A 55,463-nucleotide genomic window follows, 5' to 3' on the forward strand; every position below is an offset into this window, starting at 1 on the left:
GGCCGCTGGCCGGCGGAATGTGGATCGACGCGCAGGTCGGTAGCGCCGGCCGCTGGCCGGCAGAATGGCCATGCGCCGTCACCGCCACCATTCAGCCCCCGGGCGTATGCTGGAACCCTGTCCCACGGAGCCGCCGCATGCACATCGTGTACAAGGCCGACAACCTGTTCGACGCCCATCTGGTCAAGCACGCGCTGGAAAACGCCGGCATCCCGGCCTTTGTGTTCGGCGAGCAGCTGCTGGGCGGCATGGGCGAGCTACCGTTGTTCGGCGTGCTGCGGGTCGGCATCCCCGACGCGGCGCGGCCGCAGGCGGAGGACATCATCGCCGCGCTGGACTTGGGCCCGGCCGCGGACGCCCCCATTTCCGATGCAGACGATTGGGCCGGACAGCCGGCGTAGGAGTGCATCATGTTGGGAATTGGCCAGGGCATCCTCGGCATCGGGGCCTTCAAGCAGCGCCTGCCGCGCCCGGAAGAGGCACTGCCGGGACGCGAGCAGCCGCTGCCGCTGCACAGCAACCAGCACTTCGTGAACAGCCATCCGCTGAAGGACCGCTTCGCCGGCCTGCAGCAGATCCGTTTCGCGCTGGGCTGCTTCTGGGGCGCCGAGCGCAAGTTCTGGACCGAGCCGGGCGTGTACAGCACCTCGGTCGGCTACGCCGGCGGCATCACCCCGAACCCGACCTATGAAGAGGTCTGCTCGGGCCTGACCGGCCACACCGAAGTGGTGCAGGTGGTGTTCGACCCGGCGGTGGTGAGCCTGGAACGGCTGCTGCAGCTGTTCTGGGAAAGCCACGACCCGACCCAGGGCATGCGCCAGGGCAACGACACCGGCACCCAGTACCGTTCGGCGATCCATGCCACTGACGAGGCACAGTACGCCGCTGCGCTGGCCAGCCGCGAGGCCTACCAGGCACAGCTGGATGCGGCCGGCTACGGCCCGATCACCACCGAGATCGTGTACCCGGCACCGGCGTACTACTACGCCGAGGACTACCACCAGCAGTACCTGGCGAAGAACCCGAACGGCTACTGCGGTATTGGTGGCACCGGCGTGAGCTGCCCGATCGGGCTGGATGTGGAGGCGCCGCGCTGACGCGCGGTGGTCCGCCTGCGGCGGGCAGAAGCCAAAGCCAAAGCCAAAGCGGCTCTGGGTTGCTGATGGTTGGGCGGGACGGGGGCGGCCGGCAGGACACGCCGTAAACCCCCCTCCGGGGTCCGGCCCAGCCGCTGGCGGCTGTGCGTTCGGGCGCTTGCGAAGCAGTGCTTCGCAAGCAAAGCGCCCTCACCCATGGGGGCTCGATGGCGCCATCCATGGCGCCAACGGTCCTGCCAGCCGCCCCCGTCCCACCATCGACAGTTTCCCGGTGACGGCGGGCAAGAGCATGGGTTACTGACGACTGAAGGAAAACAAAAAGGACGCGGCCTTCGCCGCGTCCTTTTTGTTTGGTCCTGCAGCGCATTCTGTAGAGCGGAGCCATGCTCGGCTCCGAGCGAGCGAAGCGCGCGACCCGCTGTTGCTCTTCTTTCTTTCTTCCGTGGCGGGCGGCCACAGGAAACTGTCAGAGGGCGGGCGGGTTGGGTTCGCGGGAGTGTCCGCCGCATGGATGCGGCGGCCAAGCCTCCAGGGATGGATTCACGGCGTCTCCCGCGAACCCAATCCGCCCGACCCAGCACGACTGTTGCTTCATGCCTTTCGCGACCAACCGACCCGCCACGAGGGGCTCAGCCGTTGGCCGGAATCACAGTGCCGCGCGGATCCGCTCGCGCAGTGCTTCCAGATCCTTGGCAAACGCCTCGATACCCGTCGCCAGCTTCTCGGTCGCCATCGGATCGGCCGCCAGGTCCGCCGCGAACGTCGCCGCGTCGATCGGGGTCACCGCCGCGCCATCGGCGGCACCGGCCACCAGCTTGCGCGGCAGCTCACCGTGGTCGGCGTCCAGCTTCTCCAGCAGGTCCGGCGAAATCGTCAGGCGGTCGCAGCCGGCCAGCGCTTCGATCTGCCCGGTCGAACGGAACGAGGCGCCCATCACCACCGTCTTCGAACCACGGCGCTTGAATTCGGCATAGACGCCGCGCACGAACTTCACGCCCGGGTCTTCGTCGATGGTGGCCGGGGTCTGGCCGTTGGCCACGTACCAGTCCAGGATGCGGCCGACGAACGGGGAGATCAGGAACGCGCCGGCCTCGCTGCAGGCCAGCGCCTGGGTCGGGTTGAAGATCAGGGTCAGGTTGCAGTCGATGCCTTCGGCCTGCAGCACGCGCGCGGCTTCCACGCCTTCCCAGGTCGCGGCGATCTTGATCAGGATCTTCTCGCGCGGCACGCCGGCATCGGCGTACATCTGGATGAACTGGCGCGCCTTGGCCACGGTGGCAGCGGTGTCGTGGGCCAGGTCGGCATCCACCTCGGTGGACACCCGGCCCGGTACCAGCGTGCTCAGCAGCGCGCCGACGCCGATGGTCAGGCGGTCGGCCACCGCGTGCACCACGGTTTCACGGTCGCCACCCTGCTGGCGGCCCCAGGCCAGTTCACGTTCGATCAGGTCGGCATAGACCGGCAGGTCCAGCGCCTTCTTCACCAGGGTCGGGTTGGTGGTGCAGTCCACCGGCTGCAGGCGCTTGATCGCCTCGTAGTCACCGGTATCGGCAACGACCACGGACAGTTCGCGCAGCTGGGACAGTTTGGACGGGGTACTCATTACGGCTCCTGGTGCAAGGGAATCGAATCGCGCGCGGTGCGCAGCGGTAATCAGGGGTGATCGTTGTGGACAGCCGTCACGCGCAGGCGCAGCTTGCGGCCGCCGGGCGCGTTCCAGTCGATGCTCTGGCCGATCGCCAGGCCCAGCAGGGCGGTGCCGACCGGGGCCAGCACGGAGACCTTGCCTTCATCGACATTGGCTTCGCGGGGGAAAACCAAGGTCAGGACGTGCTTTTCGCCCGACACTTCATCTTCGCACTCCACGCGCGAATGCATCATGACGATGCCTTCGGGAATCTGGTCCGGCGCCAGCACGGTGGCCCGGTTGAGTTCTTCAGCAAGCGCGAGCGCGGCAGGCGTCTGGCTCAGCGCAGGGGACTCGAGCATGGCGTCCAGGCGGTCCATGTCGAAGGAAGAAACGGTGATCGACGGCGGCAGGCCGCTGGCGGTGTTCATGGTGAAGCTCCTTGGTTGAAAGCCATGCAAAAGGCGGCACCTGCTGGCGCCGCCTGTCTGTATTGTGGGGACAAATGCGGCCGGAATCGACTCCTGCCGATTCCGGGCCGGTGCTGCGGGGGCTCAGCCGTTCAGCGCGGGGCCGGGCAGGGCTGCCGCATCGGACGTGGTGTGCAGCGCATCCAGGGTGAACAGTGCCTGCGGCAAGCGCTTGAACTGGTCGGCCAGCTCCATCAGGAAGTCGTTCATGGCCGAGCTGCGGCGCCAGATCATGGCGATGCGGCGGCTGGGACGGCCCTCGCCGGTGAAATCGAGCAGGCGGATGTTGTTCGAGCGCGGCACCGGCGGCTGCACCGACAGGCTCGGCAGCAGGGTGATGCCGACGTCGGCGGCGACCATCTGGCGCAGGGTTTCCAGGCTGGTGGCGCGGAATTCGGACTTCTCGTTGGCGCCGAACAGGCGGCAGACTTCCAGCGCCTGGTCGCGCAGGCAATGCCCGTCTTCCAGCAGCAGCAGCTTCTGCGTGGCCAGCTCCTGCACGTCCAGGTGTTCGCGACGGGCCAGCGGGTGGCGGCCGGAGACGGCCAGCAGGAACGGTTCCTCGAACAAGAACTCGGCATGCAGCTGATCATCGATCACCGGCAGCGCCAGCAACGCAGCATCCAGCTTGCCTTCGCGCAGGCGGTCCAGCAGCACGTCGCTCTTTTCCTCGACGAGCAGTAGTTCCAGCTCCGGGAAGCGTTCACGGATGCGCGGAATCACATGCGGCAGCAGGTACGGGCCGAGGGTCGGGAAGATGCCCAGGCGCACCGTGCCGGCTTCCGGGTCGCGGCTGCGTCGCGCCGCTTCCTTCAGTTGTTCCACTTCGGACACGATCACCCGTGCCCGTGCCGCCGCTTCCTGGCCGGCCGGGGTCAGCATCACCTTGCGCGGTGCGCGTTCCACCAGCGGCAGGCCCAGTTCCTCTTCCAGCTTGCGGATCTGGGTGGACAGCGTGGGCTGGCTGACGAAGCAGGAGGCGGCAGCCCGGCCGAAATGCTTGTGGTCGGCCAGGGCTACCAGGTACTTCAGATCACGTAGGTTCATCCTTACACCCCAAGGGTAACGGACCGGCTGACGGCGTGGTTACCCGACAGGCAGACAATGTTCCCGGTGATCTGGGAACGGTGGATCAGGCCGCTTCAGCAACGGCACCGCTGCTGTTGCTCACCGACGAGCGGATCAGGTGGTCGAACGCGCTCAGTGCGGCGGTCGAGCCGGCGCCCATGGCGATGATGATCTGCTTGTAGGGCACCGTCGTGCAATCGCCAGCAGCGAACACACCCGGCAGGTTGGTCTGGCCGCGGTCGTCGATGACGATTTCGCCACGCGGCGAAAGCGCCACCACATCCTTCAGCCACTCGGTGTTGGGCAGCAGGCCGATCTGCACGAAGATGCCTTCCAGCTCGACGCGGTGGGCATCGCCGCCGATGCGGTCCTTGTACACCAGGCCAGTGACCTTGCTGCCGTCGCCCAGCACTTCGGTGGTCTGTGCGCTGGTCAGCACCGTCACGTTGGCCAGGCTGCGCAGCTTCTTCTGCAGCACTTCGTCGGCACGCAGGCTGGAATCGAACTCCAGCAGTGTTACATGCGACACGATGCCGGCCAGATCGATGGCCGCTTCCACGCCGGAATTGCCACCGCCGATCACCGCCACGCGCTTGCCCTTGAACAGCGGGCCATCGCAGTGCGGGCAATAGGCCACGCCCTTGTTGCGGTACTGGTCTTCGCCCGGCACGTTCATCTGCCGCCAGCGCGCGCCAGTGGACAGGATCACCGAACGCGACTTCAGCACCGCGCCGTTCTCCAGCTGCACCTGCACCAGGCCGTCTTCGCCGGCCGGCACCAGCGCGCTGGCACGCTGCAGGTTCATGATGTCCACGTCGTACTCGCGCACGTGCTGTTCCAGCGCCGTGGCCAGCTTCGGGCCCTCGGTTTCCTTCACCGAAATGAAGTTCTCGATGGCCATGGTGTCCAGCACCTGTCCACCGAAGCGCTCGGCGGCGATGCCGGTGCGGATGCCCTTGCGCGCGGCGTAGATCGCCGCTGCCGCACCGGCCGGGCCACCGCCGACCACCAGCACGTCGAAGGCGTCCTTGGCGGCGATCTTCTCGGCGTCGCGCTTGCCGGCATTGGTGTCCAGCTTGGCCACGATCTGCTCGAGGGTCATGCGGCCCTGGTCGAACACTTCACCGTTGAGGTACACGGTCGGCACCGACATGATCTCGCGCTTCTCGACTTCGTCCTGGAACAGGGCGCCGTCGATGGCCACGTGCCGGATGCGAGGGTTGAGCACCGCGGCCAGGTTCAGCGCCTGCACCACGTCCGGGCAGTTCTGGCAGGACAGCGAGAAGTAGGTTTCGAACGCGTACTCGCCTTCCAGGTTCTGCACCTGCTCGATCAGCTCGGCGGTGGCCTTGGACGGATGACCGCCGACCTGCAGCAGCGCCAGCACCAGCGAAGTGAATTCATGGCCCATCGGCAGGCCGGCGAAGGTCAGGTGGATATCCTGGCCCGGCGTGCCCAGGTCGAAGGACGGCACGCGGCCTTGGCCATCGCGCAGGACCTGCAGCGAGATCTTGTCCGACAGGCTTTCCAGGGTCTGCAGCAGCTCCAGCATTTCCTGCGACTTGGCGCCGTCGTCGGCGTGCGCGGTGATCTGGATCGGGCGGGTCACGCGCTCCAGATAGGTCTTCAGCTGCGACTGCAGGTTGGCGTCCAACATCGGTCTTCTCCTGGCTTCAGGCAAACAGGGGGCGTGGCACCGCTGTACAAGGTAGCGGACCAGCTGGGGGTAGGGGTGAACCCAAGACAGCGACCGTGGAAGGGGCTGGCTGGCCAAGGCGGGCGAGCGTTGGCTGTCTTGGGTTCACCCCCACGCCGGCAGAGCACCGGCATGGGGATGAAGGGCGCGCCGTGGCGTGGGGCCATGGCAGGCCGGTACGGCGTTAGATCTTGCCGACCAGGTCCAGCGACGGGGTCAGGGTCTTCTCGCCTTCCTTCCACTTGGCCGGGCACACCTGGTTCGGGTTGGCGGCGGTGAACTGGGCAGCCTTCAGCTTGCGCAGGGTCTCGGAGACGTCACGGGCGATCTCGTTGGAGTGGATCTCCAGGGTCTTGATCACGCCTTCCGGGTTGATGATGAAGGTGCCGCGCAGGGCCAGGCCTTCTTCCGGAATGTGCACGCCGAAGGCGTTGGTCAGCTGGTGGGTCGGGTCGCCGACCAGCGGGAACTGGGCCTTGCCGACGGCCGGCGAGGTCTCGTGCCACACCTTGTGCGAGAAGTGGGTATCGGTGGTGACGATGTAGACCTCGGCGCCGGCCTTCTTGAACTCGGCGTAATGGTCAGCTGCGTCCTCGATCTCGGTCGGGCAGTTGAAGGTGAAGGCGGCCGGCATGAAGATCAGGACGGACCACTGGCCCTTCAGGCTGGCGTCGGAAACCTTGATGAACTCGCCGTTGTGGTACGCGTTGGCTTCGAACGGCTGGATCTGGGTGTTGATGAGAGACATCATTTTTCCTCTTGGTGAAGGGGAGCGGGTGAATCGACAGGAGCTAGGTTACCCATTCGCTGGCGATAAGAACAATGCATTGATTGCATCTATTTAATAGGCGCAGTCTATCGTTAGGCCATGAGCAGGCACTGAACCTTGCCGTGGCCATCCTGCAACTGACTGTGTGACAAGGAAAATCTTCCTCAGCAGGGGAAGACGGCCGATAGCCCGTCCTTATCCCGTGGACGGGGACCTGAACGGATTCCGGTTTTGTAGAGCCGAGCCTGTGGCCGGCTGCTCCAGAAGCAGCCGAGCACGGGCCCGCCTCTACAATTGCGCAATGTCCTTCCAACCCGAACCCTCCCTTCGCCAAGTCGTGGCCGACGCCAGCGCCCGCCTTGGCGGCATCGACGCCCGCCACGAAGCCGAACTGCTGCTGCTGCACGTGCTGGAACGCCCACGCAGCTGGCTGTTCGCGCATGCCACCGATCCGCTGGCCGCCGCCGACCAGGCCGCCTTCGAAACGCTGTTGGTCCGCCGCATGGCCGGCGAGCCGGTCGCCTACCTGACCGGCCGCCGCGGTTTCTGGACGCTGGACCTGGAGGTCGACCCGGCCACGCTGATTCCGCGCCCGGAAACCGAGCTGCTGGTCGAGCTGGCACTGGAGCGCCTGCCGTCAGACCATTCGCTGCAACTGGCTGACCTCGGCACCGGCACCGGTGCGATTGCACTGGCACTGGCCAGCGAACGGCCACAGGCGCAGGTGCTGGCCACCGACGCCAGCCCGGGCGCGCTGGCGGTGGCTGCGCGCAACGCGGCACGCCATGAACTGCGCAACGTCCGCTTCGCCGAAGGCGGGCACGACTGGTATGCGCCGCTGCAGGGGGCACGCTTCGACCTGATTGCCAGCAATCCGCCGTACATCGCCAGCGACGACCCGCACCTGGACGAGGGCGACCTGCGTTTCGAACCGGCCTCTGCGCTGGCCTCGGGCGTGGACGGCCTGGATGACATCCGCCGCATCGTTGACGGTGGTCAGGCGCATCTGCGGCCCGGTGGCTGGTTGCTGATCGAGCACGGATGGGACCAGGGCGCGGCGATCCGCGCGTTGTTCGACGCCGCCGGTTTCGCGGAGGTGGAGACTGCGCAGGACCTTGAGCAGCGCGATCGCATCACCCTGGGCCGGCGACCGGCCTAGAATGGAGGTTCTCCTGCCCCGGCAGGGCATCACCCTGGAGCTGCAAGCATGCGTACGCTGTACCCCGCCATCACCCCCTACGACGTCGGCACCCTGAAGGTCGACGACCGCCACACGCTGTACTTCGAGCAGTGCGGCAACCCGGACGGCAAGCCGGTGGTGATGCTGCATGGTGGCCCGGGTGGCGGCTGCAGCGACAAGATGCGCCAGTTCCACGACCCGTCGAAGTACCGCATCATCCTGTTCGACCAGCGCGGCGCTGGTCGCTCCACCCCGCACGCGGATCTGGTGGACAACACCACCTGGGACCTCGTTGCCGACATCGAGAAGCTGCGCGAGCACCTGAAGGTCGATCGCTGGCAGGTGTTCGGCGGCAGCTGGGGTTCGACCCTGGCCCTGGCCTATGCCGAAACCCATCCGCAGCGCGTGACCGAACTGGTCCTGCGCGGCATCTTCATGCTGCGTCGCTGGGAGCTGGAGTGGTTCTACCAGGAAGGTGCCAACCGCCTGTTCCCGGATGCGTGGGAGCACTACCTCAAGCCGATCCCGTCGGTGGAGCGGCATGACCTGATCTCGGCCTTCCACCGCCGCCTGACCAGCGAAGACGAAGCCACCCGCCTGGAAGCGGCCAAGGCGTGGGCAGTGTGGGAAGGTGCGACCAGCTTCCTGCACGTCGATGACGACTTCATCAACAGCCACGAAGACCCGCATTTTGCGCTGGCGTTTGCCCGCATCGAGAACCACTACTTCGTCAACGGCGGCTTCTTCGAGGTGGAAGACCAGTTGCTGCGCGACGCGCACCGCATCGCCGACATCCCGGGCGTGATCGTGCACGGCCGCTATGACGTGGTCTGCCCGCTGGCCAACGCCTGGGACCTGACCAAGGTATGGCCGAAGGCAAAGCTGGAAATCACCCCGGCGTCGGGCCATTCGGCGTTCGAGGCCGAGAACGTGGACGCGCTGGTGCGCGCGACCGATAGCTTCGCCTGATGGGTAGTGCCGGCCGCTGGCCGGCAACGCCGCACCGGTAGCGCCGGACGATGCCCGGCGCTACCAACCCTCATCCACGCATGGCGTGGATCTACCACAACCTGGTAGTGCCGGCCGCTGGCCGGCAACGCCGCACCGTTGGTGCTGGGCGATGCGCGGCGGCGATTCTCTCCCTTGTTCAAGGCTGTCGCTATTGGCCTTGAACCGGGGCGAGGCGGGCTGGCACCGTGGACGTCCGTGAAATTTTCGGCGACCCCAGCATGTACACCCGCCTGCTGTTGACCAAGGAAAAGGCCTCTCCAACCGATGCATACGTTGGCGGCGGTGCGTTTCTTCCAGAGAACATACCTTGGCCAGCCTGTGTTGAAGGCCGTGCGCTCTTTCACCTGATGGCACTCCCTGCACATTGGTTCTATCCGCAGGGCGTTGCTGAGGATTTCTGGTTCTCAGTCTTCATCCCCACCGATACCTGGGATCATTCCCACTTCCGTCGGCTGCGCGCGGTCAAGGGAACCAGCGACGCAGTTGTGCTCGCATACAGGCGTGGCGGCGCATCCAGAAGCCGATGCATGAGCGACTCGCTTGAGCGCGGCCGTATCGAGCGTGTGGAGTGTTTGGAACCTGACGATGATGAGAACCTGGATTCCAAGCTGGATGGAGTCGATGCATGGCTGCAATCACCTTTGACGTGGAATGGCGGTCGCCGTCGCTTGATGCTCTACGGCGCGGACATCGACGGCATTCTGCCTTCGCACAAAGGCGTGCTGTCCGACGGCATGGCGTATCTGTTCCTCCGGGACAAGCCTGATTTTTCTCCGGGAGGACGCGTCGGGGCGTTCTTTCTCCAATTGGGCTGAATCAGTTTTTTGCTGCGTCCCGCGCTGGCTCTGCACCGAAGTCCACATCCACGCGCGGCGTGGATTTAATGCACTTCGTGGTGTCGGCCGCCGGCCGGCAAACCTGAAATGCTTGGATTCCTGCAGACGCCGGCCAGTGGCCGGCGCTACCGCGAAGCGGATCCCCACCCACGCATGGCGTGGGTCTACCGCAGCCTGGTAGTGCCGGCCGCTGGCCGGCAGACCGGGATCCATTGGAACCGTGCAGGCGCCGGCCAGCGGCCGGCGCTACCAATCCCCGGCCAGCAACGCGTCGGCCAGCACCTGCAGCTTCGGCGAGTGCTGGCGCGACGGAGGGTAGATCAGCGACAGCGCGCGGCTGCGGCCCTCGAACGGCTGCAGCACGCGTTGCAGGCGGCCGTCAGCGAGCGCGTCGGCTACGGCGAAATCCATCACCTGCACGATGCCGATACCGGCGATGGCCGCTTCCACCAGCGGATCGCCGCTGTCGAACACCATCCGCGTCGGTGGCGTGAACTCACGCAGCTGCCCGTCCTGCAGGAACTGCCAGTCCACCAGCCGGCCACTGCGCAGGTTGCGTACCGCCAGGCAGGCATGATCCCGCAAGGCGGCCACATCGTCGGGTGCGCCACAGCGGTCGAGGTAGTCCGGGCTGGCCACCGTCACCCAGCGCAGCGGCCGCAATGGTCGCGCGACGATGCGCTGGTCGGCGATGACGCCGGTGCGCAGCGCGGCATCGAAACCTTCTTCAACCAGATCGACCAGGCGGTCGCTGAGCACCGCCTCCACCTGCAGCTGCGGATGCCGTTGCAGCAACGGCGCCAGCATCGGCACCAGCACCTTGCGCCCGAACATCGAGGGTGCGCTGATCTTCAGGGTGCCCGAGGGCGTGCACGGACGATCGGCCAACTGGCGTTCGGCATCCTCCAGGCCACACAACAGCGGCGCCACCTGATCGACGAACTGGCGGCCATCTGGGGTCAGCGCCACGTTGCGGGTGTTCCGCTGCAGCAGCTTCACTCCCAGCGTGGCCTCCAGCCGGCCGATCGCGCGCGAAAGCCCGGACTGGCTCAGGCCCAGCTGACCGGCGGCCACGGTGAAACTGCGCGCTTCGGCCACCTGCACCAGCATGCGCACCGCATTGAGGTCCATCGAGGTTCCATTCATGCCGAAAATCATGACAGATATGGTGGGTTGGGGGTTTATTGATTGCCCGGCATCAATGAGACTGCGCTCCCCCACCGCACCAGACCGCCGATGCCTCCCCTCAAGTACCCGCGCTGGGCGCTGACCCTGCTGGCCACTGCCCAGCTGATCATCGCCCTGGATGCCACCATCATCTTCGTCGCCCTGCACGACATGGGCCGCGCGCTGCAGATCAACGCGCAGCAGCTGCAGTGGGTGGTCAGTGCCTACACCGTGGCGTTCGGCGGCAGCCTGCTGCTGGGTGGCCGTGCCGCCGACCTGATCGGCCGCCGCCGCTTCTACCGGCTGGGCATGCTGCTGTTCGCACTGGCATCGCTGCTCGGTGCGCTGGCGCCGAATGCCATCCTGCTGATCATCGCGCGCGCGGCGCAGGGCATCGGTGCGGCACTGCTGTTCCCGGCTACGCTGGCGCTGATCAACACGCTGTACGCGGAAGGTCCGGTGCGCAACCGTGCGCTGGCGATCTGGAGCATGGCCAGCGCGGTGGGCCTGGCGCTGGGCACGCTGCTCGGTGGCGTGCTGACCCAGGCGTTCGGCTGGCCGGCGGTGCTGGCCGTGATCGTGCCGCTGGCCACCGCCTGCGCGGTCGCGGCCGGTGCCTGGTTGCCGGCCGATGGCCCGCGTGCGCACGGCCGCTCGTTCGACCTGGCCGGGTGCATCACCGTCACCCTCGGCGGCAGCCTGCTGGTGACCACGCTGGTGCAGGGCCCGGAATGGGGCTGGACCGCGCCGGCCACGCTGGGCTGCCTGCTGTTGTCGGCGCTGCTGCTGGTGGCGTTCGTGCAGATCGAACAACGCAGCCGCGATCCGCTGATGCAGTTCGCGCTGCTGCGCCTGCCCGGCCTGCGTGCCGCGCTGGGCCTGACCTTCGCCTTCATGAGCAGCTACGGCGTGCAGTACTACTTCATGGCGCTGTATTTCCAGGACGGCTACGGCTGGAGCCCATTGCAGGCCGGCCTCGCCTTCCTGCCCGCCACCGCAGTGTGCACGGTCGGCATCCAGCTGGCGGAGTGGACATTGCAGCGCTGGAGCGCGCGCAGGGTGCTGGTGGCCGGGCAGCTGGCCGGCGCCATCGGCATTGCCTGGGTCGCAGCGTCGCTGCCGCATGCAGCGAACTTCTGGCCGCTGCTGCCGGGTGTGGTGGTCATGAGCATCGGCCAGGGCATGACCTGGACCGCGATGTGGATCGTGGCCGGGCAGGGCGTGCCGGCTGCGCAGCAGGGCGTGGCCTCCGGCATGGCAGCCACCGCGCAGCAGATCGGCGGTGCGCTGGGCCTGGCGGTGCTGGTGATGGTGGCCAACGCCGATGCCGGCGCCGCCGGTTCGCCGAGTGCACTGGCCGGGCTGGTGCGCGCCGAATACGGCGCCGCGTTGTTCGCCCTGCTGGGTGTGGCGATCGCACTGGGCCTGCGCCCGGCGCCGGTGGCGGTGGTGCCGGCCGCTGGCCGGCAAACGCTCTGATCCAACGATCCGGAGGTTGCCGGCCAGCGGCCGGCACTACCGGTTCGGCATGGATACACGCGCGTTCAACCCAGCGCCAGCAGCTCCGGTTGCAGCGCACTGAAGATCCGCGCCAACCGCTCGGCCCAGGCCTGCTGCCCGGCGACGCCGGCGATCAGGTCCTGGCGGATCTCCAGTTCCACGTGCACCAGGCCACGGCCTTCGCCATGCACCGGTACCGCGTAGTCGCTGGTACTGCTGACCGAATACGGTTCGTTGTCACCCACCACCAGGTCGCCTTCGTCACGCAGCGCCTGCAGCAGGACATGCGCGAAGCGCGTGTCCCGGTGGTACAGCACGCCGGCATGCCACGGCCGCTGCGTGCCGTTCATCGCCGGGGTGAAGCTGTGCATCATCACCAGCAGGGTGGGGCGGCCGGCATCGCGGCGTACATCCAGCTCTGCGTCGATGCGCGCGTGGTAGGGCGCGTGGATCGCATCGATGCGCTGCTGGCGCTGCGCCGCCGACAGCCCGGCATTGCCCGGTACCACGGTGTGGTCGCTCACCTCCGGGATCAGCGTGGGCGAGGCCAGCGGGCGGTTGCAGTCGATCAGCAGCCGCGAATAGGTCTGTTCGATCGCCCACGCATCCAGCCGTTCGGCCAGTGCGCGGGTAGTGCCGGCGATGCCGATGTCCCAGCCGATGTGGCGATCCAGCTCGGCCTGCGCCAAGCCCAGGCCGGCCAGCGCGCGCGGCACCTGCTGCCCGGCGTGGTCGGCCAGCAGCAGGTACGGCGAAGCGCCCTGCGGCCGGTGCACGGTGTAGACCGCAGGATCGCCGGCCCCCAGCAATGCCGGCACGGGGTGCAGGTCGGCATCAGCCACGCGGGCGCCCGTCCAGGTGGTGCTCGATCATCCACAGCCCGGCCCAGAGCTTGGCATCCAGCTCGTAGCCTTCGCCCATCTTCTGTACCAGCCAGGCGGCGGCCTGGCTGCGCGGAATCTCGTGCACGGTGATGTCTTCGCTGTCATCACCGCCACCGTCGCCGATGCGGCGCAGGCCGGTGGCGCGCACGAAGGCGATCTTCTCGCTGCTGGCGCCGGAGGAGGTGGGGCCAATCATCAGCACTTCGGCATGGTCGGCGGTCCAGCCGGTTTCTTCTTCCAGCTCGCGCACGGCCGAGACTTCGATCGACTCGCCGGCGTGGATGTCGCCGACCAGGCCGGCCGGCATCTCGATGGTGGGGGCCTGCAGCGGTACGCGGAACTGTTCGACGAACAGCACCTTGTCCTCCGGGGTCACTGCGATGATGATCGCGGCCAGGCCGCCGGCATGGGTGCGTTCGCTGTATTCCCAGGTGCCACGCACCACCATGCGCTGGTACTTGCCTTCATAGACGACACGCGGGGCTTCGGTGTTGCGCTGGCTCATGCGGGCTCGCTGGAATTGGAAAAGGAAGGAGTGGGAACGGGGTCGGCCACGCCGGCGGCACCGAACAGCCGGCGGCGGGTCATCGGGCCGAAGCGCAGGGTCTGGCACAGGCCATCGAGCAGTTCCGGGTCGGCCGGCTGGCGCAGCAGGCCGGGTTGGCTGCCCTCCAGCGGCGCGTCCAGCGCGATGGTGGTCAGCTGGCGCCAGAGCTGGGCGTGCTCGCGCTGCTCGCGCAGGCGCACGGCCATCTGTGCAGCGCCACGCAGGCGCAGGAACGGCACCTCGTCCAGGCGTTCGAACAGCGCATCCATGCTGCCGAAGTGAGCCAGCAGCACGGCGGCGGACTTGCTGCCGACACCACTGACCCCGGGAATGTTGTCCACGGCATCACCGCACAGCGCCAGGTAGTCGGCGATCTGGTGCGCGTGCACGCCGTGCCGGGCCTTCACCCCGGCCACATCCCAGCGCTGGTTGCGGGCGTAGTCCCACTGCTCGTCGTGGTCGGCCAGCAGCTGCGACAGGTCCTTGTCGGCGGAGATGATCACCCCGCGATGGCTGCTGCGGTGGACGTGCAGGGCACTGCCGATCAGGTCGTCGGCCTCGTAGTCGTGATGGGCCAGGACCGCCAGGCCCAACGCCGCGCACAGCGCCTTGCAGTGCACGAACTGGCGCTTGAGCGCCTCCGGTGCCGGATCACGGTTGGCCTTGTAGGCCGGATACAGGCGGTGGCGGAAACCGCTGTCGAGCGCTTCGTCGAAGGCGATGGCGATGTGCTGCGGGCGCTCGCGTTCCAGCAGGTCCAGCAGGAAGCGGGCGAAGCCGTGCACGGCATTGGTCGGCCAGCCCTGCGCGTCCTGGAACTGGTCCGGCAGCGAGTGCCAGGCGCGGAACACGTAGATGCTGGCATCGACCAGGTACAGCGACGGCGGCGGTGCCGGCAGGGTCATGCCGGCGGCGTCCAGTCCCGCAGCAGGGTTGCCGGGTCGGGGCGCTCGCGCTCGGGCACGTCGGCCCTGGCGGTGCCGATGTGGATGAAGCCGGCGATGCGTTCGCCCTCGACCAGGCCCAGGTGGGCCTGCACGACCGGATCGAAGGCCATCCAGGCCGTCAGCCACTGTGCGCCGAAGCCCAGCGCCTGCGCGGCCTGCAGCAGGGCGAAGCAGACGCAGCCGGCGGTCATCAGCTGCTCCTGCTCGGGCACCTTCGGGTCCGGGCGCGGGCTGGCCACCACCACGATCACCAGCGGGGCGTGGCTGAAACGCTGGCGGTCCTTCTCGAACACGGCCTCGCCGGCATGCGGGTCGCGCTGGCGGCTGCGTTCGGCCAGGAAGTCGCCCAGAGTGTGACGTGCATCGCCGGCGATCTTCAGGAAGCGGAACGGTACGCGCTTGCCGTGGTCGGGCACGCGTACGGCCGATGCCAGCATCCGCTGCAGCGTGGCCGGGTCCGGGCCGGGCTCGCCCAGTTGCCGCGAAGGCACTGAGCGGCGGGCATCCAGGGCGAGCAGGGCAGCGGGGTCGGGCATGGAGTCTGAACCGGTCATCACGGGGGTTTGATTATAGTCGGGGTGGTCAATGACGCCGTCTGTGTCGCGTCCGGCCTCTGAATACCAAACTGTGATGAACGTCATGCCACTGACGGGGAATGAACGATCGCTTCCCCTCGCCTCGCAGGCCTTGCACGGCTTACGATACCCCTCTTGCCGGGCCGCCGGTCATGAGGTTTGAAGTGAGGACTGTTTCACTGTCCGTGACGGGCTGGCCGGCCTACCATCGACGTACCGGTACATGGGGTGTGCCGGTCGTCGCGATGTCCATGGTGTCTGTCGTACCAGAGAAGGTGGGGAGCCTTCCCGAATGATGAGCGTGCCCACACCGATGGGATCGCCGGGCCGTGACCCGGCCCAGCTCCAGCTTGCCCGGGACATGGTCCTGCCCGCGCTGTGCCAGGCCTTCGGGGCCGCACTGGCGCGTTTCGACGATGCCCTGTTCGACCGTGCCGGCAATGCCGGCTCGTCGCAGTTGCTGTTCCTGGATGCGATGCGCGAGCTGCGCCGGCGTCGCGAGGACATCGCCGGCGCCTTCGCCGGCCACCTGCAGCAGGCCTGGGCGGCATTGGCCGCCGGTGAGCCGCTGTCGGCCGAGGCGACCCTGTCCGGGCCGGCCGAGGACGGCTTGAGCCTGCTGGCCGAGCATGTGCTGGAATCACGGTTGGCGGTGCGCAATTTCGCCACCGTACTGCTGCGTGACTTCAAGCCGGTGCTGGCACGGCTGGACCGCCGCCTGGGCCGCTTGATCGGCGGCGTCGAACTGGACGCGGACCATAATCCGATCAGCCCCGAGCATCTGGGCGTGGCCATCCACGAAGCCTTTGCCGGCTGTGAACTGGCCCCGGAAGTGCATCTGGTGCTGATCAAACTGTGCGAGCGCGACCTGCGCGCACCGGTCGGCCGCATCTACGAGAAGCTGGACGAGCAACTGGCTGCGGCTGGCGTGATGTCGCAGTTGGGCACTCCGCAGCGCCCACCGCCGCCGGCGCCGGATCCGCGCATGGCCGGGATGCTGGATGACCTGGTCGAGCAGCGCCACGGCGCGGGCTTCGATCCGGGCTTCAGCGATGACGAGCAGGCGGCACCGGCCTGGGCGCAGCGCTTCGCCGCCCGCTGGTCCGAGCGCCGCGGGCATATGCAGCAGCACCTGGGCGGCGATGACGGCGCCACCGGCGAGGCCTACGCCGGCCAGCAGGGCATGCTGCTGGAAGCGCTGCACGAACTGCTGCAGCAGACCCGCCACGTGCGTGAGGACGCCACGTCTGCGGCACAGGTGGCGGTCGGCCAGCAGCGACCGCTCAGCCAGCGCGAAATGATGTCGGTGCTGTCGCTGCTGCAGGCCACGCCGAGCGCGACCCTGCGCGCGGCCATCGGCGAGGACGGCGAATCGCTGGCGCAGCGGCTGAAGAGCGAAGTGCTGTCCAGCGCCACCCAGCTTGGCGTCGATCCGGGCCAGACCCGCCTGGACCCGCAGGACGAGGACGCCATCGATCTGGTCGGCATGCTGTTCGACGTGATGCTGGACGAGCGTGAACTGGAGGGCCGCTCACGCGAACTGATCGGCCGCCTGGTGGTGCCTTTCGTCAAGGTGGCCATGCTCGACCGCCGCATGTTCGTGCAGAAGACCCATCCGGCGCGCAAGCTGCTCAACTCGCTGGCCGAGGCCTGCGAGGGCAACACCGGCGAAAGCCAGGCCGAGCGCATGCTGATGGCCAAGGTCGAAGAGATCATCGAGCGCCTAGTGGCCGAGTTCAACGAGAACCTGGCGATCTTCCTGACCCTGGAAGAGGAATTCCGCGAGTTCCTGGTGCAGCATCGCCGCCGCGTGGAAATCGCCGAGCGCCGTGCCGCCGAAACGCAGCGCGGCCAGGAAAAACTGGAAATGGCCCGCACCCGCGCCGGCGCCGAGCTGGACCGCCGTATCGGCGATGCCAGCCTGCCGCCGGCCATTGCCGAATTCCTGCGCCAGCCGTGGCAGCACCACCTGACCCTGGCGCTGCTGCGCGAGGGCGAAGAAGGCGCCTCGGTGGCCGAGGCATTGAGCCTGGGCGACGGCTTGCTGGAGGAAGTGGCCGAGGCGCGCCGCCAGATCGTCGGCAAGCCGTGGCTGCAGGCCTGGCAGCCGGTGTTGGCCAAGGTGTTTGCCAGCGTCGGTGTGCACGGCGATGCGGCCACCGGGGCGATTGACGCCCTGCATGACACGCTGCAGGGCATCGCCGAGTCGCGGCCGGAACTGCAGCGCGCGCTGCCCGAGCTGCCGCAGGTGGCGCTGCCGGCGCCGCCGGTCGCTGAATCGCCAGCGGTGGAACTGGGTGGCCAGATCGACGCCGATGATTTCGACAATGCCGATGCCGACCGCTTCCGCCGCATGGAAATCGGCAACTGGCTCGATTTCGTCGACAAGGACGGCAAGGTGCAGGCCGGCAAGCTGTCCTGGGTCAGCCCGATCTCTTCGCGCCTGCTGTTCGTCAACCGTCGCGGCGTGCGCTTCTGCGTGGCCTCGCCGGAAGAACTGGCGGTGATGGTGCGGCTGGGCCGCCTGCGCGCCCATGTGGATGATGGTGCCTTCGACAGCGCCATGCAGGGGGTGATCGACCGCCTCGACCCGGGCAGCGCCACGCTGCACTGAGCGCGGGCCGCCTGCTAGGATCGGGAAAACTCACCGATCAGCGGGGACCTGCATGGCCGTGGCGTTGCTGGGGATCAAGGAGACCGCGCCGGGCGAACGGCGCGTGGCGTTGACGCCGGAAACCGCGCGCAAACTCGGCGCGCTGGGCATAACGGTCTGGTACGAGGCTGGCGCCGGCCTGGCCGCCGGCTTCACCGATGCGGCCTATGACGATGCCGGCGCACGCGTCTTCGATGCGGGGCGCTGGCCCGAGATCGATATCCTGCTGTGCGTGCAGGCACCTGCGGCGGCAGTGCTGGAGCAGCTCAAGCCCGGGGCCAGCGTGGTCGGCCTGTTGACCCCGGCCAGTGATCCGGCGCTGGCGGCGCTGGCGGACAGCGACCGCCTGTACCTGTTCCCGCTGCAGCAGCTGCCGCGTACCACCCGCGCGCAGGCAATGGATGTACTCAGCTCGCAGGCTGGCATGGCCGGCTACAAGGCGGCGCTGATCGCCGCCGAGCGCGCGCCACGCTTCTTCCCGATGTTGACCACTGCCGCCGGCACCGTGCGCCCGGCCAAGGTGCTGGTCATCGGCGCCGGCGTGGCGGGCCTGCAGGCCATCGCCACCGCACGCCGTCTCGGTGCGCAGGTGGAAGGGTTCGACGTGCGCCCCGAAACCCGTGAGCAGATCCAGTCCCTGGGCGCGCGCTTCCTCGATCTCGGGGTGAGTGCGGCGGGCGAGGGCGGGTACGCGCGGGCGCTGACCGATGACGAGCGCGCCGAGCAGCAGCGTCGGCTGTCCGACCACCTGCGCGGCGTGGACGTGGTGATCTGCACGGCCGCCGTACCGGGCCGCCCGGCGCCGACGATCGTGACTGCCGCGATGGTGGAAGGCATGGCCACCGGCAGCGTGATTGTCGATCTGGCCGCCGAGAGCGGCGGCAACTGTGCACTGACCCGGCCGGGGCAGTGCATCGAGCACCAGGGCGTGACCATCGATGGCCCGCTGGGCCTGGCCAGTCGCGGTGCGACGCAGGCCAGCGAGATGTATGCGCGCAACCTGCTCAACTTCGTTGCGCTGTTCGTGCGCGAAGGCCAGCTCGGGTTCGACTGGGACGACGAGCTGCTGGCGAAGACCCGCTGGCAGGCGTGAATGACAAGGGTCAGATCCCTTTGCCTCTGGCAAAGGGATCTGACCCCGAACGTGCGGCGGGTCATCCCGGGGTCGGATCCCTTTGCGTCAGCAAAGGGCTCTGACCCCGTCCCCGGGGCCTTACCGCGGCTTCGCTGGCGGCGGGTTGTCGCGCACCCAGTCCCGGCGCTGCTCCGGCGTCATCTGCGACCAGCGCTCGCGCAGCGCGTCGCGCTGTGCCGGCGGCATGTCGCGCATCTGCCCGAACAGGGCGCGTGCCTGCTCGCGCTGTTCCGGGCTCATGTGCTCGAAGCGGCGCAGGCCACGGCGGGCCTTGTCGCGTTCCTCCGGGCTCATCGATTGCCAGCGCTGGCCATGCGAGAGCATGCGCTGGCGCTGGCCGGCATCGGCACTGTTCCAGCGGTCGCGCAGCGGCGCCAGCAGGGACTCACGCTGGGATTCGCTCAGCTGCTCCCACGCAGGCAGCGTGGCGCCCGGCGCAGGGCGTGCAGCAGGCGCGGGCGCTGCGCTCTGCGCCAGCGCCGGGACGGCCGGCAGCAGCGACAGGGTCAACAGCAGCGGCAGGGTAGGCAGTCGGGACATGATTCACTCCATCGCCAGGTCGGTATCGCCCAGCCACAGGTACAGATCGGGATTCTCGTCGTACAGCGCGCTGTTGTCTTCCACCGCCGCCGTCGGCACTACGGTCGCGGGCCCGGAATGCAGGCCCAGGCCGCTGAACTGCACGCCGACAGCCAGCGCCACCACCAGCGAACAGGCACTGGCCAGCCACCAGCGCCCGCGCCCGCGGTGGATGGCCGTGGCGCCGTGGCGCGCCTGGCGCAGCCGCGCCAGCGTGGCCGGCGACAGCGCCTGCAGCGACTGCGCGTGCAGGCGGCGCAGGGTGTCATCGGATGGCAGGGAGCGGTTCACGGTCGGGTCTCCAGATAGTCCTGCAGCGCCTGCCGGGCGCGTGCCAGATGGGTCTTTACCGCGCCTTCGCTGCAGCCCATGGCGCGGGCGGTGGTGGCGCCGTCCAGGTCCTGCAGCACGCGCAGGGTGAAGGCTTCGCGCTGGCGGGCGGGCAGGGTGCGCAACGCCTCCACCAGCTGCTGGTACTGCTGGCGCTGTTCGTGCGCCTGCGCCGGGTCCGGGCCGGGGTCGGCCCAGTCGATCCCGCCGCCGTCGGCGTCCGGGGTGTCGCGCCAGAACGGCAGGCGGAAGCGGCGCCGGCGCTGCATGTCGATCACGCGGCGGCGCAGGATGCTCCAGAACAGCGGTGCCCATTCGGCAGCCGGCTTGTCGGCGTAGTCCAGCATGCGCAGCAGCGCATCCTGCACGGCGTCCATCGCGTCTTCGCGCTGGCGCAGGCCGGCCTCGGCGAATCGGAACGCACGCGGGCCGACATTGGCCAGGAACGCTTCCAGCGAGGCCGGCAGGGCCTCGGTCTCGGCGCTCGGGGGGACAGGGCTGCTCACCAGCACAGGGTACGGTTCCTCGCTCGGGGTCACCATCGACAACGCGTGAGCGCTGCCGCGGTTGACGCCGGGTGCGCGCGGGTTCAGCCCATGGTTATGATGGGGCGACGAAGACAGAGCAGGAGCGTTGCCGGTGAGTGACGGGTTCGTGGCGCTGTACATCTTCATGCTGGCGGCCATCGCCGGCCACGTGATCATTTCGCGGGTGCCGGTGATCCTGCACACCCCGCTGATGTCGGGCTCCAACTTCATCCACGGCATCGTGCTGATCGGTGCGATGGTGGTGCTGGGGCATGCGCAGACGCCGCTGGAAAAGGCGCTGGGCTTCCTGGCCGTGGTGCTCGGCGCCGGCAACGCCGCCGGTGGCTACGTGGTCACCGCGCGCATGCTGGAAATGTTCAAGCCGAGCGCGCCCAAGGGCGGCAAGGACGAACCGAAGGAGCCGCAGGCTTGAACATCAGCACCGTCGAACTGCTCGATTGGCTGGTCAAGGCCAGCTACCTGGTCGCCGCCACGCTGTTCCTGCTCGGCCTGCAGCGCATGGCCTCGCCGCTGACCGCGCGCAGCGGCATCCGCTGGGCCGGGCTGGGCATGCTGCTGGCCACCGCAGCCACGTTCTTCCTGCCCGAACTGCACAACGTGCCGTTGATCCTGGTGGCACTGCTGCTGGGCGCGGGCCTGGCCTGGTGGTCGGCCGGCAAGGTTGCCATCACCGACATGCCGCAGATGGTGGCGCTGTACAACGGCATGGGCGGTGGCTCGGCGGCGGCGATCGGTGCGGTGGAACTGCTGCGCTATGCCTTCCTGGCCCACCGCGATACCAGCCACTGGAGCGCGCAGGCGCTGGCCGACCTGGCCGCGCGCCAGCCGTCGGGCACGATGCTGCTGCTGGCGGTGGTCGGCGCGGCGATCGGTGCGGTGTCGTTGTCCGGTTCGGTGATCGCCTGGGCCAAGCTGGATGGACGCCTGGACAAGCGCGTGACCTGGCCGGGCCAGCAGGTGATGAACCTGCTGGTGGCCCTGGCGGTGGTGGTGCTGGCGATCATCGCTGCCAGTACGCTCAGCACCTGGGCGATCGTCGCTTTCTTCGTGCTGGCGCTGGCACTGGGCGTGCTGATGACGTTGCCGATCGGTGGCGCCGACATGCCGGTGGTGATCTCGCTGTACAACGCGTTCACCGGCCTAGCGGTGTCGTTCGAAGGTTATGTGCTCGGCAACGAGGCACTGATCATCGCCGGCATGATGGTCGGCGCGGCCGGCATCCTGCTGACCCGGTTGATGGCCAAGGCGATGAACCGGCCGATCCGCAATGTGCTGTTCTCCAACTTCGGCGGCGGCGCCGGTGGCGAAGCACAGGCGATCACCGGTTCGCAGAAGCCGATCGAAGCGGCCGACGTGGCTGCGATGATGGCCTTCGCCGAGCGCGTGGTGATCGTGCCCGGTTACGGCATGGCCGTGGCGCAGGCCCAGCACAAGATCTGGGAACTGGCGCAGCGGCTGGGCCAGCGCGGGGTGAAGGTGAAGTTCGCCATCCACCCGGTCGCCGGACGCATGCCCGGGCACATGAACGTGCTGCTGGCCGAAGCGGGCGTGCCCTACGACCTGATCGCCGACATGGACGACATCAACCCGGAATTCGCCAACACCGACGTGGTGCTGGTGATCGGTGCCAACGACGTGGTCAATCCGGTGGCGCGCACTGACCCGGCCAGCCCGATCTACGGCATGCCGGTGCTGGACGTGGTCAACGCGCGCAACGTGGTGGTGATCAAGCGCGGCAAGGGCACCGGCTTCGCCGGCATCGAGAATGCGCTGTTCTATGCCGACAACACCCGCATGCTGTATGGCGATGGTGCCGAAGCGGCCGCCTCGCTGGTGAGCGAACTGAAGGCGCTCGACGGCGGGCATTGAGGACCGGGGTCGGTTCCCTTTCCGCAGGAAAGGGCTCTGGCCCCTTTGCCGGCCAGCGGCCGGCACTACCGGATCCACGCGTGGCGGCCGCGCCTGGCAGGTGCGGACCTGGGTCCGCACGCTTTTGCCGGCCAGCGGCCGGCACTACCGGATCCACGCGTGGTGGCCGCACCTGGTAGGTGCGGACCTGGGTCCGCACGCTTTTGCCGGCCAGCGGCCGGCACTACCCGCCCATCCGCGCGTGGCGTGGATCTACGCGATCAGCGCGCCAGGCAGGCGCCTACGGCAACGGCCACGGCCAGCCACAGCCATTCGATCGTGCCGTTGGCGAGGGTGATCAGGGTCCAGGCCAGGTGCGGCCCCATCCGCATCGTGGCGTCCCACAGGTCCAGGCCGATCGAACCGCCCATCCAGGCGCTGGCGATGGCCCAGTTGGCCACCGCGGCCACCAGCAGGGTGCCCAGCACGACCAGGGCGACGCGCAGCCGGCCCGGGCCCAGCGTGCCCAGGCGCAGCATGAACACCAGTTCCAGGGCGGCCAGCACCGCCATCCAGCCGACCTGGCGGCCGGTGATCAGCGCCAGCACCATCCAGGCGAGGGGAGCAACAAGCAGGCCCAGCAACAGCATGAGGGGCCAGAGCCAGGTCACGGTCCTGGCACGCGCGGCATTGGAGGACATCGAAGCTCCCTGAAGATCACCCACAGGATACTGTGGTTTGCCGCAGTGCACCGGCGGTGCCGGGGCGGCTGGGCTAGAATGCCGTCTTGCGTGGCCATGGCCACGGCCCCATATCGGTCCCCATGTATTCCCGTAGCAGCGAACCTGTCCACTTCGAACGCGATTGCGAGGCCGTGATGGTCCCGCAGGGCGACACCGTGACCCTGCCCGCCGGCAGCTATGGGTACATCACCCAGGCGCTGGGCGGCAGTTATTCGGTGTTCGTCGAGGGCAACCTGTTCCGCATCGCCGGCAAGGACGGCGACGCCATCGGCAAGGAAGCACCGGCACCGCTGGAGCTGCCGGCCGACGCCACCGATGAACAGGTGGAACAGCTGGTGTGGCAGCAGCTGCGCACCTGTTTCGACCCGGAAATCCCGGTCAACATCGTCGAACTGGGCCTGGTCTATGAAGTCGAGATCAAGCACCTGGACGAGGGCAAGCGCGAGATCGACGTGAAGATGACCCTGACCGCGCCGGGCTGCGGCATGGGCGAGATCCTGGTCGACGACGTGCGCAGCAAGCTCGAGATGATCCCGACGGTGGCCGAGGCCGACGTCGACCTGGTGTTCGACCCGCCGTGGAACCAGCACATGATGTCCGAGGCGGCCCGGCTCGAGACCGGCATGCTTTGACCCAGGGCCCGCAGTGACGCGGGCCCGGCACTACCCGCAACCAGAACAGGAATCCTCCGGTGTCCCAGTCCATCCCCAGCTTCGCCGTCACCCGTTCGGACCACCCGCGCAGCGCTGAAGAGCGCGCCAAGATCCTGGAGAAGCCGGGCTTCGGCCTGCACTTCACCGATCACATGGTGGAAGTGCGCTGGGACAAGGATGCCGGCTGGCACAACGCCAACGTGCGCGCCTACGGCCCGCTGCAGCTGGACCCGGCCGCGGCCGTGCTGCACTACGGCCAGGAGATCTTCGAAGGCATCAAGGCTTACCGCCATGCCGACGGTTCGATCTGGACCTTCCGCCCCGATGCCAACGGCCGTCGCCTGCAGCGTTCGGCGCAGCGCCTGGCGCTGCCGGAACTGCCGGTGGAGATCTTCGTCGAATCGCTGAAGCAGCTGATCGCCGTCGACAGCGACTGGGTGCCGTCCGCCGATGAGTCGAGCCTGTACTTCCGCCCGTTCATGATCGGCGACGAAGCCTTCCTCGGCGTGCGCGGCGCGCACAAGGCCGGCTACTACGTCATCGCCAGCCCGGCCGGCCCGTACTTCGCCAAGGGCGTGGCCCCGGTGTCGATCTGGTTGTCCACCGAATACGCGCGTGCGGCCAAGGGCGGCACCGGCGCCGCCAAGTGCGGTGGCAACTACGCGGCCTCGCTGCTGCCGCAGCAGAAGGCGCAGGCGCAGGGCTGCTCACAGGTGCTGTTCCTCGACCCGGTCGAAGGCAAGTACCTGGAAGAACTGGGCGGCATGAACGTGTTCCTGGTCTACAAGGACGGCACGCTGGTCACCCCGGAACTGTCCGGCAGCATCCTCGAGGGCATCACCCGCGAGAGCATCCTGCAGCTGGCCCGCGACCGCGGCATGAAGGTCGAAGAGCGCAAGGTCAGCATCGACGAGTGGAAGGACGGCGTGGCCTCCGGTGCGATCAGTGAAGTGTTTGCCTGCGGTACGGCGGCGGTGGTTACCCCGATCGGCCAGCTGAAGGGCGAAGGCTTCGCGGTGGGCGACATCAACGCCCCGGCCGGCGAAGTGACCATGTCGCTGCGCAAGGAGCTGACCGACATCCAGTACGGCCGCCTGCCGGACCGCCACAACTGGCTGGTCAAGCTGGGCTGATCGCCCACGCTCAACTGGAGAGCCGAGCCTACGCTTGGCGGCGTTGTTCCTGGAAAGCCCGTCCCTGTGACGGGCTTTCTGCGTTGTGGGGCCTCCAGATCGCTGCAGAGGACTGCTTGACGCAAATAGGTTTGCAGTGCAAACTATATTCAAGTGGCCACGATGGAGCGTGTCATGCAGCAGCCGTCCGTCATTGATCCTTCCTCGCGCCTGCAGGCGTTGACCCGTGAATACTCGCGTTACTCGCGCAGTGCCGGTGGCCTGTCGGCGATCGCGGGTGGTGTCGCCTGTCTGGCCTCCTTCCTTGCGGGCGCGCTGTTGCCGACCACCCTGGCACTGCGCGTCGCGCTGATCGCCGTCCCGGTGCTGTGGATCGTTGGCAAGCAATGGCTGGCGCGCCGCTACTACCAGCGGCTGGGCCAGGTCGAGGAGCAGGTGACGCCGGCCGAGCGCAACTTCCAGCGCTTCTTCATCGCCTTCACCGCCTTGGTGAGCGTGCTGGTGATCGGCAGCGTGCTGCCCAGGCTGGCGCCGATGGGTGAATTGCCCTGGGATCTGCGCGCCATCGGCTACCTGGCCGTGGTGGCGCTGCTGCCCTGGGTAGTGTGGCGCTGGCTGCGTACACCGCTGGAGTTCATCGTGGGTGTGTTCCTGCTGTGCCAGGCCGCGCTGGCCTTCACCGGGCAGACCTACGATTTCGGGCTGAGCACTGCGGTGTTCCCACTGGCGTCCATTGCGCTGATCGTGGTCGGCTGGCGTGACCACCAGCGGTTCCACCGCCTGCAGGCGGAAATGCGCGCGTTCATGGCCGGACGGACGCTCGTCGAATGACCCGCTTGCCTGATTCGCGCGCGCTGCTCCAGCTCGACCGCCTGATCCACGAACCGGCGCGCCTGCTGATCCTGTCGATCCTGGCCGGCGCCGAGTCTGCCGAGTTCGGCTTTGTCGAACATCTCAGCGGGTTGAGCAAGGGCAACCTGTCCAGCCACCTGAGCAAGCTGGAGGCAGCCGGCCTGGTCGCCATCGAAAAGTCGTTCCGCGGCAAGCGCCCGCTGACCACCCTGCAGTTGACGCCACTGGGGCGCACCGCCCTGGCCGAGTACCGCACGCAGCTGGCGGCGATCGTCGCCGGCATTCCCGATCCGGATCGAAAGGACGCCTGACATGACATTGCTCCCGCGCCTGTTTGCAGTTCTGGTTGTTTCCTTCTCTGCCCTCACCGGTGCCGCCGCGGCCACAGATCCGCGCCAGCAGGGAGCCACGCTGACCGCGCAGTTCTATGAGGGCCACATCGACGCCCTGTGGGAACGGATGACGCCACAGATGCGGGCGGGGCTGCAGTCCCCGCAGAGCCTGGTGGCGCTGCGCGAGCAGGTGCTGGCAGGCTGGGGCGCAGAAACCGAGCTGGTCAGCGAGAAGGTCGAGAAGGCTGAGGGATACGACACCTATCTGCGGCAGGCGCGCTTCGCCAAGAGCCAGGCCATCATCCAGGTGCTGTGGGCCATCGACGCTGACGGGCGGATCGCCGGCTTCTACATCCGCCCGCTACAGACCACGCCGCCGCAGGCCGCGGCGAGCGGGTTCCTTGACTACCAGACCCGCACACGGCTGCAACTGCCGTTCAAAGATGAATTCTTCGTGTTCTGGGGCGGCCGCAGTGTCGAACAGAACTACCATGCGGCCCACGCCGGCCAGCGCTTCGCGATGGACCTGCTGGTGGTCCGCGATGGCCGTTCCCATGGTGGAGAGGGTCAGCGCAACGAGGACTATTTCTGCTTTGGCCGGCCAATCCTCGCGCCGGCCGACGGCACGGTGGTGGAGGTGGTCGAGGGCGTCGCCGACAACGTGCCAGGCCAGATGAACGCTGCCCAGCTCACCGGCAACCGCGTCATCCTCGATCACGGCAATGACGAGTACTCGGTGCTGGCGCACCTGCGCCAGGGCAGCGTGCGCGTTGCACAGGGGCAGGTCGTCCGCAGCGGCACGCACCTCGGTGACTGTGGGAACAGCGGCAATTCCTCCGAACCGCACCTGCACTACCAGCTGCAGGCCGGGCCTGCGTTCGGGGTCAGCGCGGCGCTGCCGGCCCAGTTCTCCGGCTATGTGGCCGACGGCCAGCCGGTCGCGCGCGGCGAACCGGTCAAGGGGCAGCACATCCGGCCTGGCGGCGCTGCACACATCGAATAGTCCCTGCACTCGAACGGGGCAGCACGAGGGCCGCGCCGATGCTGCGCGGCCATCGGCGTGGAAGTGCACGCCGATGTCGGCAAAGTCATCGGCGGACAGGACAACGCCCAGTCAGGTGCGTGCAGGGCGTGAGAAAGTCCTTCACCTTCACAAACCCTCGACCCGAAAAGTCTCATATCAGACATTTCATCTTGCTGAAAAGACGCTGAAAATCTTGTGGTGTCCGCTTTTGGTCATTAGCGTCATGTGCACGGCGGATCGATAGGGGGATCCGCTGGCCCGCCGGACTTCGAACCTCGCCAACGCAAGCCAGCCCAGGGTTCGGGCCGGTGCTTCTGCCGATTCCGGCATTCACACCACTAGAAAGGGAAATACGATGTCCCAGGTAACGCAACCGCGTGTGCGTCGAGTGTGGGTGGTCCTTGGTGCGTCCGTTCTGTCATCGCTGCTGCTGGCCACGCCTGCGCTGGCCGGTGACGTCCAGCTCAGCGGCCTGCAGTCCGCGCCGACGCACCAGCGCTTCATCGTGAAGTACCGCGACGGCAGTGCGCCGGTGGCCAACACCACTGCACTGGCGTCTTCGCTGAAGAGCGCCGCCGCCGGCCTGGCCAGCAGCCAGGGGCGCGCGCTGGGCCTGCAGGAAGTCCGCAAGCTGGCCGTGGGCCCGACCCTGGTCAGGACCGATCGCCCGCTCGACCAGGCCGAATCCGAGCTGCTGATGCGCAAGCTCGCTGCCGACCCGAACGTGGAATACGTCGAAGTCGACCAGATCATGCGTGCGACGCTGACCCCGAACGACACCCGCTTCAGTGAACAGTGGGGCTTCGGTACCTCCAATGCGTCGATCAACGTGCAGCCGGCCTGGGACAAGGCCACCGGCACCGGCGTCGTGGTGGCCGTGATCGACACCGGCATCACCAACCATCCCGATCTCAACGCCAACATCCTGCCCGGCTATGACTTCATCAGCGATGCCGCGATGGCGCGCGATGGCGGCGGCCGCGACAGCAACCCGAACGACGAAGGCGACTGGTATGGCGCCAACGAGTGTGGCTCGGGCATCCCGGCGTCCAACTCCAGCTGGCACGGCACCCACGTCGCCGGCACCGTGGCGGCGGTGACCAACAACAGCACCGGCGTGGCCGGCACGGCGTTCAACGCCAAGGTCGTTCCGGTGCGCGTGCTCGGCAAGTGCGGCGGCTATACCTCCGACATCGCCGATGCCATCGTGTGGGCCTCCGGCGGTACCGTCAGCGGCGTGCCGGCCAATGCCAATCCGGCGGAAGTCATCAACATGTCGCTGGGCGGCGGCGGCACCTGCTCGGCCACCTACCAGAACGCGATCAACGGCGCGGTCAGCCGCGGCACCACCGTGGTGGTCGCCGCTGGCAACAGCAACACCAACGTGTCCTCGTCGGTGCCGGCCAACTGCGCCAATGTGATCGCAGTGGCGGCCACGACCTCGGCCGGTGCGCGGGCCAGCTTCTCCAACTATGGTGCCGGCATCGACATTTCCGGCCCGGGCCAGAGCATCCTGTCCACCCTCAACACCGGCACCACCACGCCGGGCAGCGCCAGCTACGCGTCCTACAACGGCACCTCGATGGCGGCCCCGCATGTGGCCGGTGTGGTTGCACTGATGCAGTCGGTGGCGCCGAGCCCGCTGAGCCCGGCGCAGGTCGAGAGCATCATCAAGAGCACCGCACGCCCGCTGCCGGGCGCCTGCTCGGGGGGCTGCGGCGCCGGCATCATCGACGCCAACGCGGCGGTCACCGCAGCGATCAACGGCGGTGGCAACCCGAACCCGGGTGGCAACGTGCTGCAGAACAATGTGCCGGTGACCGGCCTGGGCGCTGCGACCGGTGCCGAGCTGAACTACACCGTCGCCGTCCCGGCCGGCAGCACCCAGCTGCGCGTGGCGATCAGTGGCGGCAGCGGCGATGCCGACCTGTACGTGCGCCAGGGCAGTGCCCCGACCGATACCACCTACACCTGCCGCCCGTACCTGAGTGGCAACAGCGAGACCTGCACCATCAACAGTCCCGCCGCCGGGACCTGGTACGTGCGGGTGAAGGCGTACAGCACCTTCTCGGGCGTGACCCTCAGCGCCCAGTACTGAGCCCAAGACCCTCTCCAAGGGCACGCCCTGGCTTCGGCCGGGGCGTTTTTTCCTGGGTGGATGTCGACCCTGGTCGGCGCCCTGTTCCTCAGACCGACTCGAAGCGGTTGGCCGCCACGTTCTTGCGCACGTGCTGCGGGTCGAAGATCCGCCCGTTCATCGCGATGTACACGCCGCTCGGCAGCGACTGCACCGCACCGATCGCACAGCCGATGTTGAACTCGGCATCCGAGCCGCGGAAGCGGGCCGGGCTCAGCGCGCCGGTCATCACGATGGTCTTGTCCGGGATCGTCGCCAGCACCTTGCCGGTCTGCACCATCGAATCGGTGCCATGGGTCACCAGCACGTGCCGGGTCGGCTGCGCGGCGATGGTGGCACGGATCAGCTCGCGGTCCTCGTCGTTGATGTGCAGCGAATCCTTGCGCAGGATCGGGATCACGTTGAAGCGGAACGTCACGCCCAGCTCGCGCAGGATCATGCCGATCTGCGGATCGCCGATCTGGTAGTCCGACTTGTCGTCGAAGTAGATCTTGTCGATCGTGCCACCGGTGGTGACGACCAGGAGCTCTTCCATCATGTGCATGCGCGAAACCAGGACAGGGACTGCGGCGCGGGGCCAGGAATGCAGATGATAAGGCCCTGCGCGCGCAGCGTCAGCGCCGCTTGCCGAAGCGGGCGCGCAGGCCGGGCAGGCTGGCGCTGAAGATCACCAGCAGCGCCAGCGCGATCTCGATCAGCGCCAGCCAGCGTGTTTCCGGGTGGCTCCAGGCGCTCATCACGCCGTGGCTGAACCAGCCCAGCGCCAGCACCGAGGCCCAGAAGCCGGCCTTGCGCCAGCCCAGGCGCACGGCGATGGCCAGTGCCAGCGGTGGGGCGGTGAACACCAGCTGGGTGGCCAGCCAGTGCCTGTCATTGATGAACCAGCCGGCAAACAGCGCGGCCAGCCCCATCAGGGCCAGCAGCAGCACCGTGCGCGGCGCCCGGCTCATCGGGCCAACCGCTGCGCGATGTCGGCCACCCGGCGCCCCAGCGCGCGCGCCAGCACCGCTTCGTCGTCGGTCGGCTGCGGATCGTCGGCGGCACCGGCCACATGGCTTGCGCCGTAGGGTGTACCGCCGCTGGTGGTATGGCTCAGCGCCGGCTCGGTGAACGGGATGCCGACGATCACGCAGCCGTGGTGCAGCAGTGGCACCTGCATCGACAGCAGGGTCGACTCCTGCCCGCCGTGCATTGACGCGGTGGAGGTGAACACGCCCGCCGGTTTGCCGGACAGGGTGCCGTTGACCCATTCGGCGCCCAGCCCGTCCAGGAAGTGCTTGACCGGCGCGGCCATGTTGCCGAAGCGGGTAGGGCTGCCCAGCAGCAGGCCCTGGCAGTCGGCCAGGTCCTGCACGCTCACGTAGGGCGCGCCATCGTCGGGTACCGGTGGCTGCGCGGTCTGGGTCACGGCGGCCACCGGCGGCACTGTGCGCAGGCGCGCGGTCATGCCCGGCACCTCGCCGATGCCCCGCGCGATCTGGCGCGCCAGCCGTGCCACCGAACCGCCCCGGCTGTAGTACAGCACCAGAATCTCGCCCATCGTGCCCGCTTCTCCTCGTCGTGTGGCCACCAGTATGGCTATCCTGCGAGCATTCCGCATCGGGTACCCTTTCGCCGATGGAACCTTTGGATACGCTCAACCTGTGGATGGAGCGCGCGCGGGATCGCGCACGGGCCATCAGCTTCGGCCGCTTCCTGTGGCACCGCTTCCTCGACGACCGCCTGTTCCAGGCAGCGGCGGCGCTGGCGTACACCACGGTGTTCGCGCTGGTGCCGCTGGCAATCGTGGTGTTCGGTGTGCTGTCGGCCTTCCCCGTCTTCGACCGCTGGAGCGACCAGCTCAGCGACTACGTGTTCTCCAACTTCGTGCCCTCCGCGGCACGCGCCGCCGAAGGCTACCTGCGGCAGTTCTCGGCCAGTGCCGGGCAGCTGACGGCGGCCGGCTTCATCGCGCTGGTGGTATCGCTGCTGATCACGCTCAACAGCGTGGAAGAGACCTTCAACCAGATCTGGCGGGTCGGCTCGACCCGGCCCAAGCTGACCCGCTTCCTGGTCTACTGGACCGTGCTGACCCTGGGCGCGATGCTTGCCGCTGCGTCGCTGGCGGTGTCGGCGCGGGTGTTCGCCATGCCGTTGTTCGGTACCCAGGAGGGCCGGTGGCTGGCCGAACTGGCGCTGCGGCTGGCGCCGATCCTGATCGAGTTCGTCTGCATCACGCTGATGTTCCGGGTGGTGCCGCACCACACGGTGAAATGGCGGCATGCCGTGCCCGGCGCGATCCTGGCGGCGGTCATCCTGGAACTGGTGAAGTGGGGCATCGGTGCCTATCTGGGCAGCTTCCAGTCCTACCAGAAGCTGTATGGCACGGTGGCGTTCGTGCCGATCCTGTTGCTGTGGATCTACCTGTGCTGGGTGGCGGTGCTGCTGGGGGCGTCGCTGGCTTCGTCGATGGCCGCCTTCCGCTACCAGCCGGTGGAACTGCGCCTGCCGCAGGGCTATGAGTTCTATGGACTGCTGCGCCTGCTTGGCCGCTTCCAGCATGCACGGGCCAAGGGCAAAGGCCTGGCCGATGACGAGATCCTGCGGCTGGAACCGATGCTGACCGATTCGCTGCTGCAGGACCTGATCTGCAACCTGCAGGAGATCGACCTGCTGCGCCGCGATGAGCGCGGCGAGTGGCTGCTGTCACGCGACCTGGACCAGGTCAGCCTGGCCGATCTGTACGAATGCACCCAGCTGCGCATCCCGGTGGCCGAGCAGCACCTGCCGTACCGTGACGACAGCCTGGGCCGTGCCGCGTTGGCGGCGCTGGACGATCTGCGGCTGCCCCTGCGCGAACGCCTGAAGCGACGGGTCAGCGATATCTATACCGATTCTGGAGACATGCCATGACCCGCAAGACCCCGTTGCCGCTGCTGCTTCCAGTGGCCCTGATGCTGGCCCTGGCGGCCTGCAACAAGCCGGCCCAGGAACCGGCGCCGGCCCGCAGCCAGCCGCCGGCGCAGGCGCCCACCCCAAGTGCCCCGGCACCTGCGGAGGAGACGCCGGCCGAGCGCACCACGGCCGAGTTCCCGACGCTGAAGATGAAGGCGGTGGACGGCAGCGACTACGACCTGGCCGCGCATCGCGGGAAGTGGGTGGTGGTGAACTTCTGGGCCACCTGGTGCGCACCGTGCCGCAAGGAGATGCCCGAGCTGTCGGCGTTGCATGCGATGCGCAGCAACATCGAAGTGGTCGGCCTGGCCTATGAGGACATCGCGGCACCGGAAATGCAGTCGTTCCTGGCCAAGCATCCGGTGACCTATCCGATCGTCATCGTGGATCCGTTCGATCCGCCGGCGGACTTCGCCACACCGCGCGGCCTGCCGCTGACGCATCTGCTGGACCCGCAGGGCAAGCTGGCCCACACCTTCCTTGGCCCGGTGACCGCCGCCGACATCGAAAAGCAGATCGCTGCTGCCAAGTAATGGGGTTGGGCGGCAGGGCCTGCGGCCCTGCACCCGCGGACGCGGTAGTGCCGGCCGCTGGCCGGCAGCAACAGCGGGCTACCCGTGGGACACCGCCCCACCTCTGACAGATTTCTGCGATCTGGTAGATCCACGCCGTGCGTGGATGAATTTCTGTCAGATATCGAAATCAATCTGGGGTCGGATCCGTTTTCCTGCGGAAAACGGATCCGACCCCATGCCATTCCGACAGCTCGCAAGAATCTGTCGAAGGCGGGGTGGGTCCGGTTGAGGGGGCGTGAGCCGCATGGATGCGGCGACCGAGCTTACAGGGACGTACTTGCAGCGCCCCCCGCACCCGGACCCGCCCCGCCATCCCTTAGGAAGCCCGCCGTTTCTGTTGCTTCGGCTGTTGCTGTTGCTGCCGGCCAGCGGCCGGCACTACCGCAGGTGCAGGGCCGCAGGCCCTGCCGACCCACCCTAATCCTCGACCGGGAAGTCCTCGATCGGCTTCAGCACATCGTAGTGCTCACGATGCAGCTTGCCCTTCAGCTTCGGCAGCTCCGGCAACGGCGCGTCCACCCGCGTGTCCGGCAACCGGTCCAGCAGGTTGCGCACCAGCGTCAACCGGCCCAGCCGCTGGTCATTGAAATCCACCAGCGTCCACGGCGCCGCCTCGCGATGCGTCGCGCGCAGCATCGCCTCGCGGGCTTCGGTATAGGCGCTGTACTTGCTGCGCGATTTCAGGTCGACCGGGGACAGCTTCCAGCCCTTCAGTGGATCGAGATGGCGCTCGGCGAAGCGCTTTTCCTGCTGCTCCTGGTCCACGCACAGCCAGTACTTGAACAGCAGGATGCCGTCGTCCACCAGCAGCTGCTCGAACACCGGTGCCTGGCGCAGGAACTGCTGGTACTCGGTTTCGCTGCAATAGCCCATCACCCGCTCGACGCCCGCGCGGTTGTACCAGCTGCGGTCCATCAGCACGATCTCGCCGGCGGCGGGAAGATGCGAGGCATAGCGCTGGAAATACCACTGCGTGGCTTCGCGGTCGGTAGGCTTGGGCAACGCCACCACCCGGCATTGGCGCGGGTTGAGATGCTGGCTGATGGCCTGGATCGCGCCGCCTTTGCCTGCCGTATCCCGTCCCTCGAACAGCACCAGCAGGCGTTGCCCGCTGTGCTGCACCCAGCGCGCCATCGCGGTCAGTTCCAGCTGCAGCGGCAGCAGCAGTTCGTCGTAGTCCTTGCGCTTGAGCTTGGCCATCGTCACACCACGCGGGGAGGAAGCCCGAGCGTAGCGCAGCGGTGGCTCAGGCGATGTCGACGCCCTGCCAGCCCTGCTCGCTGGCCAGTCGCTGCAGCAGCGCCGACAGGTCGCGGGCGAACCCGGCCATGTCGAACAGGCCACTGCGGTCGCGCGCCTGCGCCAGCTCGGCGCGCAGCGCGGCCAGGGCCGATGGGTCGTTGCCCAATGCGCTGGCGGCGGCGATGAACGCCGCATCGTCGACAGCATTCATCCGCGAAAGACCCAGATGATGGTTGAGGCTGCCGGCCACGCGCGCGGCGAAGGTATCGCCCGGGCAGGTCAGCACCGGGCAGCCGGCCCACAGCGCATCGGAAGCGGTGGTGTGCGCGTTGTACGGATGCGTGTCGAGGAACAGGTCGGCCAGTTGATACCGGGCCAGGTACTGCGGGTGCGGCAGCTTGGCCATGAACACCAGGCGCGCCGGATCCACGCCTGCCGCCTGCGCGGCAGCGCGCAGGCGGGCGTCGGCCTGGCCCGGGCCGGACAGCAGCCACAGCACGCTGCCCGGCACCGCCTGCAGCACGGCGAACGCGCGGCCCATGCTGCGCGGGTTGAGCTTGTAGCTGTTGTTGAAGCAGCAGAACACCACGCCATGTTCGGGCAGGCCGCACTCGGCGCGGGACGGGGACGGCTCCAGCGCGCGGGTGTTGTCCGAGGGCTGGAAGGCCCGTGGCAGGCGCAGGACGCGTTCGCTGAAGTGCGGTTCCAGCGATGCCGGCAGCACGAATTCATCGGCGACCACGGCGTCCAGCCAGCGCGCGCCCGAGGTGCCGGGGTAGGCCAGCCAGTTCAGCTGCAACGGGGCAGGGCGCATGGCCAGCACTTCGGGCGTGCCACCGCCACCCCAGCCGCGCAGGTCGAACAGCAGGTCGATGCCCTGCGCACGGATGCGGGCCGCGATGTCGGCATGCCGCAGCGCGGCCACGTCATGCAGGCGGGTCGCGGCCTGCAGGCGGTCGCGGATGCGGCTGCCATCGGCGCGGTTCAGCGCGAACAGGTGCAGCTGCAGCGCCGGGTCATGACGCAGGTGTTCGAGCAGGGCCACGGTCAGTAGCCCGGTGGGATGGGCACCGAAGCCATTGGAAAGGAAGCCGACGCGCAACGGGCCGCGCGTGCGCATCTTCACCGCTGGCAAGGGCCGCACCGAGCCGGCGATGACAGCGGCGCGCGCCCGTGCACAGGCCAGCTGCTCGGCGGCACTGGCGTCTTCGCTGAGGAAGGCGAAGGGTTCCACCGCACCCTGCCCGGAAGCGAGCGCGGCGCGTACCTGCGTGGACAGCGCGTCCACGTCCTGCCAGTCACACAGGCGGCGCTGCCAGGCCAGGCGCTGGGCCGCGATGTAGGGCTCGTCGGGCATCAGCGCATGCGCGCGGCGATAGGCCGCTGCCGCGCCCTCGGCATCATCGGCATCTTCCAGTGCATGGCCCAGCCACAGCGCGATGCCCGGGTGCTGCGGCGCCAATGCCGAGGCCTGGCCGAGCAGCGCCGCCGCGTCGGCATGCGCGCCGGCCATCCAGGCCACGCGGCCCAGGCGCGCCAGTGCCTCGGGGTGGTTCGGGCGCAGCTGCAATGCACGTCGTGCGGCCTGCTCGCCGGCGGCGATGTCGCCGGCTTCCAGCTCCAGGTCGGCCAGCATCACCCAGGCGACGAAGTCACCGGGCTGGCGTGCGATCGCCTGCTGCAGGTGCTGCCGCTGCTGCCAGGCCGACATCGCGCTCAGCCCGCCGACAGCTGGGCCAGGGCATCGACCTGGTGTTCGTGGCTGAGCCGCTGCAGCAGCGGGTCGAGGTCGCCGGCGAGGATGTTGGGCAGGTCGTACAGGGTCAGGCCTTCCACGCGATGGTCGGTGATCCGGCCCTGCGGGAAGTTGTAGGTGCGGATGCGCTGGCTGCGGTCGCCGCTGCCGACCTGCAGGCGCCGCGATTCGGCCTGCGCGGCGTCCTGGCGCTGGCGCTCGGCATCGAGCAGCTGCGCCTTCAGGCGCTTCATCGCCTTGTCGCGGTTGGCGTGCTGGCTGCGCTCGGTCTGGCACTCCACCACCACGCCGGTCGGCACGTGGGTGATGCGGATCGCCGATTCGGTCTTGTTGACGTGCTGGCCACCGGCGCCGGACGAGCGGAACGTATCCACCTTCAGGTCGGCCGGGTTGATGACGATGTCATCGACCTCGTCGGCCTCGGGAATGATCGCCACAGTCGCCGCCGAGGTGTGGATGCGGCCCTGTGATTCGGTGGCCGGCACGCGCTGCACGCGATGCGTGCCCGATTCGAACTTCAGGCGCGAGAACGCACCGCGGCCGACCACGCGCGCCACCACTTCCTTGTAGCCCCCATGCTCACCCGGGCTGTCCGATTCGATCTCGACCTTCCAGCCCTGGCGTTCGGCATAGCGGGCGTACATGCGGAACAGGTCGCCGGCGAAGATCGCCGCCTCATCGCCGCCGGTGCCGGCGCGCACTTCCAGGAACAGGTTGCCGTCGTCGCGCGGGTCACGCGGCACCAGCAGCAGCGCAAGCTCCTGCTCCAGTGCCTGCAGGCGCGCCTGCGCGGCGGCGATTTCCTCCTCGGCCAGCTCGCGCAGGTCGGGGTCGGCGCGCATGCCTTCGGCGGCGGCCAGGTCGGCCTCGGCACGGGCTTCATCGGCCAGTGCAGTGGCGACCGGTTCAAGTTGGGCGAATTCGCGCGAAAGGTCGCGGAAACGGGTGTTGTCGGCGACCACGTCGGGTTCGGCGAGCAGGCGTTCCAGTTCTTCGCGGCGCTCGGCCAGCGCTTCCAGCTTACGGCGCAGGGTCGGCGTCATCGGGTCTCACGGGTGGGTGGCGGTAACCCGGCGTGGCCGGGAACAGGCGCTCGGCGGCGCGGGTCAGGTCGGCATCGCCGCTCAGCGCGGCCGCGCGCAGGGCGGCGGTCGGTGGATGCAGCAGGCGGTTGGTCAGGCCATGGGCCAGCAGTTCCAGTACTTCGTCGGCGGGCTTGCCGTTGGCCAGCTGCTGGCGCGCACGCTCCAGCAGCTCGGCGCGGGTGGCTTCGCCAAACGCGCGCAGCTGCCGCAGCGGTGCCTGGTGGGCGCTGGCCTGCTGGGTCTCGATGAAACGCGACACCTGCAGGTCGATGATCGCCTCGGCCTCGGCAGCGGCCTCGCGGCGGCCACGACGGTTGTCTTCCACCGCGCGTTCCAGGTCATCGACGGTGTAGAGGAAGGCGTCGTTGAGCGTGCCGACCTCGGCTTCGATGTCGCGCGGCACGGCCAGGTCGAACAGCAGCATCGGCTTGTGCCGGCGCGCGCGCAGGGCCTTGGCCACCATCTCGCGATGGATCACCGGTTCGCGCGCGGCGGTGGCCGAGAACACGATGTCGGCCTCGCCGAGGTGGCGATCAAGTTCGGTCAGCGGCAACGCCACGCCGCCATGGCGGCTGGCCAGTTCCTGCGCGTGGGCCAGGGTGCGGTTGGCGATCAGCAGCCGCCGTACCTTGCCTTCACTCAGGTGCCGTGCAGCCAGTTCGATGGTCTCGCCGGCACCGACCAGCAGGACGGTGGAGTCGTCCAGCCGGGCGAACGCGTTCTGTGCCAGGCGCACGGCCGCCGAGGCCACCGACACCGGGTTGGTGCCGATCTGGGTATCGGTGCGCGCACGCTTGGCCACCGAGAAGGTCTGCTGGAACAGGCGGTCCAGGCGTTGGCCGAGCAGTCCGTGGTCGCGCGCCGTCGACCAGGCCTCCTTCACCTGGCCGAGGATCTGCGGCTCGCCCAGCACCATCGAGTCCAGGCCGGTGGCGACCCGGAACAGGTGGCGCACGGCTTCGGCATCGGCGTGCTGGTACAGATAGCCCTGCAGGTCGCCGGCCTGGCTGTGCAGCCACTGGTCCAGCGCCTGCGCCGACTCGGCCACGGCGTACAGCTCGGTGCGGTTGCAGGTGGACAGCAGGACCGCCTCGGCAATCTGCGGGGTGTCGCGCAGCGAACCCAGCGCACGCGGCAACGCCTCACCGGCGAAGGCCGCGCGCTCGCGCAGCTCCACCGGTGCGGTCTGGTGATTCAGTCCGAGCACCCACAGGGTCATTGTTCAGTTGCTTGCGATAAGCTGCTGGCCATTGGACGACATTTTAAGGCCCCGATGCCGACGATGCCCGCATTGATTCGCATCCCCAGTGTTCTGCTGCTGTCCCTGGCCTGCGCCCAGGCCATGGCGGCGGCGCCGGCCAAGGCGCCTGTACGGGGCCCGGCCACTGAGGAACTGGCGCTGGAACCGGTGATGGCCGGGGAGTTCGCGCTGCAGGCCGGCAAGCTGGCCGAGGCCGCGCGCTGGTACCTGCAGGCGGCCCAGCAGACCGACGGCGATGCCGGGCTGGCCGAGCGCGCCACCCGTATTTCGATGCTGGCCAACGATGACGCCAGTGCCGCCAAGGGCCTGGCCCTGTGGCAGCAGCGTGCGCCGGATTCGTTGACCCTGCGCAGCGCTGCCGGTGCGCTGGCCATGCGCAAGGGCGATGTGAAGGCGGCCCGCAGCGCGTTGCAGGCCCTGCTGGCCGACCCCGACGAACGCGGCTGGAAGTTCGCCCTGGCCGCACTCATCGGCGGTGGCCGCGACCCGGCGGTGCCGGCGCAGGTGCTGGGCGAGCTGGTCGATGCCAATGCGATTCCGGCGAAGATCGAGGCCTGGCAGGAGTTCGGCCGTCTCGCCCTGCGCATGGACAAGCCCGAACTGGCGCGGCGCATGATCGATGAAGTGGTCAAGCGCTTCCCCGAAGAACCGCGTGTGGCGCTGTTGCGTGCCAGCCAGCTGCAGCAGGCCGGCGAGACCGACAAGGCCCTGTCGCTGCTGCACGACGTCGAACCGAAGACCCGCCAGGACCCCGAGCTGCGCAACGCGGTGGCCATCGCCTATGACAGCCTCGGCCAGCCGGCTGCGGCCGAGCGTGTGCTGGCGTTCGGCCCGCAGGACGTGCAGACCTGGGGCATGCGCGCCTCGCTGCTGGCCAAGCAGGGCGACAAGGCGGCGCTGTCCAACCTGTACAACGAACTGTCGCGGCAGGCGGCCAAGCCGGACCCGGCGCAGCGCCTGCTGCTGGGCAAGATCGCCGAGTACCTGAAGCGCTACCCCGAGGCGGTGCAGTGGTACCACAGCGTGCCCGGCGGTGATGAGCTGAGCGAGGCGCGCCTGCGTGCGGCCAACGCCCAGGCCCTGGCCGGGCGCCTGCCGCAGGCCCTGGATGAAGTGCACGCGATCCAGTCCGACGCAGTGGTCGACGACGATGTGCGCCGTGACGCCTATCTGCTGGAAGCCGAACTGCGCCAGCGTGGCGACGACAGCGCCGGTGAACTGGATGCGCTGGCCCGCGGCCTGGCCGCCTACCCGGATGACAACGGGCTGCTGTACGCACGTGCGCTCACCTGGGAGCGCCGCGACGACATCCCGCGCGCCGAGGCCGACCTGCGCAAGATCCTGGTGACCGACCCGGAAAACGTGCCGGCGCTGAACGCGCTGGGCTACACCCTGGCCGACCGTACCGGCCGCCTGCAGGAGGCGCTGGAGCTGATCGACCGCGCCCGCGTGGCCGAGCCGGACAACGCCGCCATCGTCGACAGCTATGGCTGGGTGCTGTATCGCCTGGGTCGTAAGGAAGAGGCACTGGTGCAGCTGCGCCGGGCCTGGACCCTGGCCAAGGACCCGGAGATCGCCGCCCATGTCGGTGAAGTGCTGTGGGTGCTGGGCAAGCATGACGAGGCCCGTCACTTCTTCGAGGAAGCGGCCAGGCTCGATCCTGAAAACCGCGCGCTGCTGCGCGCCCGCGAGAAATTCAATCCATGAGTGTTTCCCTGATCCGGCCGCTGCTGCTGGCGGCTGCGACCCTGGCGGTGACCGCCTGTACCAGCGTGGGTACGCAGAAGACCGCGCCACCGGCGGTGGTCCAGACGGTTTCGGCCGAAGCGGCACAGGCCGAAGCGGCCCGCGTGGCGGCCTTGCACGCGCAGCCGGAGTGGGCCTTCCAGGGCCGGGTCGCGGTCAGCAAGGGCAAGGACGGCGGCAGCGGTCGCATTGACTGGAAACAGGACGGCCGCCGCTACGTGGTCGAACTGAGCGCGCCGGTGACCCGGCAGAGCTGGAAGCTGACCGGCGACACCCATTCCGAAGCCGGCCGCTTGGAAGGGCTGTCTGGCGGTCCGCGTGATGGCGAGGACGCCCAGCAGCTGCTGCTGGAGGCGACCGGCTGGGACATCCCGGTCAACCAGCTGCCGGAGTGGATCCGTGGCCTGGTGGCCGGCGACGCCGCCGGTCCGGAGGCGGTCGAGCGCGACGCTGACGGCCGGCCGCGCCGCATGCAGCAGATGGGCTGGCAGGTGCAGTACCTGGACTGGTACCCGGCTGAGAGCGGACGCCCGGCGCTGCCACGCCGGATCGAGGCCAGCAATGGCGACGCCAAGGTGCGCCTGCTGGTGGACCAGTGGGGGCAGGGCACGCCATGAGCGGGGCTGCCGACGACGCGGGCTGGTCCTGGTGGCCGGCCCCGGCCAAGCTGAACCTGTTCCTGCACATCACCGGCCGCCGGGCCGACGGCTACCACGAGCTGCAGACCGTGTTCCGCCTGCTGGACTGGGGGGACCGCATCGGCCTGCGCCTGCGTGAAGACGGCCAGGTGCATCGGCAGGGCGAGGGCCTGGCCGGCGTGGCCGAGGCCGATGACCTCGCGGTGCGGGCCGCGCGCCTGCTCCAGGAAGCGGCGAAGGTCGCGCAAGGTGCTGACATCATCGTCGAAAAGCACGTTCCTGCCGGTGGTGGGTTTGGCGGCGGTTCGTCCGACGCGGCCACCGTGCTGGTGGTACTGAACCGGCTCTGGCGTGCCGGCCTGGATGAAGATGCCCTGGCCGCGCTGGGCCTGCGCCTGGGCGCCGACGTGCCGGTGTTCGTGCGCGGGCGCAACGCCTGGGCCGAAGGGGTGGGCGAGCGCCTGCAGCCGATCACGCTGGCCCCGGCCTGGTATGTGGTGGTTGAACCGGGCGTTCATGTTCCCACGCCGGTCCTCTTTGCAGACCCGGATTTGACGCGCGACAGCCCAGTGGCGAAAATAGAGGACTTCGCTTCCGGGACCCTGGTCGGGAACGCGTTCGAACCGGTGCTGCGCCGCCGTGAGCCTGCCGTCGAGGCCGCGCTCGCTGCGTTGAGCGGCATCGGCACGGCGCGGCTGACCGGTTCGGGAAGTGGTTGTTTCGTCGAGTTCGCATCGCAGTCTGCCGCAGAGCAGGGACGGTCGAAGTTGCCGAAGGAGTTGCGGGCAAGGGTGGCAGCGGGCGTTGCGCGTTCGCCACTGCTGGATGCACTCGAGCAACACTGATTTATCAATGCAGGGGCGTCGCCAAGAGGCCCAAGGCACCAGGTTTTGATCCTGGCATTCGTAGGTTCGAATCCTACCGCCCCTGCCAATAGCGGCTGTGTCCGCGCCTTCCAGCGCATCGCCCGCGCGGGACGTGGATACAACCGCGGTGTTGTCAGCAGCAAGGGTCCATCGGGGTCCTTGCCGACTCCGGATCCCCGCCACTCGTCCCCGCCCGAGACAATCATGATGCAAGAGTCCCCGAACCTGCTGGTCTTTTCCGGCAACGCCAACAAACGTCTGGCGCAGAACATCTGCAAGGAACTGGGGGTTCGCCCGGGCAAGGCGCTGGTCTCGCACTTCTCCGATGGTGAAGTGCAGGTGGAGATCGAGGAGAACGTCCGCAAGCAGGACGTGTTCGTGATCCAGCCGACCTGCGCGCCGAGCGCGGAAAACCTGATGGAACTGCTGGTGCTGATCGACGCGCTCAAGCGCGCATCGGTGGCCAGCGTGACCGCCGTGGTGCCGTATTTCGGCTACTCGCGGCAGGATCGCCGCATGCGCTCTTCGCGCGTGCCGATCACCGCCAAGCTGGCGGCCAAGATGTTCAGCACCGCTGGCGCTGATCGCGTGCTGACCGTCGACCTGCACGCCGACCAGATCCAGGGCTTCTTCGATATTCCGGTCGACAACGTGTATGCCTCGCCGCTGCTGCTGGCCGACATCTGGCGCGCCTACGGCACCGAGAACCTGATCGTTGTGTCGCCGGACGTGGGCGGCGTGGTCCGCGCCCGTGCGGTGGCCAAGCGCCTGGATGACGCCGACCTGGCGATCATCGACAAGCGCCGCCCGCGTGCCAACGTCTCCACCGTGATGAACATCATCGGTGACGTCGAAGGCAAGACCTGCGTGATGGTCGATGACATCGTCGATACCGCCGGCACCCTGTGCGCCGCTGCCGCTGCCCTGAAGGCGCGCGGTGCGCTCAAGGTCGCCGCCTACTGCACCCACGCGGTGCTGTCGGGCCCGGCGGTGGACAACATCACCAATTCCCAGCTCGACGAGCTGGTGGTGACCGACACCATCCCGCTGAAGGACGCGGCGCGGGTGTGCAGCAAGATCCGCCAGCTGAGCGTGGCGGAAATGCTGGCCGAAACGATGCGCCGCATCGCCTTCGGCGAGTCGGTCAGCTCGCTGTACGTCGACTGAGTTTTTCGCCCCTGCCGGCAACGGCGGGGGCATACCCGGATGCTTCTGGTCGCGGAAGCATCTTCAACCGCCACGCCGCAGGGCGCGGCAACAACCTGAGTAGTCGAAAATGTCCAAGACCCATGAAATCAAGGTCACCAAGCGTGAACTGCAGCGTAAGGGTGCGAGCCGCCGCCTGCGTCACGCCGGTGTGATCCCGGCCATCGTGTACGGCGGCAACGCCGAGCCGGTCGCCATCAGCCTGGACCACAACGAAATCTGGCTGGCCCAGCAGAACGAGTGGTTCTATGCCTCGATCCTGGACCTGAACCTGGATGGTCAGGTGCAGAAGGTCCTGCTGCGTGACATGCAGCGCCACCCGTACAAGCAGCTGATCATGCACCTGGACTTCCAGCGCGTGAACGAGAACGAAGCCCTGACCGCTTCGGTCCCGCTGCACTTCGTCAACGAAGACACCTCGCCGGCCGGCAAGGCTGCCGACGTCGTGGTCACCCACGAACTGAAGGAAGTGACCATCACCTGCCTGCCGAAGGACCTGCCGGAGTCGATCGAAGTCGACCTGGGCGAGCTGAAGGCCGGTGACGTGGTGTACCTGTCCGACATCAAGCTGCCGAAGGGCGTGGAAATCCCGGCCCTGGCGCTGGGCAAGGACCACGACGACGCCATCGTCACCGCCAAGGCCGGCAAGGCCGACGAGGCTGACGAAGAAGCGGCTGCCGCCGAGTAATACCGTTACGGTGCCTGCCTCCGGGCAGGCACCGTACTGGAAGGAACCATGGCAGGACTGCGACTGATCGTCGGTCTGGGCAACCCCGGATCGGAACACGCCCGGACCCGGCACAATGCCGGGTTTCATTTCGTTGAGGCCCTGGCGGAAAAAGCCGGTGCGCGATGGAATGTGGACAGCAAGCTGTTCGGTGAGACCGCCAAGGTCGAGATCGCCGGGCAGACGGTGTGGCTGCTCAAGCCCGCCACCTTCATGAACCTCAGCGGCAAGTCGGTCACCGCCGCGCAGCGGTTCTGGAAGATCGAGCCGGAGGAAACCCTGCTGGCCCACGACGAGCTGGACCTGCCGCCCGGTGCGGCGCGGCTGAAGTTCGACGGTGGCCACGGCGGCCAGAACGGCCTGCGCGACACCATGCGCCTGCTGGGCCACGGCAGGTTCCATCGCCTGCGCGTGGGCATCGGCCATCCCGGCCACAAGGACCGCGTAGTGGGTTGGGTGCTCGGCCGTCCGTCCAAGGAGGATGACGTGCTGATCGCACGCGCCATCGACGATGCGATCGACGTGCTGCCGCTGGCGGTGCAGGGCGATTTCAACGAAGCGATGAAGCGGCTGCATACCCCGAAATAACCGGTAGGTACCGACCGCTGGTCGGTACGGAGCCAACCAGACCGGTAGGTACCGACCGCTGGTCGGTACGGAGTCAACCCGACCGGTAGGTACCGACCGCTGGTCGGTATGGAGTCAACCAGACCGGTAGGTACCGACCGCTGGTCGGTACGGAGTCAACCAGACCGGTAGGTACCGACCGTTGGTCGGTACGGAGTCAACCCGACCGGTAGGTACCGACCGCTGGTCGGTACGGAGAATGATTGGAAAAGCAGCGCCCACGTCGCTGTTTCCCCAATCACTTTCACCCCAGAGAGCTGTCACCCATGGGTATCAAATGCGGCATCGTCGGCCTGCCCAACGTCGGCAAGTCGACCCTGTTCAATGCGCTGACCAAGGCGGGCATCGCCGCGGCGAACTTCCCGTTCTGCACCATCGAGCCGAACGTCGGCATCGTGCCGGTGCCGGATCCGCGCCTGAACGAGCTGGCGGGCATCATCAACCCGCAGAAGGTCATCCCGACCGCGGTCGAGTTCGTCGACATCGCCGGCCTGGTCGCCGGTGCCGCCAGCGGTGAAGGCCTGGGCAACAAGTTCCTGGCGCACATCCGCGAAGTCGATGCCATCACCCACGTGGTGCGCTGCTTCGAGCACGGTGACATCGTGCACGTGGCCGGCAAGGTCGACCCGATCTCGGACATCGAGACCATCGACACCGAGCTGGCGCTGGCCGACCTGGACAGCGTCGAGAAGGCGCTGAACCGTGCCGAGCGTGCGGCCAAGGGCGGCGACAAGGATGCGGCGGCGCGCAAGCCGGTGCTGGCCAAGCTGCAGGCGGCACTGTCCGACGGCAAGGCCGGTCGCTCGGCCGGCCTGGACGACGAGGAAAAGGCGCTGGTGCGCGACCTGTTCCTGCTCACCCTGAAGCCGGTGATGTACATCGCCAACGTGCTGGAAGACGGCTTCGAGAACAACCCGCACCTGGACGCCGTGCGCGCGCACGCCGCCGCCGAGGGCGCGCAGGTGGTGCCGGTGTCGGCCGCGATCGAAGAAGAGCTGTCCCAGCTCGACGACGAAGACCGCGATACCTTCCTGGCCGACCTGGGCCTGAGCGAGCCGGGCCTGAACCGCGTGATCAACGCGGCCTACAGCCTGCTCGGCCTGCAGACCTATTTCACTGCCGGCGTGAAGGAAGTCCGCGCGTGGACCGTGCGCAAGGGCGCTACCGCTCCGCAGGCTGCCGCCGTCATCCACACCGACTTCGAGAAGGGCTTCATCCGCGCTGAAACCATCGCGTATGACGACTTCATCAAGTACAAGGGCGAAGCCGGCGCCAAGGAAGCCGGTCGCCTGCGCCTGGAAGGCAAGGAATACCGCGTGCAGGAAGGCGACATCCTGCACTTCCGCTTCAACGTCTGATCCAGCGGCATCGGATCGGCCCCGGACGCCCCGCCTTGTGCGGGGCGTCTGCGTTTCTGGCGATGGACAAAAAATCACCACGCTGCGAAACGCTTGCGGCGTGATGTTCGCCGGCACTTGTCCACAGCAAACTCCCATCGCTTTCCACGCCGGGTGTGGAAAACCGGCGAACCCGATGTAGCGCCGAGCCCATGCTCGGCTGCGATGGACGTGAGCCGAGCGTGGGCCCGGCGCTACACGCCTCAATGGTTCCGCGTGGACAAAATTTCGCCACGCATTGAAACGCTTGCGTGGCAACATTCCCACCCACTTGTCCACATCAAATCCCAACCGCTCTCCACGGCGCATGTGGAAAACCGCGGATGGGCATGGATAAAAATTCACCAGCCTTTGAAACGCTTGCGCCGCAACGTTCGCGGTCACTTGTCCACATCAAGTCCGCATGGCTTTCCACGCGGCGTGTGGAAAAGCGCCCGGCACTCCCTTGCCGGGCACGTCCCGCATCACCAGGTGTACGACACGCCCAGCTGGGCACCGACATCGCGGAAGCCCATGCCACCGCTCTGCCGGCTCAATTCACCCCAGCCGCGCCAGCCACCGGACAGATCCACCTGTACACCGGCCTTGGCTTCGTAGATGTCGCGCGGCAACGGCCGCTGCAGGCGCTCGCCGTCCATCGCCAGGCCTGCGCCATTGCCGCCGGACCACCAGTTCACCGCCACGTACGGGTGCACCTGGCCCTGCGCCGGGCTCAACCCACGGCTGTAAAGACGCAGGCCGAGGCGCGTGCTGGTCTCGCCACCGCCACGGTCTTCGACCACCGTACCGTTGGCTTCGATCAGCCGGTCGCTGTCGTAGCGGCTGTGCACCACCTGCAGTTGCGGTTGCAGGTAGACGCCACGCTGCGCGGTCTGGCGCAGCGGCAGCACGTAGCCGGCCTCGGCCGACGCGCTCCAGTTGCGCGCGTCATAGCGCTCCTTCTGCAGGCCATCGCCCTGCACGCTGTTGCGGAAGCGGCCGTACTGCAGCCAGCCATCCACATAGGCGCCACCGCGCATCTGCGCATCCTGCAGCCAGGTGGCATAGGCACCCACGCTGGTGCCGGTGACCACGCCGCGTGCGGTGTAGCCGGTCAGCTGCGAGCGGCTGTCATTGCGGGCGCGGCCGTGGCCAAGCATCGCACCTGCCTGCAGTTCGCCGGTACCGCCCACTTCGAAGCGGCGTCCGACGCCGACCAGCACACTGCTGATCTGCCCATCGACGTGCACCTGGCGGTTGCGGTCGTGGCTGTCCGGCTGCGCGCTGCGCAAGTGCATCCAGGCCACGGCATCGCTGCTTGCGCCGGCCTCGGCGGCGGGATCACCGGCGCGGTCGTGCAGGCTGTGCCGGAACATGCCCAGCGCGGCGTTGCGGTTGGCCAGGTAGGCCGCCGGTTCCGGGCGTTCCACCTGCGGGCGCGGCGGATCGATCGGCGGTTCCGGTGGCAGCGGCGGCTCGACCGGCGGTTCCGGCGGCAGTGGCGGATCGACCGGCGGTTCCGGCGGCGACGGCGGATCGACCGGGGGATCGGGTGGCTGCGGCGGATCAACCGGCGGCTCCGGCGGATCGACCGGCGGCACGTATTCCGAACGCAGGTACCAGTTGCCGTCATCCGGGGTCGACACGCCGCCCTTGAACAGGAAGTAGTCGTAGGCACCGGCAACCGCGCGGCCCTGCAGGCTGAACTGTGCATCCGACTGGCCAGCCACGGTGATCAGGCGGATGCCCTCCTGGGTCAGTGCACCCGTGCCACCGGCATTGCGCACGCTCACGCTGGCAGTGCCGCTGCTGTTGCCGTTGATGACCAGCTGATCGCCGAGCGAGGTGTCGTCACCCAGTGCACGGTTGAAGATCCACTGGCCACCGTTGCCCACGTAGTCGCCGCTGACAGTGACGGTCTTGAAGTCGCCGGCCGTCGGCGCATCGAAGGCGATGGTGCCGGCGTGATCGAGCGCGCCGACGCTGGAACTGGCACGCACGTTCCATTGGCTGCTGCCATCCAGCGACAGCTGCGCGACCTGGTAGCCGGAATCGCTGCGCAGGGCACCGCTGAAGAGCGTGCCGTTGCCCAGCAGCAGGTGCACGTCGGCGGTTGCGCTGTCGACCACCACGTCGCCGCGCAGCGTGCTGGCGTCGGCGTTGAAGTCGATGCGGCTGGTCGCCACGCTGCTGCCGTCGGTGAACACCGTGTCGCTGACCCGCAGCAGCCGGCCGTCGCCATCGCCGGCGGTCACCTCGCTGCCCTTGACGGTCAACGCATGATTGCTGCCCTGCAGCCAGAACGCGGCGCCGCTGGCGGTCTCCATATGGCTGTCGTTGAAGGTGGCGCGGTTCCAGTAAGGGCCGAACGCGGTCAGGTACGAACGATAGCCGCCGCTGTTGCTGCCGGTCATGCGGATGTCCAGGCGATCGGCCTGGGTCAGCCGTGCGGTGTTCATGTGCACGATGCCGAACACGTTCTCGCCGTCGCCGCGGATCGCGACGCTGTCGAGCAGCGCGGTGGCGGTGGAGCCCCCGATGAACACGCCGCCGCCGCCGTCGCCGCGCACATCGATCACGTTGCCGGTGGCTTCGATGCGGCTGGCGGAGCTGCCGGTGGAGCCGGTCACGCGAACACCATAGGTCGCATCGCCGTGCGTGGTGATCCGGCCGCCCTGCACCGTGGCGGTGCCGCCGTAGATCTCCACGCCATGGCCGTAGCTGTCGGTCCAGGTGTCGACGCTGCTGTCGGTCAGCTGCAGGCGCGACGCATCGCTGGCCAGCCAGAAGCCGGAATATCCTTCGCGTACATCGAAGGTCGCGTCGCGGGCGGTCAGTTCGCCCCAGCTGTTGATGTTCACGCCATAACCGCCGACGGTGAAGAAGCTGCCGCCGTTGATCACCGCGCTGGAATAGGTCTTGCTGAGGGTGCTGCCGAGCAGTCGCATGCTGCCGCCCACCGAATGGGCTTCCACGTTCTCCAGCAGCAGGCTGCCGCCGCTGTCGATATCGAACCAGCCGCCCTGCAGGTAGGTGTCGTACAGCTCGGCGCGGCTGCCCACGCCGTCGGCCGCCACGCCGGCAAGGATGCCGCCGGGGGCGAGGGTGATGCGGCTGTTGCGGATCGTCAGCAGGCCGGCGCTGTCGGCGCGCAGGCGGGCACCTCCGTCGGCGCTCATCTGCAGATCGGCCAGGTGCAGTTCGCTGCCCTTGCCGGACGCACCGGCCAGCGTGCCACCGGTCCCGGTCATTGAAAGACGGCCCCCGGCATAGTGGATCACGCCACCGTTGTAGGCCTGCACGCTGCCGAATCCGCTGCCGTTACGGGTGGCGTCGATGTCGACGTCGCGTGCGTCGATCACACTGCCAGCGCCATTGGCGTACAGCGCATAGAAGCCCGTACCGGTGGCCGGCGCGATCGACAGCGTCGCGTTGCGCAGCTGCACCTGTCCCCCATTGCTGGCGGACACGGCGCTGCCACTGCCGGTCACGTTGATACGGCTGCCGTCGATCACTGCCTGGCTGCCCGCACCGGTGACGGTCAGCGCAAAGCTGCCGGCGGCATGGGTGAGGACATCGTCCGCACCGAGTTGCAGGGTGTTGCCGTCGCTGACCTGCAGTGGGCCGGTCAGATCGGCGGCGTGGACCGGCAGTGCCGCCCACAGGGCGGTCGCCAGCAGGGTGGGAAGGAGCGGGGCAGGCGCGCGGCGCGCGCGCCCGGACGCACGGCGGCGCCGTGTAGGGGAGGCGTACATGCTGTTGGACTTCCTGTGGCAGGGCGCAGCACGGCTGCGCGAACTGGCGCGGCAGGGCCGCGTCGCTGCGGAAGCCACATGCGATGGCGGCTGCAGGCGCCATCGGGCTTCCGTCCCCCACGGCGACGCATTGCTGCTGGCACGCGCACCATGGCGGGATGCATCCAGCCTAGAAATCGGCGCCGTCCTATGGAATCAGGCGTTTCCTAAAGCCACTGTGGCCCGCGTACATCACCCGCGCGATTCAGCCCGGAGTCGGTCTCAGGCGAACAACGAGGCCTGCAGGCAGTACTCGATCAGCGCCTGGTCGCTGTCCACGCCGAGCTTGCGCATCGCGCTGATCTTCTGCGTGCTGACCGTCTTGGCACTGCGTTGCAGTTGTCGTGCGATCTCGCCCACGCTCATGCCGCCGGTGAACAGGCGGATCACTTCCAGCTCGCGCGGTGACAGGCGCGCACGCACGGCCTCGGCATCGGCCGGTTCACCCACGTCTACCGGCAGCAGGCCCGGGGGCCGGTAGATCCGGTCGGCCAGCACCACACGCAGGGCCTGTACCAGGCTGCCCAGTCCGTGGCTCTTGAGCACCACGCCGCCGGCGCCTGCGGCATACATCGCCGCCACCAGCGACGGGTTGGATACCATCGTCAGCACCAGCAGGCGTGTCTCCGGAAAGCTGCGGCGCAGGAACGAGATCAGCTTGATGCCGTCCCCGAAGCGATCACCCCCGGGCATGCTGTAGTCGGTGATCACCGCCTGTGGCCGGGTCCGGGTCATCAGCTCGATCAGCGTCGCCGGGTCGGCCGCTTCGCCCACGACCTCCAGGTCCAGTTCCCCGGCCAGCACGTCGCGGATGCCGGCAAGCACGATCGGGTGGTCGTCGGCGATGAGGATCCGTGTGGTCATGGCAGGGCCGGGTCGTCGGGAAGGGAAGGGGATGCGGGGTCAAGCAGGGGGTGCAGCAGTTGTTCGAGGCGCCGCTGGAAGCCGGCAAGCGGGGCCGCCTGGGTCGCCAGGTCAGCGCCGCCCGCCAGGGCATGTTCGATCTGCAGGCCGCGGTCCACCAGGGCTGGCGCGCCGACGATCACCAGTGCGCCGCGGATGCGATGCAGTACCTGCACCACGCGTGCGGGGTCGGCGGCGGCGATCGCCTGGCGCAGGCTGTCCAGGTCGCCCTGCATGGTCTGCACGAACAGCGCCTGCATCCTGTCCGGAACCTGCAGTGGCGCATCATCATCATCGCGCGCATCGGCGGAGTCCGGGCTCTCCGGCAGCGCCTGGACGCCTGCGTCGCCCTGGCTGATCCGGGTCAGCAGGCGCTGCAGGGCTTCCAGCGTGATCGGCTTGACCAGTACGCCCTGCATGCCTGACTCCTGGCAGCGTTGTCGCTCGGCCGGGTCGGCGTTGGCGGTGGCGCCGTGGATCGGTACGCGGGCACCGCGCGCGCGCAGGGCACGGGCCAGGCCGTACCCATCCATGCCGGGCATGTTCAGGTCGGTCAGCACCAGCGCGAACGCACCCTGCTGCCAGTAGCCCAGCGCTTCATTGCCATCGCTGGCGACCACGGCGCGGCAGCCCAGCTGCTCCAGCTGGTCGCGCAGGATGGCCTGGTTGATCGGATTGTCCTCGGCCACCAGCACCTGCAGGCCGAAGCGCCGCGGCAGGGGCAGGCGTCCGTTGGCACTGGCCGCCAGGGGCTGGCCTGCGGCGGCGGCCAACGCCATCACGATCGCATCGAACCGATGCAGTCCCACCTGCCAGAAGCCATCGATCTGCCGGGGCCGCACGCCGCCGTCGCGGCAGGCGACCACGCGCGCGCCACCGGCCCAGTGTGGCAGCGGACCGTCCAGGACCAGGTCAAGCAGTACCGCAGCCGCTGGCAGGCCCGTGGCGCTGTCTTCCCGGTACGCGCCGGCGTGCGCGCCGCGCTGCTGCAGGCGCTCGCACAGCGACTGCACCAGCTCGCGCACATTGCCGCGCACCTGCACCTGCAGCCCCGCCGGCAACTGCGGTGCCGGGCATTGCTGCGGATCCGCCGGCGCCGGGGACAGCGGCAGTTCGACGCTGAAACTGCTGCCCAGGCCACTCTCGCTGACCACGCGCAGCTGGCCTTCCATCAACGCCACAAAGTGCGCACAGATGGCCAGGCCCAGGCCGGTGCCGCGCATCGCGTCGGTGCCCGGGTTGGCCTGGAAGAAGGGCTCGAACAGATGCGCCTGGTGTTCACTGGCAATGCCGATGCCGGTATCGGCCACCTGCCACTGCAGCCAGCAGCGCTGTGCCTGCCAGCGTGCCGACACGCGCACCACCACGCGTCCGCTGTCGGTGAACTTCAGCGCGTTGCTGATCAGGTTGTTGAGCACCTGGCGGATCCGTGCGGCGTCACCGCATACCCTGGAGGGCACGTCGGCATCGATGCAGGCGTAGAACTGCAGCCCCTTGCTGGCGGCCGCGGCGGCGTACGAGTCGAGTGCATCTTCGGTCAGCCGGACCGGATCGAACGGGCTGGGCTCCAGGCTCAGTTGTCCGGCCTCGGCCTTGCTGACATCGAGGATGTCGCTGATCAACTGCATCAGGGTCGAGGACGAACGCTGGATCGTGGCGAGGTACTCCTGCTGCCGCGCATCCAGCGGCGTGAGCCCCAGCAGTTCGAGCGTACCGAGCACGCCGTACAGCGGCGTGCGGATCTCGTGGCTCATGGTGGCCAGGAACTGGCTCTTGGCGCGGTTGGCCTGGTCGGCAGCGCGACGCGCCTGCTGCAGTACCTGTTCGGCCTCGTGCTGGCTGCTGAGATCGATGAACAGGCACAACACCGCCGGCTCGCCGCGATAGCGCGCCGGTGTCGCCGTCACCAGCAGATGGCGGTTCTCAGGCGTGGTGTAGGCCAGTCCGTCGCCGAGGGTGGTGCCGCCAGCGGCCAGCACGCTTTGCCGCCAGGGGCCATGCCAGCCGCCTGCGTGATGGTCCTCGCCCAGCCAGCGGCGGGCGAGGGCGTTGTCCAGCAGTACCGTGCCATCGTCGCGCCGCAGCAGGCACAGCCCGATCGGTGCGTTGTCCAGGATGGTGCGGCTGAAGGCCTCGCTTTCCAGCAGGCGCGCGTGGTGGCTGCGCAGCGGCTCGATGACCGAACGCCGGTACGCGCGCAGCAGCAGCGTGCCACCCAGCGCCAGCAGCAGGGCCGCCACCGTCGCGCCGAGCAGCGGCCCTTGCGGGTGCTGGAATACCTGGCGCCAGCTGACGTGGTAGACCGCCTGCCAGCCGCGCTCGCTGCGCATGCGGAACTGCAGGCCGTCCAGGCCGGCCCGCGTGGCGGTGCCGGTGTCGCTGGCGTCTGCGGCATCGCCCAGCAGGCGCTGGCCCTCAGGATCGAACAGCGACAGCCGCTGGAACACCGGGACACCCAGCACCTGGCGGTAGTCATCAACACGCGCCGGATCCAGCAGGCACGCCAGCGCGGCCTGTGAATCCCGGCCATCCTCCCCCCACAGCCGCGCATCCTGTGGGGCGTGCGCGATGGCCAGCAGGCGGGTCTGGCGGTCGCGCCACGGCACGCTCACCCAGGCGATGCCGCCACGCCGCAGCGCGGGCCGCGTGGCCAGCGCCCGGTGGATGTCGGCGATCGCCGGGCGCAGGTGATGCGGGCTGTTCTGGCCGGCGTCATGACGGCCGATCTGCACCGGTGCCAGCAACCCGCGCGTGCCCTGGCCGTTGACCAGCAGGCATTGCGGCGGTGGGTAGCGCGAGGCCGACCAGAACGTGCCATAGAAGCGCAGGAAACGGTTGCCCAGTTCGGACGGCGGCGAAGGGCTGGCGCCCTCGCTTCCGACCATCGCAAAGTGCGCGAACAGCGGGCCGTGTTGCAGTTCGCCGCTGGCATCGGCAAGCGGTGGCCCCTGCATGCCGACGTCATGCAGCCGCCATTGGCGCAGGAAGCGCTCCTGCTCGCGCAGCGTGCCGTCCAGGCGGCGGAAGTGGAACTCGATCTTGCTGCGCTCTTCGTTCAGCAGCTGCGAACCGGCCGACAGCAGCAGTCCGGCCTGCAGGGTCGCCAGTGCCACCACGCCGATCAGCACGGCATGGACGCGCAGCGAGCGGCGGGCGAGTCGGCGGACGGGAGCGGCCTCGGCCGGCATGGCAGGTCTCGGAGCAGGGGGCGCACAGCGGCACCGGTAGCAGCAGCGGCACAGGTCCCCCCGCCGCAGCGCAGACAGGATCATCAATGCCGCTTGATGGTTTCGTGAAGCCGCCGCGGAGCCGGCGTCAGCGCAGCGCGGCCCGCAGGCGGTCATCCACAGGGCGCTTCCTCGTCCAGCAGGCGGGTGAACTCGTCCGACGGCAGCGCCTGCGAGATCAGGAAGCCCTGCACCTGGCTGCATCCGAGCTGGCGCAGTGCGGCCAGGTCCGCATCACTTTCCACGCCTTCGGCCACGATGGTCAGGCCCAGTTGGTTGGCCAGTGCGATCACCGTCGACAGGGTCAGGTGCAGGGCTGGATCACGGGCGCAGCCGCTGACCAGCGCGCGGTCGATCTTGACCTCGGTGAAAGGGGTATTGACCAGATTGTGGACCGAGCTCAGGCCCTGCCCGAAATCATCCTGGGCCAGGCCGAAGCCTTTCATGCGCAGCCGGCAGGCCCCGGCATAGAAATCACTGACGTGCCGCGTGGTGCTGTTCTCCATCAGCTCGAAGCACAACTCACCGGGGCTGCCGCCGTGGGCCAGGGTCAGCGCCAGCAGTTCATCGGGCAGGTCCGACTGTTCCAGCAGATGAGGCGGCAGGTTGATCGATACCGGTACCCGGAAGCCCTGTTTGCGCCAGCGTGCCTGTGCGCTGATGCTGGCCTTGAGCATCATCCGCAGCAGCTCGCCCTCCAACCCGTGGCGGCAGATCGCCGGCAGGAAGCTGCCAGCGGCCAGCGTGCCCAGCTGCGGATGGCGCCAGCGCACCAGGGCTTCGGCCGCCACCACCCGTCCGGACTGCAGCGATTTCTTCGGCTGGAACCAGGCCGTCAGGCTGCCGTCGGCCATGGCCTGGCGCAGTTGGGATGCGTCCGGTTCGGGCGCTGCCGGTGCGCGCGCGGGAACCTCGCCGGCGGCCGGACGCGCCTGCGCCAGGGCCTCGAACAGGGCGTCCACGTCGGCCGCCGCCACCGGCTTGGGCAGCAGGCCGATCACATCCAGCCCCAGCGATTCGGCCATGAGCCGTGCCGAGGTCATCATCCGCCGCGGCGCCGCACTGACCACCGCAAGGCGCGGCGGACGCGGCTGGGCCGCCAGGGCCTGGATGAACTGGATGCCGTCCTGCCCGGGCATCAGCAGGTCACTGACCACCAGGTCGTAGGGCTGGCACGCACACAGCGCGATGGCCGCCTCGACGTCTTCGCAGGCATCGACCTGGACGTCGGCGCGGCTGCCGAACAGGTTGGCCAGGAAGCCACGCTGGAAGGCCTGGTCTTCCAGGATCAGGACACGCTGGGTCATGCGGGGTCTCCTTGGCGCAGGGCGGTGAGTGCCTTGCGCAGGCGGGCGATGTCGATGGGTTTGCTCAGGTAGCCCTGCATGCCACTGGCCAGGCAGCGCTCGCGTTCCTCGGCGGTGGCATTGGCGGTGGCGCCGATCACCGGCACCAGGCTGCCGTCATCGCGCAGCTGGCGGGCCAGTGCGTGGCCGTCCATGCGCGGCATGTTGATGTCGGTCACCACCAGGTCGAAGCACTGATCGCGGCACCGCTGCAGGGCTTCCACGCCGTCCTGGGCCAGCTCCACCTCGCAGCCCAGGGTGCGCAGCTGCTCGGCCAGGATCACCCGGTTGATCGGATTGTCCTCGACGGCCAGCACGCGCAGGCCCAGCGGCATCGGTGGCGCCAGGCGGGCGGGCTCCGGCTGCGCTGCACGTTGCCGCTGCACGTTGGCCAGCGCATTGCCGATCGCGGCCATGCCGTGCAGGGTCACCACCAGGCTGCCATCGGCCGCGACGATCGGCTGGTCACCGCCCTCGATCGACGCCACCACGCGCGGTCCTGTCCACGGCAGCGGCATCCCGGCTTCGCCATCGAGCAGGATCGCGCCATCATGGTCCAGCAACGCCGGGTCGCCCTGCAGGGGCTGTGCGTTGGCGCCCCAGCGACGAAGCCATCCACAGGCACTGTCGACCAGCTCGCGGTTGCGGCCGCGCACCAGGATCGGCGGGTCCGGCAGCAGCGCGGGCCCGTCTTCGGCGGCGGCCAGGACCGGCAGCGGCAGGCGGACGCTGAAGCTGCTGCCCAGGCCCGGCTCGCTCACCACCTGCAGTTCGCCGCTCATCAGGCGCACCAGGCGGTCGCTGATGGACAGG

Annotated in this window: 51 protein-coding genes and 1 tRNA gene (1 of these 52 only partly in view); 26 read left to right on the forward strand and 26 right to left on the reverse strand. The window is 68.4% G+C overall.

Features of this window, described 5'->3' with window-relative positions; genetic code table 11:
- Nucleotides 1–137 precede the first annotated feature (137 nt).
- Complete coding sequence (locus tag BLS66_RS08120; RefSeq protein WP_049467989.1) at nucleotides 138–401, forward strand: putative signal transducing protein; 264 nt, start codon at nucleotides 138–140, stop codon at nucleotides 399–401.
- Between the two features lie 30 nt (nucleotides 402–431).
- Entirely contained in the window at nucleotides 432–1,097 is a 666-nt protein-coding gene (gene msrA / locus BLS66_RS08125; RefSeq protein ID WP_032956996.1) for a peptide-methionine (S)-S-oxide reductase MsrA, read from the forward strand.
- 646 nt (nucleotides 1,098–1,743) lie between these two features.
- On the opposite strand, the gene BLS66_RS08130 is transcribed toward msrA, so the two are convergent.
- The 5 genes from BLS66_RS08130 to ahpC all read right to left on the reverse strand — a co-directional run bounded on the left by BLS66_RS08130 (nucleotide 1,744) and on the right by ahpC (nucleotide 6,706).
- Complete coding sequence (locus tag BLS66_RS08130; RefSeq protein WP_074725606.1) at nucleotides 1,744–2,700, reverse strand: transaldolase; 957 nt, start codon at nucleotides 2,698–2,700, stop codon at nucleotides 1,744–1,746.
- A gap of 50 nt (nucleotides 2,701–2,750) precedes the next feature.
- A complete protein-coding gene (gene rnk, locus BLS66_RS08135) occupies nucleotides 2,751–3,155 on the reverse strand; it encodes a nucleoside diphosphate kinase regulator (protein ID WP_049466522.1) in 405 nt (134 codons plus the stop codon).
- Between the two features lie 123 nt (nucleotides 3,156–3,278).
- Nucleotides 3,279–4,241 (reverse strand): LysR substrate-binding domain-containing protein, encoded by a 963-nt coding sequence (locus BLS66_RS08140; protein ID WP_049466520.1) that lies wholly within the window; start codon nucleotides 4,239–4,241, stop codon nucleotides 3,279–3,281.
- A gap of 85 nt (nucleotides 4,242–4,326) precedes the next feature.
- A complete protein-coding gene (gene ahpF, locus BLS66_RS08145) occupies nucleotides 4,327–5,919 on the reverse strand; it encodes an alkyl hydroperoxide reductase subunit F (protein WP_049466519.1) in 1,593 nt (530 codons plus the stop codon).
- A 223-nt stretch (nucleotides 5,920–6,142) separates the two neighbouring features.
- Nucleotides 6,143–6,706 carry an alkyl hydroperoxide reductase subunit C gene (gene ahpC / locus BLS66_RS08150; RefSeq protein ID WP_005408159.1) on the reverse strand — a complete coding sequence of 188 codons (564 nt, stop codon included), beginning with the start codon at nucleotides 6,704–6,706 and terminating at the stop codon, nucleotides 6,143–6,145.
- 322 nt (nucleotides 6,707–7,028) lie between these two features.
- Between ahpC and prmC the strand changes: the two genes are divergently transcribed.
- The 3 genes from prmC to BLS66_RS08165 all read left to right on the forward strand — a co-directional run bounded on the left by prmC (nucleotide 7,029) and on the right by BLS66_RS08165 (nucleotide 9,733).
- Entirely contained in the window at nucleotides 7,029–7,886 is an 858-nt protein-coding gene (gene prmC / locus BLS66_RS08155; RefSeq protein WP_074725607.1) for a peptide chain release factor N(5)-glutamine methyltransferase, read from the forward strand.
- 48 nt (nucleotides 7,887–7,934) lie between these two features.
- On the forward strand, nucleotides 7,935–8,876 hold the full coding sequence (pip, locus tag BLS66_RS08160; RefSeq protein WP_053462225.1) for a prolyl aminopeptidase: 942 nt from the start codon (nucleotides 7,935–7,937) through the stop codon (nucleotides 8,874–8,876).
- Between the two features lie 260 nt (nucleotides 8,877–9,136).
- Nucleotides 9,137–9,733, forward strand: a complete 597-nt coding sequence (locus tag BLS66_RS08165; protein WP_074725646.1) for a hypothetical protein — start codon at nucleotides 9,137–9,139, stop codon at nucleotides 9,731–9,733.
- Between the two features lie 267 nt (nucleotides 9,734–10,000).
- Here BLS66_RS08165 and BLS66_RS08170 read toward each other — a convergent pair whose 3' ends face one another.
- A complete protein-coding gene (locus BLS66_RS08170; RefSeq protein WP_074725608.1) occupies nucleotides 10,001–10,885 on the reverse strand; it encodes a LysR family transcriptional regulator in 885 nt (294 codons plus the stop codon).
- A gap of 105 nt (nucleotides 10,886–10,990) precedes the next feature.
- Between BLS66_RS08170 and BLS66_RS08175 the strand changes: the two genes are divergently transcribed.
- Nucleotides 10,991–12,400: an MFS transporter gene (locus tag BLS66_RS08175; protein ID WP_074725609.1), complete on the forward strand. Its 1,410-nt coding sequence runs from the start codon at nucleotides 10,991–10,993 to the stop codon at nucleotides 12,398–12,400.
- Between the two features lie 65 nt (nucleotides 12,401–12,465).
- Here the strand turns inward: BLS66_RS08175 and BLS66_RS08180 are convergent, their stop codons facing one another.
- From BLS66_RS08180 to BLS66_RS08195, 4 genes are read right to left on the reverse strand one after another with little or no spacing between them, the layout of a single operon-like run.
- Entirely contained in the window at nucleotides 12,466–13,263 is a 798-nt protein-coding gene (locus tag BLS66_RS08180; RefSeq protein ID WP_049465741.1) for an N-formylglutamate amidohydrolase, read from the reverse strand.
- Nucleotides 13,256–13,810 carry an NUDIX hydrolase gene (locus BLS66_RS08185; protein WP_049465743.1) on the reverse strand — a complete coding sequence of 185 codons (555 nt, stop codon included), beginning with the start codon at nucleotides 13,808–13,810 and terminating at the stop codon, nucleotides 13,256–13,258. Before BLS66_RS08185 ends, BLS66_RS08180 begins: the two co-directional genes overlap by 8 nt.
- The gene (locus BLS66_RS08190; protein ID WP_053462228.1) at nucleotides 13,807–14,757 is read right to left on the reverse strand and encodes a 5'-3' exonuclease; all 951 of its coding nucleotides are present in this window, start codon (nucleotides 14,755–14,757) and stop codon (nucleotides 13,807–13,809) included. The genes BLS66_RS08185 and BLS66_RS08190 overlap by 4 nt, the downstream gene beginning before the upstream one ends.
- Entirely contained in the window at nucleotides 14,754–15,335 is a 582-nt protein-coding gene (locus BLS66_RS08195; protein ID WP_053505770.1) for a nitroreductase family protein, read from the reverse strand. The genes BLS66_RS08190 and BLS66_RS08195 overlap by 4 nt, the downstream gene beginning before the upstream one ends.
- 331 nt (nucleotides 15,336–15,666) lie before the next feature.
- Here BLS66_RS08195 and BLS66_RS08200 point away from each other — a divergent pair, with 331 nt between their 5' ends.
- Nucleotides 15,667–17,988, forward strand: coding sequence for a DUF1631 domain-containing protein (locus BLS66_RS08200; RefSeq protein ID WP_074725610.1), 2,322 nt, complete (start codon nucleotides 15,667–15,669; stop codon nucleotides 17,986–17,988).
- A gap of 52 nt (nucleotides 17,989–18,040) precedes the next feature.
- Nucleotides 18,041–19,120 carry an NAD(P) transhydrogenase subunit alpha gene (locus BLS66_RS08205; RefSeq protein WP_057493435.1) on the forward strand — a complete coding sequence of 360 codons (1,080 nt, stop codon included), beginning with the start codon at nucleotides 18,041–18,043 and terminating at the stop codon, nucleotides 19,118–19,120.
- Between the two features lie 120 nt (nucleotides 19,121–19,240).
- Here the strand turns inward: BLS66_RS08205 and BLS66_RS08210 are convergent, their stop codons facing one another.
- From BLS66_RS08210 to BLS66_RS08220, 3 genes are read right to left on the reverse strand one after another with little or no spacing between them, the layout of a single operon-like run.
- On the reverse strand, nucleotides 19,241–19,702 hold the full coding sequence (locus tag BLS66_RS08210) for a DUF3106 domain-containing protein (protein WP_057493434.1): 462 nt from the start codon (nucleotides 19,700–19,702) through the stop codon (nucleotides 19,241–19,243).
- A gap of 3 nt (nucleotides 19,703–19,705) precedes the next feature.
- Entirely contained in the window at nucleotides 19,706–20,032 is a 327-nt protein-coding gene (locus BLS66_RS08215; protein WP_057493433.1) for a hypothetical protein, read from the reverse strand.
- Nucleotides 20,029–20,613, reverse strand: coding sequence for an RNA polymerase sigma factor (locus BLS66_RS08220; RefSeq protein WP_074725611.1), 585 nt, complete (start codon nucleotides 20,611–20,613; stop codon nucleotides 20,029–20,031). Before BLS66_RS08220 ends, BLS66_RS08215 begins: the two co-directional genes overlap by 4 nt.
- Nucleotides 20,614–20,710: 97 nt before the next feature.
- Here BLS66_RS08220 and BLS66_RS08225 point away from each other — a divergent pair, with 97 nt between their 5' ends.
- Both BLS66_RS08225 and BLS66_RS08230 read left to right on the forward strand, forming a co-directional pair.
- Nucleotides 20,711–21,031, forward strand: a complete 321-nt coding sequence (locus BLS66_RS08225) for an NAD(P) transhydrogenase subunit alpha part 2 (RefSeq protein ID WP_005408173.1) — start codon at nucleotides 20,711–20,713, stop codon at nucleotides 21,029–21,031.
- Entirely contained in the window at nucleotides 21,028–22,488 is a 1,461-nt protein-coding gene (locus tag BLS66_RS08230) for an NAD(P)(+) transhydrogenase (Re/Si-specific) subunit beta (protein WP_049465760.1), read from the forward strand. Before BLS66_RS08225 ends, BLS66_RS08230 begins: the two co-directional genes overlap by 4 nt.
- 260 nt (nucleotides 22,489–22,748) lie before the next feature.
- Here the strand turns inward: BLS66_RS08230 and BLS66_RS08235 are convergent, their stop codons facing one another.
- Nucleotides 22,749–23,168 carry a hypothetical protein gene (locus BLS66_RS08235; RefSeq protein ID WP_074725612.1) on the reverse strand — a complete coding sequence of 140 codons (420 nt, stop codon included), beginning with the start codon at nucleotides 23,166–23,168 and terminating at the stop codon, nucleotides 22,749–22,751.
- Nucleotides 23,169–23,290: 122 nt separating this feature from the next.
- On the opposite strand from BLS66_RS08235, the gene sufT reads away from it, so the two are divergent.
- The 6 genes from sufT to BLS66_RS08265 all read left to right on the forward strand — a co-directional run bounded on the left by sufT (nucleotide 23,291) and on the right by BLS66_RS08265 (nucleotide 29,302).
- Entirely contained in the window at nucleotides 23,291–23,842 is a 552-nt protein-coding gene (gene sufT, locus BLS66_RS08240) for a putative Fe-S cluster assembly protein SufT (RefSeq protein WP_005415385.1), read from the forward strand.
- Between the two features lie 59 nt (nucleotides 23,843–23,901).
- Nucleotides 23,902–24,996 (forward strand): branched-chain amino acid aminotransferase, encoded by a 1,095-nt coding sequence (locus tag BLS66_RS08245; RefSeq protein ID WP_049465764.1) that lies wholly within the window; start codon nucleotides 23,902–23,904, stop codon nucleotides 24,994–24,996.
- A 174-nt stretch (nucleotides 24,997–25,170) separates the two neighbouring features.
- Entirely contained in the window at nucleotides 25,171–25,827 is a 657-nt protein-coding gene (locus BLS66_RS08250) for a hypothetical protein (RefSeq protein WP_074725613.1), read from the forward strand.
- Nucleotides 25,824–26,159, forward strand: coding sequence for a transcriptional regulator (locus BLS66_RS08255; RefSeq protein WP_049465767.1), 336 nt, complete (start codon nucleotides 25,824–25,826; stop codon nucleotides 26,157–26,159). The genes BLS66_RS08250 and BLS66_RS08255 overlap by 4 nt, the downstream gene beginning before the upstream one ends.
- Nucleotide 26,160: 1 nt before the next feature.
- Nucleotides 26,161–27,183 carry a M23 family metallopeptidase gene (locus BLS66_RS08260; RefSeq protein WP_074725614.1) on the forward strand — a complete coding sequence of 341 codons (1,023 nt, stop codon included), beginning with the start codon at nucleotides 26,161–26,163 and terminating at the stop codon, nucleotides 27,181–27,183.
- A gap of 376 nt (nucleotides 27,184–27,559) precedes the next feature.
- Nucleotides 27,560–29,302, forward strand: coding sequence for a S8 family peptidase (locus BLS66_RS08265; protein ID WP_049465771.1), 1,743 nt, complete (start codon nucleotides 27,560–27,562; stop codon nucleotides 29,300–29,302).
- Between the two features lie 88 nt (nucleotides 29,303–29,390).
- On the opposite strand, the gene BLS66_RS08270 is transcribed toward BLS66_RS08265, so the two are convergent.
- The 3 genes from BLS66_RS08270 to wrbA form a co-directional block, all read right to left on the reverse strand.
- Entirely contained in the window at nucleotides 29,391–29,876 is a 486-nt protein-coding gene (locus BLS66_RS08270) for an asparaginase domain-containing protein (RefSeq protein WP_010481766.1), read from the reverse strand.
- Nucleotides 29,877–29,955: 79 nt separating this feature from the next.
- On the reverse strand, nucleotides 29,956–30,291 hold the full coding sequence (locus BLS66_RS08275; protein ID WP_074725615.1) for a DUF2069 domain-containing protein: 336 nt from the start codon (nucleotides 30,289–30,291) through the stop codon (nucleotides 29,956–29,958).
- A complete protein-coding gene (gene wrbA, locus BLS66_RS08280; protein ID WP_074725616.1) occupies nucleotides 30,288–30,881 on the reverse strand; it encodes an NAD(P)H:quinone oxidoreductase in 594 nt (197 codons plus the stop codon). Before wrbA ends, BLS66_RS08275 begins: the two co-directional genes overlap by 4 nt.
- Before the next feature lie 77 nt (nucleotides 30,882–30,958).
- Between wrbA and BLS66_RS08285 the strand changes: the two genes are divergently transcribed.
- Both BLS66_RS08285 and BLS66_RS08290 read left to right on the forward strand, forming a co-directional pair.
- On the forward strand, nucleotides 30,959–32,233 hold the full coding sequence (locus BLS66_RS08285; RefSeq protein WP_049465777.1) for a YihY family inner membrane protein: 1,275 nt from the start codon (nucleotides 30,959–30,961) through the stop codon (nucleotides 32,231–32,233).
- The gene (locus tag BLS66_RS08290; protein WP_074725617.1) at nucleotides 32,230–32,808 is read left to right on the forward strand and encodes a TlpA family protein disulfide reductase; all 579 of its coding nucleotides are present in this window, start codon (nucleotides 32,230–32,232) and stop codon (nucleotides 32,806–32,808) included. The genes BLS66_RS08285 and BLS66_RS08290 overlap by 4 nt, the downstream gene beginning before the upstream one ends.
- Before the next feature lie 459 nt (nucleotides 32,809–33,267).
- Here BLS66_RS08290 and ppk2 read toward each other — a convergent pair whose 3' ends face one another.
- From ppk2 to hemA, 4 genes are read right to left on the reverse strand one after another with little or no spacing between them, the layout of a single operon-like run.
- Nucleotides 33,268–34,050, reverse strand: a complete 783-nt coding sequence (gene ppk2 / locus BLS66_RS08295; RefSeq protein ID WP_005408184.1) for a polyphosphate kinase 2 — start codon at nucleotides 34,048–34,050, stop codon at nucleotides 33,268–33,270.
- Nucleotides 34,051–34,096: 46 nt separating this feature from the next.
- A complete protein-coding gene (locus tag BLS66_RS08300; RefSeq protein WP_074725618.1) occupies nucleotides 34,097–35,803 on the reverse strand; it encodes an O-linked N-acetylglucosamine transferase, SPINDLY family protein in 1,707 nt (568 codons plus the stop codon).
- Nucleotides 35,804–35,808: 5 nt separating this feature from the next.
- Complete coding sequence (gene prfA, locus BLS66_RS08305; RefSeq protein ID WP_074725619.1) at nucleotides 35,809–36,891, reverse strand: peptide chain release factor 1; 1,083 nt, start codon at nucleotides 36,889–36,891, stop codon at nucleotides 35,809–35,811.
- Entirely contained in the window at nucleotides 36,869–38,152 is a 1,284-nt protein-coding gene (gene hemA, locus BLS66_RS08310; RefSeq protein ID WP_049468712.1) for a glutamyl-tRNA reductase, read from the reverse strand. The genes prfA and hemA overlap by 23 nt, the downstream gene beginning before the upstream one ends.
- A 63-nt stretch (nucleotides 38,153–38,215) precedes the next feature.
- On the opposite strand from hemA, the gene BLS66_RS08315 reads away from it, so the two are divergent.
- The 8 genes from BLS66_RS08315 to ychF all read left to right on the forward strand — a co-directional run bounded on the left by BLS66_RS08315 (nucleotide 38,216) and on the right by ychF (nucleotide 45,362).
- Nucleotides 38,216–39,901, forward strand: a complete 1,686-nt coding sequence (locus BLS66_RS08315; protein ID WP_208596518.1) for a tetratricopeptide repeat protein — start codon at nucleotides 38,216–38,218, stop codon at nucleotides 39,899–39,901.
- Nucleotides 39,898–40,557, forward strand: a complete 660-nt coding sequence (lolB, locus tag BLS66_RS08320; RefSeq protein WP_057493424.1) for a lipoprotein insertase outer membrane protein LolB — start codon at nucleotides 39,898–39,900, stop codon at nucleotides 40,555–40,557. The genes BLS66_RS08315 and lolB overlap by 4 nt, the downstream gene beginning before the upstream one ends.
- Complete coding sequence (gene ispE / locus BLS66_RS08325; protein ID WP_074725621.1) at nucleotides 40,554–41,423, forward strand: 4-(cytidine 5'-diphospho)-2-C-methyl-D-erythritol kinase; 870 nt, start codon at nucleotides 40,554–40,556, stop codon at nucleotides 41,421–41,423. Before lolB ends, ispE begins: the two co-directional genes overlap by 4 nt.
- Before the next feature lie 11 nt (nucleotides 41,424–41,434).
- Nucleotides 41,435–41,511: transfer RNA gene (locus BLS66_RS08330), tRNA-Gln, on the forward strand.
- A 140-nt stretch (nucleotides 41,512–41,651) separates the two neighbouring features.
- Nucleotides 41,652–42,611, forward strand: a complete 960-nt coding sequence (locus tag BLS66_RS08335; RefSeq protein WP_005415400.1) for a ribose-phosphate diphosphokinase — start codon at nucleotides 41,652–41,654, stop codon at nucleotides 42,609–42,611.
- Between the two features lie 109 nt (nucleotides 42,612–42,720).
- Nucleotides 42,721–43,338, forward strand: a complete 618-nt coding sequence (locus BLS66_RS08340) for a 50S ribosomal protein L25/general stress protein Ctc (protein ID WP_005408191.1) — start codon at nucleotides 42,721–42,723, stop codon at nucleotides 43,336–43,338.
- A gap of 48 nt (nucleotides 43,339–43,386) precedes the next feature.
- A complete protein-coding gene (gene pth / locus BLS66_RS08345; protein WP_049468722.1) occupies nucleotides 43,387–43,965 on the forward strand; it encodes an aminoacyl-tRNA hydrolase in 579 nt (192 codons plus the stop codon).
- Nucleotides 43,966–44,270: 305 nt separating this feature from the next.
- A complete protein-coding gene (gene ychF, locus BLS66_RS08350; RefSeq protein WP_049464661.1) occupies nucleotides 44,271–45,362 on the forward strand; it encodes a redox-regulated ATPase YchF in 1,092 nt (363 codons plus the stop codon).
- 503 nt (nucleotides 45,363–45,865) lie between these two features.
- On the opposite strand, the gene BLS66_RS08355 is transcribed toward ychF, so the two are convergent.
- The 5 genes from BLS66_RS08355 to BLS66_RS08375 form a co-directional block, all read right to left on the reverse strand.
- Nucleotides 45,866–49,135, reverse strand: a complete 3,270-nt coding sequence (locus BLS66_RS08355) for an autotransporter family protein (RefSeq protein ID WP_074725622.1) — start codon at nucleotides 49,133–49,135, stop codon at nucleotides 45,866–45,868.
- A gap of 261 nt (nucleotides 49,136–49,396) precedes the next feature.
- Nucleotides 49,397–50,038 carry a response regulator gene (locus BLS66_RS08360; protein ID WP_074725623.1) on the reverse strand — a complete coding sequence of 214 codons (642 nt, stop codon included), beginning with the start codon at nucleotides 50,036–50,038 and terminating at the stop codon, nucleotides 49,397–49,399.
- Nucleotides 50,035–53,265, reverse strand: coding sequence for a hybrid sensor histidine kinase/response regulator (locus BLS66_RS08365; RefSeq protein WP_074725624.1), 3,231 nt, complete (start codon nucleotides 53,263–53,265; stop codon nucleotides 50,035–50,037). Before BLS66_RS08365 ends, BLS66_RS08360 begins: the two co-directional genes overlap by 4 nt.
- A 152-nt stretch (nucleotides 53,266–53,417) precedes the next feature.
- Nucleotides 53,418–54,611, reverse strand: a complete 1,194-nt coding sequence (locus BLS66_RS08370; RefSeq protein ID WP_049464669.1) for an EAL domain-containing response regulator — start codon at nucleotides 54,609–54,611, stop codon at nucleotides 53,418–53,420.
- A protein-coding gene (locus tag BLS66_RS08375) for a response regulator (RefSeq protein ID WP_074725625.1) crosses the window boundary here: on the reverse strand, nucleotides 54,608–55,463 show its 3' portion. The gene runs 1,916 nt beyond the window's last position; the window shows 856 of its 2,772 coding nt (coding positions 1,917–2,772); the start codon falls outside the window, past its right edge; its stop codon occupies nucleotides 54,608–54,610. Before BLS66_RS08375 ends, BLS66_RS08370 begins: the two co-directional genes overlap by 4 nt.

It is taken from the genome of Stenotrophomonas pavanii (genome assembly GCF_900101175.1).
Classification (GTDB): domain Bacteria; phylum Pseudomonadota; class Gammaproteobacteria; order Xanthomonadales; family Xanthomonadaceae; genus Stenotrophomonas; species Stenotrophomonas pavanii.

What these genes read in the sequence shown, in the direction of transcription:
- BLS66_RS08120 (WP_049467989.1), top strand. Translation starts at nt 138, where the DNA reads ATGCACATCGTGTACAAGGCCGACAACCTGTTCGACGCCCATCTGGTC.
- BLS66_RS08130 (WP_074725606.1), bottom strand. Translation starts at nt 2,700, where the DNA reads ATGAGTACCCCGTCCAAACTGTCCCAGCTGCGCGAACTGTCCGTGGTC.
- rnk (WP_049466522.1), bottom strand. Translation starts at nt 3,155, where the DNA reads ATGAACACCGCCAGCGGCCTGCCGCCGTCGATCACCGTTTCTTCCTTC.
- BLS66_RS08140 (WP_049466520.1), bottom strand. Translation starts at nt 4,241, where the DNA reads ATGAACCTACGTGATCTGAAGTACCTGGTAGCCCTGGCCGACCACAAG.
- ahpF (WP_049466519.1), bottom strand. Translation starts at nt 5,919, where the DNA reads ATGTTGGACGCCAACCTGCAGTCGCAGCTGAAGACCTATCTGGAGCGC.
- ahpC (WP_005408159.1), bottom strand. Translation starts at nt 6,706, where the DNA reads ATGTCTCTCATCAACACCCAGATCCAGCCGTTCGAAGCCAACGCGTAC.
- prmC (WP_074725607.1), top strand. Translation starts at nt 7,029, where the DNA reads ATGTCCTTCCAACCCGAACCCTCCCTTCGCCAAGTCGTGGCCGACGCC.
- pip (WP_053462225.1), top strand. Translation starts at nt 7,935, where the DNA reads ATGCGTACGCTGTACCCCGCCATCACCCCCTACGACGTCGGCACCCTG.
- BLS66_RS08165 (WP_074725646.1), top strand. Translation starts at nt 9,137, where the DNA reads ATGTACACCCGCCTGCTGTTGACCAAGGAAAAGGCCTCTCCAACCGAT.
- BLS66_RS08170 (WP_074725608.1), bottom strand. Translation starts at nt 10,885, where the DNA reads ATGGACCTCAATGCGGTGCGCATGCTGGTGCAGGTGGCCGAAGCGCGC.
- BLS66_RS08175 (WP_074725609.1), top strand. Translation starts at nt 10,991, where the DNA reads ATGCCTCCCCTCAAGTACCCGCGCTGGGCGCTGACCCTGCTGGCCACT.
- BLS66_RS08185 (WP_049465743.1), bottom strand. Translation starts at nt 13,810, where the DNA reads ATGAGCCAGCGCAACACCGAAGCCCCGCGTGTCGTCTATGAAGGCAAG.
- BLS66_RS08190 (WP_053462228.1), bottom strand. Translation starts at nt 14,757, where the DNA reads ATGACCCTGCCGGCACCGCCGCCGTCGCTGTACCTGGTCGATGCCAGC.
- BLS66_RS08195 (WP_053505770.1), bottom strand. Translation starts at nt 15,335, where the DNA reads ATGCCCGACCCCGCTGCCCTGCTCGCCCTGGATGCCCGCCGCTCAGTG.
- BLS66_RS08200 (WP_074725610.1), top strand. Translation starts at nt 15,667, where the DNA reads ATGATGAGCGTGCCCACACCGATGGGATCGCCGGGCCGTGACCCGGCC.
- BLS66_RS08205 (WP_057493435.1), top strand. Translation starts at nt 18,041, where the DNA reads ATGGCCGTGGCGTTGCTGGGGATCAAGGAGACCGCGCCGGGCGAACGG.
- BLS66_RS08210 (WP_057493434.1), bottom strand. Translation starts at nt 19,702, where the DNA reads ATGTCCCGACTGCCTACCCTGCCGCTGCTGTTGACCCTGTCGCTGCTG.
- BLS66_RS08220 (WP_074725611.1), bottom strand. Translation starts at nt 20,613, where the DNA reads ATGGTGACCCCGAGCGAGGAACCGTACCCTGTGCTGGTGAGCAGCCCT.
- BLS66_RS08235 (WP_074725612.1), bottom strand. Translation starts at nt 23,168, where the DNA reads ATGTCCTCCAATGCCGCGCGTGCCAGGACCGTGACCTGGCTCTGGCCC.
- sufT (WP_005415385.1), top strand. Translation starts at nt 23,291, where the DNA reads ATGTATTCCCGTAGCAGCGAACCTGTCCACTTCGAACGCGATTGCGAG.
- BLS66_RS08250 (WP_074725613.1), top strand. Translation starts at nt 25,171, where the DNA reads ATGCAGCAGCCGTCCGTCATTGATCCTTCCTCGCGCCTGCAGGCGTTG.
- BLS66_RS08255 (WP_049465767.1), top strand. Translation starts at nt 25,824, where the DNA reads ATGACCCGCTTGCCTGATTCGCGCGCGCTGCTCCAGCTCGACCGCCTG.
- BLS66_RS08260 (WP_074725614.1), top strand. Translation starts at nt 26,161, where the DNA reads ATGACATTGCTCCCGCGCCTGTTTGCAGTTCTGGTTGTTTCCTTCTCT.
- BLS66_RS08265 (WP_049465771.1), top strand. Translation starts at nt 27,560, where the DNA reads ATGTCCCAGGTAACGCAACCGCGTGTGCGTCGAGTGTGGGTGGTCCTT.
- BLS66_RS08270 (WP_010481766.1), bottom strand. Translation starts at nt 29,876, where the DNA reads ATGGAAGAGCTCCTGGTCGTCACCACCGGTGGCACGATCGACAAGATC.
- BLS66_RS08275 (WP_074725615.1), bottom strand. Translation starts at nt 30,291, where the DNA reads ATGAGCCGGGCGCCGCGCACGGTGCTGCTGCTGGCCCTGATGGGGCTG.
- wrbA (WP_074725616.1), bottom strand. Translation starts at nt 30,881, where the DNA reads ATGGGCGAGATTCTGGTGCTGTACTACAGCCGGGGCGGTTCGGTGGCA.
- BLS66_RS08285 (WP_049465777.1), top strand. Translation starts at nt 30,959, where the DNA reads ATGGAACCTTTGGATACGCTCAACCTGTGGATGGAGCGCGCGCGGGAT.
- BLS66_RS08290 (WP_074725617.1), top strand. Translation starts at nt 32,230, where the DNA reads ATGACCCGCAAGACCCCGTTGCCGCTGCTGCTTCCAGTGGCCCTGATG.
- ppk2 (WP_005408184.1), bottom strand. Translation starts at nt 34,050, where the DNA reads ATGGCCAAGCTCAAGCGCAAGGACTACGACGAACTGCTGCTGCCGCTG.
- BLS66_RS08300 (WP_074725618.1), bottom strand. Translation starts at nt 35,803, where the DNA reads ATGTCGGCCTGGCAGCAGCGGCAGCACCTGCAGCAGGCGATCGCACGC.
- prfA (WP_074725619.1), bottom strand. Translation starts at nt 36,891, where the DNA reads ATGACGCCGACCCTGCGCCGTAAGCTGGAAGCGCTGGCCGAGCGCCGC.
- hemA (WP_049468712.1), bottom strand. Translation starts at nt 38,152, where the DNA reads ATGACCCTGTGGGTGCTCGGACTGAATCACCAGACCGCACCGGTGGAG.
- BLS66_RS08315 (WP_208596518.1), top strand. Translation starts at nt 38,216, where the DNA reads ATGCCCGCATTGATTCGCATCCCCAGTGTTCTGCTGCTGTCCCTGGCC.
- lolB (WP_057493424.1), top strand. Translation starts at nt 39,898, where the DNA reads ATGAGTGTTTCCCTGATCCGGCCGCTGCTGCTGGCGGCTGCGACCCTG.
- ispE (WP_074725621.1), top strand. Translation starts at nt 40,554, where the DNA reads ATGAGCGGGGCTGCCGACGACGCGGGCTGGTCCTGGTGGCCGGCCCCG.
- BLS66_RS08335 (WP_005415400.1), top strand. Translation starts at nt 41,652, where the DNA reads ATGCAAGAGTCCCCGAACCTGCTGGTCTTTTCCGGCAACGCCAACAAA.
- BLS66_RS08340 (WP_005408191.1), top strand. Translation starts at nt 42,721, where the DNA reads ATGTCCAAGACCCATGAAATCAAGGTCACCAAGCGTGAACTGCAGCGT.
- pth (WP_049468722.1), top strand. Translation starts at nt 43,387, where the DNA reads ATGGCAGGACTGCGACTGATCGTCGGTCTGGGCAACCCCGGATCGGAA.
- ychF (WP_049464661.1), top strand. Translation starts at nt 44,271, where the DNA reads ATGGGTATCAAATGCGGCATCGTCGGCCTGCCCAACGTCGGCAAGTCG.
- BLS66_RS08355 (WP_074725622.1), bottom strand. Translation starts at nt 49,135, where the DNA reads ATGTACGCCTCCCCTACACGGCGCCGCCGTGCGTCCGGGCGCGCGCGC.
- BLS66_RS08360 (WP_074725623.1), bottom strand. Translation starts at nt 50,038, where the DNA reads ATGACCACACGGATCCTCATCGCCGACGACCACCCGATCGTGCTTGCC.
- BLS66_RS08365 (WP_074725624.1), bottom strand. Translation starts at nt 53,265, where the DNA reads ATGCCGGCCGAGGCCGCTCCCGTCCGCCGACTCGCCCGCCGCTCGCTG.
- BLS66_RS08370 (WP_049464669.1), bottom strand. Translation starts at nt 54,611, where the DNA reads ATGACCCAGCGTGTCCTGATCCTGGAAGACCAGGCCTTCCAGCGTGGC.